The sequence below is a fragment of the Nocardioides sp. NPDC059952 genome, from assembly GCF_042730435.1.
In the GTDB taxonomy this organism is placed as follows: domain Bacteria; phylum Actinomycetota; class Actinomycetes; order Propionibacteriales; family Nocardioidaceae; genus Nocardioides.
Genome location: NZ_JBHWLY010000027.1, coordinates 1 through 55376, shown reverse-complemented (window position 1 = coordinate 55376; position 55376 = coordinate 1). Strand labels below are relative to the sequence as shown.

The following is a 55376-nucleotide window of genomic DNA, read 5'->3' as shown; positions in this document are numbered from 1 at the left end:
ATCTTGGCAGGGAACATCCGCGGGTCGTGGTCGGAGCCGGCGTCGAAGGTGCCGGCCAGGTCCCAGTAGGAGGCGGTCCGGAAGGCGATCCGCTCTCGCTCGCGGTCGACGACGAGCCTTGTCGCGACGGACTGCACGCGCCCGGCGCTCAACCGGGGCATGACCTTCTTCCACAGCACCGGGGAGATCTCGTAGCCGTAGAGACGGTCGAGGATGCGGCGCGACTCCTGGGCCTCGACGAGGTCCATGTCGAGCTCACGCGGGTTCTCGGCGGCGGCCAGGATCGCGGCCTTGGTGATCTCGTGGAAGACCATCCGCTTGACCGGGATGCCCTTCTTCGGCTTCAGCTCGTCGAGAAGGTGCCAGGCGATCGCCTCACCCTCGCGGTCCTCATCGGTGGCGAGGTAGAGCTCGTCGGCGTCCTTGAGGAGCGACTTGAGCTTGGTGATCTGCTTCTTCTTGTCGCTGGGCACGACGTAGTAAGGGGTGAAGCCGTTGTCGACATCGACGCCGAAGCGTCCCCACGGCTTGTCCTTGATCTTGGCGGGGGTGTCTGCCGCGCTCTGCGGAAGGTCGCGGATGTGCCCGACGGATGCCTCGACGACATACCCCTGTCCGAGGTATCCGCCGATCTTCTGAGCCTTCGCCGGGGACTCGACGATCACCAACTTGTGTGCCACTGACGTCCTTATCTCACTGCAGCAGAGCCTGGCACCACTGACAAGCTCTGGCGATACACGTTAACGCGTGTCTACAGCCGGCATGGGTCCAGTCACCGCGGTTCATGCGGCACTGAGCTCTCGGACAACATGGCGTGTTGCCTTGGGCGCCGCGGAGACAATACCTAGCACGCTCTGCGTCGAGAGCGTGAAATCGGTGTCTCATCCGGACCTGTCCGAAAACTGTCGGTGCTCGTCCCTAAGGTGGCTTTCGAGGACGGCGAGACCCATCACAACCCGAGAGGTCTCTGCTGATGATCGACGCCGAATACATCGACTACATGGAAGGCCTGGCCACGCCCCCGGAGCATCTCGTCTGCTCCGAGTGCGCCCAGCTGCTCACCCGGACCAACGTGATCCTGGAGCGCCTGGAGGCCGAGCTCACCCGGCCCCGTTGGTCGGAGCCGGATACGCCGCCACGACCCGACCACGAGGTGGCCCTGGACTGGCTGGCCGCGCTGTGCGGCGGCCACGAGGCGGTCACCGCGCTGGAGGCCGCGCCGCTGACCGAGGACGGCCTGGACCTGCCGGTCGTGGAGGATGCGGCGGGACGTACGCAGCTGGAGACGGTCGCCGCGCTGCTCGACGAGGTCGCGGCCGACTTCCCGGTCGGAGAGGTGGGCAACGCATTGCGGCGGGCGCTGCTGCGGCTGTGGGAGATCGACCCGCTGGTCGTCGACCGGCCCACCCAGCCGGCTCAGGTCGCCGCCGGGATCGTCTGGACGGTCCTGGGCGCCAACGGGCTCGCCGGGCCGGGCGGCCTCGTCACCGCGACCGAGCTCAAGGAGCGGCTGGGCATCAAGAAGATGCCCTCGGCCTACGGCAAGCAGCTGGCGGCCGCGCTCCGTGGCTTCTGGCCGTGGCAGACACAGCGGCCATGGGGCATGCGCGACCTTCCCGACCTCGAACCGCTGGGCTACCCGGACCTGCTGGTCTCGAGCGTGCGCAGACGCCTGATCAGGCTGCGGGACCAGGCGTGCCTGGCGCGGGACGGAGGAAGCCCTCGCTGACCAGCTCCTGGGCGATCGGCAGGTAGCTGCTGCGCACGACCGCGGGGTCGCGGTCGAGGATCTGCGCGAGCGCGTCGAGGATCTGACCGACGGTCAGGTCACCGTCGCACGCACCCGCGAAAGCTGCCTCGATCGTGTCCGCCTGGCGCGCGCGGCGCAGGCCACGCTGCTGGCGCAGGATGACCGTGCTGGGGTCCTCGGCGCCGGGCTGGCCAAGGGTCTCCTGCTGGACGTCCTCGACGAGCACCAGCGTGGAGTCTTCGGTGACCTCGACGCGGGCTGCCTTGCCCCACGCCGCGAGCGCCGGGGCGATCGGCTGCTCGACGTCGTAGGGCCACTCGAGGAGCTCGCGCTTCGGGTTACCTGCGCCCGTGCGGTGAAGATTGATCCAGCCGAACCCGACCCCCTCGATCTTGTGCTCCTCGAACCAGGACAGCCAGGTGTCGTAGCGGGTCAGGTAGTCCTGGGCGCCGTGGTGGCCGGAGTCCTTGAGCCACAGCTCGACGTACGCCGCGGGGTCGAGCACCTCACGCTGGACCACGAACGCGTCGACCTCGTCCGCGAGCCATCCCTCGAGGCGGTCGTCCCAGGGCTGGTCCTCGGAGATGATCCAGTTGCCCAGGATCTGACACCAGCCGCCCTCGGTGAGCATGCCGGGGGCAGCCTTGACGATGTCCTCGACCACTTGGTCGCCGGGGAGCCCGGAGTCGCGGTAGACGAGGCGCTCGCCGGTTGCCGGGCTGATCACGAACGGCGGGTTGGTGGCGATCAGGTCGAAGCGCTCACCGGCGACGGGCTCGAAGAACGACCCGTTGCGTACGTCGATCCGGTCCGCCACGTCGTTGAGGGCGGCGTTGAACGTGGTGATCCACAGGGCTCGCTGATTGACGTCGGTCGCGACCACCCGGTCGCTGTGGGTGGCGAGGTGGAGGGCCTGGACGCCGCAGCCGGTGCCGAGATCGAGGGCGGTGCCGACCTGGTCGCGGATGGTCAGCTGCGCCAGGGAGGTCGAGGCGGGGCTGATCCCGAGCACGTGCTCGGGGCCGACGCGCTGCGGGCCACCGTCGAGCCCCGGGGTGAGGTCGGAGACGACCCAGAGGGCGGTGTCATCGGTGGCGTACGGACGTACGTCGAGGCGGGCCGCGACCTCTCCGACCGACTGCTCCAGGATCCCTTCGACGGCGAGCCGGTCGACGAGCCCGGGGAGGGCTGCCTCGGCGTGGTCCAAGGGCACGGTCGTCTGCAGCAGGAAAAGCCGGATGAGCGTCTCCAGCGGCGAGCCTCCATGAGTGCGCCGCCGGCCCGGCAGCGTCTCGTTGCGACTCAGCGCGCCGTGGGCGATCGGGCCGAGCAGCTCGGCGACGGAGTCGTAGGAGAAGTCGGCCTGCTGGAGGGCGTCACGGAGCCGGTGCGGGAGGTCACTCACACCTGGAGCCTATGGCCTGGGCGAGTCAGCCTGCTGCCGCGCCCTCGGCGCTGGCGTGGATGTCGAAGACCTTGGCGAGACCGGTGATCCGGAAGATCTTGAGCAGCCGCTCCTGCGTGCAGACCAGGCGGAGCATGCCGTTGTGCTGGCGCACCTTCTTCAGGCCACCCACCAGGACGCCGAGGCCGGTCGAGTCGAGGAACTCCACGGCTTCGAGGTCGACCACGATGTCGTAGTGACCCCGGGCGACGAGCTCGGTGATCTTGTCCCTCAGCTTCGGCGCGGTATAGACGTCGATCTCGCCGCCCACGGCCACGATGGTGGCCGAGTCGAGCTCGCGAGTCGCAAGCGTCAGATCCACTTCGAAGTTCTCCTGCCAAGGAACGTGAGACAACCAGCTCCGGTCGGCATGCCTGGTGTCCGATAGCCGGAGTCGATCGTAATGTAACCACGGCTCACCAGGATGCGCGTAAGAAACTCGCAACGTCATGGCCACGATGCGGGGCCTCGAGCGTGGCGGCCACCAGGATTCTGGGAGAATCATCAGGGTGTTGACGACGGCGACCGGTGATCTCGTACGCCGGCTGGCTGCCGTCCCGGGCCGCGAGGACCGGCTCGCCCACCTCGAGCAGGTCCCGCCGCGAGAGGCCGTCTTCGCCGACTGGCCGACATGGGCCTCGGCCGATGTGGTCGCTGCGTTCGCCGCTCGCGGGATCGAGCGTCCTTGGCAGCATCAGGCGGTAGCGGCCGAGGCTGCCCATGACGGCACTCATGTGATCGTCTCGACCGGCACCGCCTCCGGCAAGTCGCTGGCCTATCAACTTCCCGCACTGACCGCGATCCGAGATGGACGTGGCCCACGTGGTGAGCGCGGCGCGGGCGTTCTCTACCTCGCACCCACCAAGGCGCTCGCCCAGGATCAGCTGACCGGGCTGCGCGAGCTCGACGTCGATGTGCGCGCGGTGACCCACGACGGTGACAGCACCCGGGAGCAGCGGGACTGGGCACGCGACTTCGGCGAGTACATCCTGACCAACCCCGACATGCTGCATCGATCGCTGCTTCCCGGTCATCAGCGCTGGACGGCGTACTTCCGCTCGCTGCGCTACGTCGTCATCGACGAGTGCCACCACTACCGAGGGGTCTTCGGGGCGCACGTATCGCACGTGCTGCGGCGGCTACGGCGTATCTGTGCGCTCTACGGCTCCTCGCCGACGTTCATCCTCGCCTCGGCAACCGTCGCCGAGCCGTCGATCGCGGGCGAGCGGCTCATCGGCCTTCCGGTGCTTCCGGTGACCGCCGACGCGTCACCGCGCGGGGAGCTCTCGATCGCCCTGTGGCAGCCACCGCTGACGACGCACGCCGGTGAGAACGGCGCTCCCGTGCGCCGCGCGGCCTCCGCCGAGACCGCCGACCTCCTCGCCGACCTGGTCTCCTCGGACGTACGCACCCTGGCCTTCGTACGCTCCCGGGTCGGCGCCGAGCAGGTCGCGCTGACCGCGGCCGGCGAGCTGGCCGAGGTCGATCCCTCGCTGCCGGGGCGGGTGGCGTCCTACCGGGGTGGCTACCTGCCCGAGGAGCGCCGGGCGATCGAGGCGTCACTGCGGTCGGGCGAGCTGCTGGGGCTTGCGGCGACGAACGCGCTCGAGCTCGGCATCGACATCAGCGGCCTGGACGCGGTCGTGCTGGCCGGCTACCCCGGTCGGCGCTCGGCCTTCTGGCAGCAGATCGGCCGGGCCGGGCGGGGCGCGGGCGACGCGCTCGGCATCCTGGTCGCGCGCGACGACCCGCTGGACACCTACCTCGTCACCCATCCCGATGCGCTGCTCGGCCAGCCGGTCGAAGCCACCGTCTTCGACCCCGCGAACCCGTACATCGTCGGCCCCCACCTGTGCGCCGCGGCGCAGGAGCTGCCGCTGACCGAGCCGGACCTGCCGCTCTTCGGGCCGGGCGCCCGGGAGATCCTGGACAACCTGGTGGCCTCGGGGTTGCTCCGCAAGCGGCCACGAGGCTGGTTCTGGACCGACCGCCGCCGCGCGGCCGACCTCGCTGACATCCGCTCCTCGGGCGGGTCCCAGGTGCAGCTGATCGAGGCCGAGACCGGCCGGGTCGTCGGCACGGTCGACGCGGCCAGCTCGCACGCGAGCGCGCATGCCGGAGCCGTCTACGTCCACCGCGGCGAGACCTATCTCGTGCACGAGCTCGACCTGGAGGAGAACGTCGCGGTCATCTCCCGCGACGACCCCGGCTACTCCACCTTCGCCCGGGAGATCACCGAGATCTCGATCGTCGCCGAGCGGGAGCAGGTCGCCTGGGGCGAGTGCCGCCTGGCGTACGGCGACGTCGACGTCACCCACCAGGTCGTCTCCTTCCTGCGGCGGCGCCAGCCGAGCGGCGAGGTGCTGGGTGAGGAGCTCCTCGATCTTCCCGAACGTACGCTGCGCACCTCCGCCGTCTGGTGGACCGTGCCCGCCTCGGCCCTCGAGGCGGCCGGGCTGGCGCAGGCGGACATCCCGGGATCCGCCCACGCTGCCGAGCACTGCTCGATCGGGCTGCTACCGCTGATCGCGACCTGTGATCGCTGGGACATCGGTGGCGTCAGCACCGCGTCGCACCCGGACACCGGCATGCTCACCGTCTTCGTCTATGACGGACATCCCGGCGGGGCCGGATTCTCCGAGCGAGGGTTCCGTGCCGCCCGGGAGTGGCTCGGCGCCACGCTGGAGACCATCGAGGCGTGCGAGTGCGACGACGGCTGCCCGTCCTGTGTGCAGTCGCCCAAGTGCGGCAACCAGAACAATCCTCTCGACAAGCAAGGCGCGATCGTGTTGTTGCGGCTGCTGCTGCACGAATAGCCCTACCCTGGGGAGATGCTGATCCTGGGCCTTGTGCTGATCGTCGTTGCCGCAGTCCTCATCGTGCTGGGTATCTTCACCACCGGTAACGGTGATCTCGACGACCCGACCGCCACGCTGCTCGGCCTCCCGGTCGGCTCGACCACGGTCTTCGTGATCGGTCTCGTCGCCGGCGTCCTTCTCCTCTTCGGCCTCTCGCTCACCAAGTGGGGCGGCAAGCACCAGATGAAGTACATGAAGGACAAGCGCCAGATGCGGAGCATGGCCAAGACGCTGCAGGAAGCCGAGGCCAAGTCCGAGACCAAGCCTGAGCCCGAGCCGGAGACCACGCCGGAGACAAAGCCGTTGCCCAAGTCCGAGGACGCCTAGTCCGACCGTGATCCCGTCGGGCCGGCCCTCGCCTCGGCGACTGGGTCCCCCGGTTGACCGAGCCAGCGCGGTCCCTCGACCCGCACGGTGACGGTGACGTCCTCCCCGGCGATCTCGCACGACTCCACCGTGGCGCCGTTGCGGTCGCTGATCGTCCTCGCCGCCGCACACGCGTCCTCGGAGACCTGGAGCGCGTCGGCCCCCGCCAACGCCGCCAGATCGGCCGCCGACTGCGCGGTGCGGTGGGCGACGAAGACCGCGCCCACCACACCCAGCGCCGCACCGAGGAGGAGCAGCAGCCCGATGGCGCCGACCGCGAACGGTGCTGCCGATCCGCGTTCGTCCTTGCCGGACCGGCGCGTGCTCACTGCTCCCCCTGGGTGGCCTCGGTCGCGGCGACCGCCTCGCCGCGCACGGTCACACCCGGCATCCAACTGAAGATTCCACCGGGCCCGGTCACCCGGGCTCGAGCCGAGGCCACGACCTCCTCGGCACTGACCCTCACCTGCGTGCCCGCAGGCCCGACCCGACGTCCGCGGGCAGCAGCAGAGCCGCTGTCGTCCCCTCGGGCGACGGCCCTGGCTGTCTCCCGGGCCGCGTCGACCACCTGGATCTGCGCCGCTCCTACCGACAGCAACCACACCAGCCCGATGGTCACGGCCACCAGGAGCGGGATCACCATCACCAGCTCCGCGGTGGCCGCGCCCCGCTCGTCCCGCTGCCCGCGAGCCCAGATCTGCCGATGGCCGACGTCGCGAGCGTCACCAGACGGGTGTGATGGCAAGGCGCCGTCCGCGATGGCATACCGGGCGTCTGTTGAGCGGCGGCAACGCCGCCAGCGCGCCCGTGTGGTGGCGCGCAGCAGGCGGCGATCGGCAGATCTGGGCTCGACCATCGGTCAGATCCCCAGCAGGCTGAGGACGTGCTGGAACAGCCTGTTGAGCAGGTCGTTGCCGAAGCCACCGGTGAGCAGCTTGTAGAGCAGCCCGGCGAGCCCCGCACCGGCTGCCGTGCCGACGGCGTATTCGGCCGTCGTGATCCCCTTCTCGTCCTTCTGAAGATGTGCCTTGGCCATGGTTGGTCCTCTCTGGTCGATGGCCGTCGGTACGGCCGTTCAAGGACGACGATGGACTGCTCCACCGACATTCGCGACCGCCATATCGCCGGCTGTGGACAACCCGATCCCGAACCCGCCCTGTGGATGGCAAACGGCCCGTTGACCAGGGCGAACACCCCCGCCGAGACGTCACGTACGTCGGTCGAGTGGGCACCGATCTGCCAACTCGGCCGACGGTGCTGACGTCTCGGCCGACGGTGCTGACGCCTCGACCGACCGGGCTGACGCCTCGACGGGCGGGGTCAGATGCCGAGGTTGGTGAGAAGGCCGCCGACGACCGGGACGACACCCAACAGCAGGAACGCGGGGAGGAGGCAGATGCCGAGTGGGACGGCGGCCTTGACGCCCACCGCGCGGGCGCGGTCCTCGACCTCGGCACGCGCATTTCTGGTCAGGTCGTCGGCAAGGCGCTCGACCGTTGTGGCGACCGGGGCACCGGTCGCCTGAGCGCGCGCCAACGCCCGACCCAACGGTGCCAGCGCTGGATCGTCGACCAGGGTGCGCCACGTCTTCTCCGGATCGGCTCCCAGGCGAAGCCGAGAGGCTGCCGGCATGAGTCGGGCGGCCGCCGGCCCGGGCAGCGCTGCCGCGACCGCCACCAGCGCCTCGGCAGGCGCCGCGCCGGAGGAGAGAGCGGCGGAGAGCAGGCGAACCAAGGCCGGCAGCTCGGCCTTCGCAGCCTCCCGCTCACGTCGGACCTCGGCGGGCTCGACCCGGCCGATGACCAGCCAGCAGACGACGCCCGCGGGCGCGGCGAGCACGGCACCCGCCGTGCCCCCGACGAAGGAGTAGACCGCACCGGCCGCGAGCAGAGCCAGCAGCGCGCGCCAGCGCATCATCCAGCCACCAGGATCACCCCGATCCGCAATGACCGAGACCGGGCCGGGAAGGGTCGCGGCCGGGGGCGGCAGCAACGCTGCTGCCGCCCCGAGCGCGATCGCCGCGAGCCAGATGCCCCAGATGCTCATCTCGCCTCCACCCCACGCGCGATGCCCTCGATCCACCACAGCCCCAACCAGCCGAGGAGCAGTCCGAGACCGAGGCAGGCCAGCCCCACCGGCGACCCGAAGAGGAACGCCAGTGGGTCGCCGCCGACCCCGCTGCCCATCGCCAGGGCAGCCACCGGCAGGCCTGCGATCAGGCGGGCGGTGGATCGGGCCGACCCGAGCTCGCCGTCGACCACGCGTTGAGTGGCGGCCGCCGCCCGCAGATCGAGAGCCACCCGGTCCAGAGCGTCCGCGAGACCGCTCCCGGTCTGGTGGGCGATCTGCCAGGCCGCGGCGACCACACGGAGCGCTCCCGCCCCGGGAACCTCGGCGACCTGCCGCCAGGCGGCTGGGACGTCGGAGCCCATCCGCTGTGCCTCCGCGACCGGCTCGATCACCGGCCACTCCGTGGCGAGCTGCGTCAGCGCCGGACCAGGCGGGTGCCCGGCGGCGAGCTCGGCGGCCATCTGCTCGCAGGCCTCGACCACACGGTCAGCCGTACGCCCTGCCTCGATCCGTTCGCAGCGGCGCCGCCACAGCGCGACCCCGCCGAAGGTGGCGATCCCGAGCAGGACAGCCGCGACGACCGCCCTGCCCGGGAAGACGATGGGGATCAGAGCGACCAGGAGGAACGACCACCGCGGCACCCGCCACACCGGCACCGGACCTGATCCGAGCACAGCCCGCGGACGGACCAGCAGCGCCGCGGTGACGCCGAACAGGCAGGCGACCAGCCCGAGGCCGAGCCCGCTCACCGTTCCACTCCCAACAGCCCCTCGAGCCGGTCCGAGGCCGGCCCGGCGAGAACGTCACCGCCGGCGTCGACCGAGCAGGCCGTCTCCATCCGGACCAGCCCATCGGCTCCGCGACAGGGGACCGCGATCTCGGTCAGCACCCGGCGGCCGTCACGTCGGCGCAGGTGCACGACGACGTCCACCCCGGAGGCGAACTGGCTGTGCGCCGCCTCCCTGCCGAGGCCGGCGGCGAGCGCCAGCGCCTCCACGCGCGCCGGCACGTCGGCGGCGGAGTTGGCGTGCAGCGTGCCGCAGCCTCCCTCGTGGCCGGTGTTCAACGCGGCGAGGAGGTCGACGACCTCGGCGCCGCGCACCTCCCCCACGACCAGCCGGTCCGGCCGCATCCTCAGGGCCTGGCGGACCAGCGTATGGAGCTCGACGGCTCCGGCGGCCTCGATGTTGGCCGGGCGCGCCTCGAGGCCGACCACGTGCGGATGGTCCGGACGCAGCTCGGAGGCGTCCTCCACCAGCACCAGCCGCTCCTCCGACGGCACCAAGGACAACAGCGACGCCAGCAAGGTGGTCTTCCCGGTGCCAGTGCCTCCGGAGACGAGAAAGGCGGACCGAGCCAGCACCAGGCGCCGCAACAGATCGGCCACGTAGGGAACGACCATCCCCGAAGACTCCAGCTCAGCGAGGGTGAACGCGCGCGCCGAAGGCACCCGCAGCGAGATCACCGTGCCCGGTCGCGCCAGCGGCGCGAGCACCGCATGGAACCGGCTGCCGTCGCCCAGCCTCAGATCGACATAGGGCGAGGCGTCGTCCAGGCGACGGCCCGCCCCGGCAGCCAACCGCTGCGCCAGCCGTCGAACCGCGTCGTCGTCGGGAAACGCGACCGGCGCGGGCTCCAGGCCGGATCCGCGGTCGATGAAGACCTGATCGGGTCCGTTGACGAGGACGTCGGTCACCCCCGGCAACCGCAGCAGCGGCTCCAACGGCCCCGCACCGACCACGTCGCGGCGCAGCATCTCGAAGACGGCCAGCACGGTCGCGTCACCGACGATCCGCCCCTCCGCACGGAGTGCCTCCTGGACCCGGTGCGGGGTGAGCTCTCCCGGCGTACGCGCCAGGTGGTCGCGGACGAGGTCCACGACCTGGGGCGCGATGTCGACAGCGCCGATCATGCGGCCATCACCCCCACGCGGACCCGACAACGCATCAGCACCTCGGCGGCGGCACGGGCCAGCGGCGCCCGCTTCGAACGGATCGGCCCCAGACCCAGGTCGATGGCCTCCGAGAGCCCGCGCTGGTCGGACATCGACGCGATCACCGGGAGCCCGAGCGCACGCCCGACCGCCTCCGGTTCGGCCGCGCGACCACGGACGACGACCCGCACCCGATCCCGCTCGGGAAGACGGGCGACCAGGCGGGCGGCGGACGCGGTGCCGGTGACGTTCGCCCGCACCACGACGAGCACGATGTCGCATCCGGTCAGCAGCGCCTCGGTCCCGGCGTCGGACTCACGTGGCAGGTCGACCACGACCAGGTCGTGGCCGCGACGAGCGGCAGCGAGCACCTCGCGCACCACCTCCGGCTTCGGTGGCACCACCTCGCCGCCCGGCCATCCCAGCAGTCCCAGCGACCCGACATGCGGCACCGCCTCCCGCAGCGCCCGCGCCCCCAGCCGCCCGGCGGTCTGCCCGAGATCGCCCCAGGTCACACCGGGGATCTCGTCGAGGCCGAGCACCCGACCGGCTCCGGGACCGAGCCGGTCGGCGTCGATCAGCAGCGTCGACCCACGGTCGGCTCCGAGGCTGGCCAGGGCCGCGGCGTACGTCGTCGCACCGGCTCCGCCCGATCCGGCCAGCACGCCGACGACCATGCCGTCGCCGCTCTCACCGTCGCTGACGTCGGCGAGGAGGCCGGCGACCACGGTCTCGGCCGACGGGAGCTCGAGGATCGTCTCGGCGCCGACCTCCAGCGCGGCTCGGAGCAGGGGCTCGCCGGTCGAGCCCCACCCCACGACGTACACCCCGTCTCTTCGAGGTGGACGCATCGATGCCACCTCCGCCACGAGGTCGGCGCCGACGAGGATCAGGGGTGGTCGCTGCCAGCGGCGCAGGGCGCCGACGGCGTCGGTGCACTCCTCGACGGTGACGCCGGAGGCGGCGGCCAGACGAGCCGCCTCGGCGGCCAGCAACGAGTCCGAGGTGATGACGAGAGGTTCCATGGCAGCAGGATCCGCCGGGACACCGACCTTTCCACCCGAAAATCCACCGCCTGTGGAGAACCCCGGACCGAACCCGCCCTGTGGATGGTGATCGGCCCGCCCAGCGGCCGTCTACGATGTGCCCATGACACGCATCGCTGCGTTCTTCGACCTCGACAAGACGATCATCGCGAGGTCGAGCACGCTTGCGTTCTCCAAGCACTTCCAGGCCGGCGGCCTGATCACCCGTGCGGCCATGATCCGCTCGGCCTACACGCAGTTCGTCTACGTCGTCGGCGGTGCCGACCACGATCAGATGGAGAAGATGCGCAAGGCTCTCTCCGAGATGGTCACCGGATGGGACGTCGCGACCGTCAAGGAGATCGTCGCCGACACCCTCCACAACGTGGTCGACCCGCTCGTCTACGAAGAGGCCGTGCAGCTCATCGAGCAGCACCACGCCCAGGGCCACGATGTCATCATCGTCTCCGCCTCCGGCACCGAGCTGGTCGAGCCGATCGGCGCGATGCTCGGCGCCGACCACGTGGTCGCCACCCAGATGGAGATCGAGGGCGGCCGCTACACCGGCGAGATCGCGCTCTACGCCTACCGCGAGGAGAAGGCCCGCGCGGTGCAGCAGCTGGCCGAGCGCTTCGGCTACGACCTCGAGCAGTCGTACGCCTATTCCGACTCCGTCACCGACCTCCCCATGCTGGAGGAGGTCGGTCACGCGTTCGCGGTCAATCCCGACAAGGACCTCCGCAAGGCCGCCAAGGAGCGCGGCTGGGACATCCTGGTCTTCAACAAGCCGGTCGCGCTGCGCAGCCGGGTGCTGACCCCGTCCACGCCGACCCTGGCCGCGCTGGCCGTCGGGGGCGCCGTCGCGATCGCCGGCGGGGTCATCTGGGCGGGCACGAAGCGCCGCCGCCTCGGCGCCTGACGCGCCCCGAATTCCGAGTTCTGCAGAAGCGGCATCATCCTCCTCATCCTGCAGAATTTCCAGCCTTGAATCTGACCGCTGATCAGCGTAGAAACAGAGGTGTAACAAGACGAACACGAGTGACAGGCACCCACGCGGCGATCCACCCATCTGATGGGGTGCTGTAGCCGGGGAGAAATCCCGACGCAGTGACCAGACCTTGCACGCTTGGTAACCAGAAACACTCGTGTCAGCGGTGGCACCCGGTGCTCACAACCCACCGGGTGCCACCTGCTTTGTGTCTCCTACTCGGCCGCGTCCAGGCGCAGCGGTGAGGCTTCGGCTCCGGCGGCGAACGCCTCGGCTGCGTAGAGCAGCCACGAGTGCGCCCCCGCCTGACCACCCTCGCGGAAGCCGCGCAGGTTCGACTCGTAGGCGGCCCGCAGGGCCAGATGGCCGGCCTCCGGCACGACCAGCGACTTCTCGTCCACGCCGCGCGCGACCAGGATGAGCCGCTCTGCGGCACGCGCGACCAAGCCGTTGTGCGACGCAAACGGCGCAGAGGAAGCCAGATCGGCGTGCACGAACGCCGCGACGACCAGCGCCGGCGCGGACGTCGGGGCGAGCAGCAGATCGGAGAGACGACGCAACCGCTCGGCCGAGTCGGCCGAGCGCGGACGGCCCAGCTCCTCAGCCTCCAGCGCGGCCCCGGCCGCCAGCGCGTGCAGACGCGCGAACGCCTGCAACGGCGCGTGCTTCACCACCGGCACCAGCGAGAGCAGCTCGGTCGAGAGCCGCACCGCATCCTGCGCAATCGCGTCCCCACCCGAGGCCCGCACGTCACCCAGCGTCGACCCGGAACCCTCCAGCACGGCAGAGGCGTGCGCACCGCGCAGCAGCGACTCGGCGGTGGTCTCCGGAGACGTACGCCGCAGTCCCCGGTCACGCAGCATCACGTCGATACCGTCACGAGCTGCGGCGAAGCCCGAGGCCACACCTTCGAGCGACACCAACCGGGCAAGCGGATCGTCCTTCACGCGTCAACCTTAAGCGCGCGTTACCCTGACCGAGATGACGGACCCAGCCAACCCCGATCCGGCACGCTCCTTCGGCGGCGTGGCGGACAGCTATGACCGCGGGCGCCCGTCCTACCCGGTGGATGCGGTGAAGTGGCTGGTCGGCGAGGAGCCGTGCTCGGTCCTCGAGCTCGGGGCCGGCACCGGCAAGCTCACCGAGGTGCTGGTCGGCCTCGGCCACGACGTCTTCGCGACCGACCCGGACGACGCGATGCTCGACATCCTCTCCGAGAAGCTCCCGGACGTACGCGCCACCAGCGGCACCGCCGAGCAGATCCCGATCGGCGACAGCCTCTACGACGTGGTCGTGGTCGGCCAGGCGTTCCACTGGTTCGACCACGCGAAGGCGCTGGCGGAGATCGGCCGCGTCCTGCGGACCGACGGACGCCTCGCCGTGGTCCAGAACGAGCGTGACGAGCGGATCCCCTGGGTGCGCAAGCTGGGCAAGCTGATCGGCAAGCAGACCGGGCGTACGGAGGAGGGCGGCTTCGACCCGACCTCGATCCTCGACGACTCCGGGCTCTTCTCCGCGGTCGAGGCCCAGGCCTTCCGGCACTGGCAGGTCGTCGACCGCCACTCGATCCAGGACCTGGTCCAGTCGCGCTCCAACGTCGCCACCCTCGAGCCGGAGGCCCAGGAGCAGAAGCGGCGCGAGGTGCTGGCCTTCTACGACGGCTACGGCCGCGGCATGGATGGCATGCAGCTGCCCTACAACTGCCACGCCTGGCGCGCGCAGGTGCTCCCGCACGCGCATCTGGTCTCGACAGGCTCGACCACCGGGCGGCACGAGGTCGTCGAGACCGACGAGGAGCCGGAGCCGAAGGTGCCGCTGGCCAAGCGCACCGACACCGCCGTACGCCTCCCTCGCGTCATCACCGACCCCGAGAACGGCGACGACGACCTGCTCATCGACTTCCGGTGAGCCCCGTCATTCCAGCGCAGCGTCCGGCCGCGTCGTGAGCGCGTCGCGCCTCGGGTCCATCAGGTCGAAGCTCTGGATGACCCAGAAGATCGTGAAGCAGACCAGCAGCGAGATCTCGGTCGCCAGCAGCCAGTACGTCCAGCCGGTCAGGCCGAGCACGATGCCGGCCACCAGCAGCACCACCATCGCCACGACCAGCGCCCAGTAGGTCTTGTCCAGCCGCGTACGCGCCTTGTCGGCCTCCTGGGCGATCTTCCGCACGCCCCAGTCGGTGTTGAGCACGACCGCCAGCGCGAACGGCGTGAAGGTGAAGATCGCGGCCAGCCCGTGCGCCTTCGTCGCGAAGCTCTCCTGGTCGATCAGCAGCCAGCCCACCCCGACGGCCCATGCCCCCGCGACGGAGACCAGCCCGACGGCACCCCAGCGCGAGGGCCAGGTCCCGGCGGCGGCGCGCTTGCGCAGCCCGAAGATCAGCACGACCACCCAGCCGATCGCCATCACCGCCAGATAGCTCCAGGCGTTGTTGACGATGGCGGCCTTGTCGATCTGCTGCCCGATCTCGGGCGTCGGCACGAAGCCGACCATCGGCGCCGAGAGCCCGGCGAGGTTGAGGGCGGTGTCCTCCGCGTCGGTATAGCCCCGCAGCACCACCAGACACACGCCCAGCGCGCACAGCACCGCGGTGAAGACCGGGCCCGCCGGGGTGTAGTAGTAGGACGAGATGGAGGTCTGCCACTCCCCGCTCGCGATCGTCTCGGCACCCACGGAGATCGCGAGTCCCGCGAGCAGACAGCACAGAGCGAAACGGACATAGCGGTACGTCGTCACCTCGGTCGTCATACGCCCGAAGGTAGCGGGATCCGGCCAGCCTCGCGGCCCTATTCGGCAGCACGTCCGAGACCCGCTCCAATCGTTCACCGAGCAATGTCGGTCAACGCGTAGCGTGACGTACGCCACATCGGATAACGTAAATCGAGTCCGGATCTCCGCCGGTTTCGAGAAATCCTCCGTCGCTCCCTACGATGCGCGCGTGAAGATGACGATCAAGTGAAATCCTTCGCCCCGAGCCGATGACGCCTTGGGATGCGCCCACGGACGCGTTAGCGTCCGGACGAAGCCGCATATCTCTGCCGTAGCCCCACCACCATCACCGCTCGGGCGATGCCTCCTGCGGAAAAAGTGAGGTCGACATGTCCACCGTGACGTATCTCGAGGACGGCCCTTCCGTCCTCTCCCTGTACGAAGGTTTCTTCGCCGGTGGAGCCCGGATCCTGCACACCGCAGTCGTCCGCGCGCTCGACGCCACCACGCCTCAGCGACACAGCGTGCTGAGCCTCAGCGACCGGGTACAGCGCGAGTTCACCGCCCAGCGGATCTCCTCCGACAACTCCTACCGCCGCCTGACCTCGGCCGGCGTGCCGGTGCGGGCACTGAGACGTACGCCGACAGGCCCGATCACCACCAGCCAGCTCAGGCGCGTGGCCCAGTCGGTGGCGAAGGCCGACGTCGTGCTCTCCCTCAAGGAGCAGCCGCTCACGGTGCTGGGCAGGGTCGGCACCTCGGGCACCCCGCTGATCACCGCGCTGCACCGCTCCGACCCCGAGCACCAGGGGGCCGGCGTGCAGGAGCTCATCGACCTCGACCGCGCCGGGCTGCTGACCGCGGCCGTGTGCTGCGCGGAGTCGACCCAGCGGGCCTACCACGACGCGACCGGGATCCCCCTCGAACGACTTCCGGTCTTCCCCAACGGTGTGGACCTCCACAAGTTCCGCACCGATGCCGAGCTGCGGGCGAGCAAGCGCGCCGAGCTCGGTGTGAGCGGCGAGGAACCGGTCGTGATGATCGCCGCCCGCTTCGACGAGATGAAGAACATCCCGCTCTTCGTCCGGGCCGCGCGCCGGTTCGTCCAGGAGCACCCAGACGCCCACCTCGTCATGTGCGGCGCCGGGATGACCGCGGACAACCCGGCCTTCGCCCAGCTCATCGCCGAGGAGCTCGGCGCGTGGTCGGCACTGGAGACCAACCTCCACGCCCTCGGGATCCAGAGCCAGATGGCGCCGCTCTACAACGCCGCCGACCTGATCACGCTCACCTCGGCGTTCGGCGAGGCCGCCCCGCTGTGCCTGCTCGAGGGGATGGCCTGCGGCGCGGTCCCGGTGACCACGCCGGTCGGCGACGCTCCGGCGATGGTCGGTGACATCCGCCTGGTCGCGAGCTTCGACCCGGCCGAGATGGCCGAGTCCTGGAAGGCCGCCTTCGCCCAGCGCGAGGAGCACTTCGAGCGCATCTTCCGCAACCGGCAGCGCCTCTCCGAGCAGCGGCTCTTCGATGCGTACGCCCGGCTCATCAAGGTCTCCGCCGACGCAGCACTGATCCCGGTCGCGGTCTGAGTTCACCACCGCTGGTCGGGCCCGGCGACCCGGGCTCGACCAGCGTGGCGACAGTCAGTAGAGACGTACGTCGTAGGCGTTGACGGCCTCGCGGACGGGCTGGAAGAAGGTGGTGCCGCCCGAGTCGCAGTCGCCGGAGCCGCCCGAGGTGATCCCGAGTGCGGTCGAGCCGGCGTAGAGGGGGCCTCCGGAGTCGCCCGACTCGGCACAGATGTCGGTCTGGATCATGCCGCGGACGGTGCCGGAGTCGCGGTAGCGGACCGAGACGTCGAGCGCCTCGACCCGGCCGGAGTGCACGCCGGTGGACGAACCGTCGCGAGTGACCCGCTGGCCGACGCGGGCATCACCGACGGAGTAGCCGCCCCGATGGGTGAGCGAGGTGTTGTCGTAACGCACCAGCGCGTAGTCGTTGCCCGGGAAGCTCGACTTCACCGTCGGCCCGATCCGGGTGGTCCGGCCGGAGTTGGTGTACCACGTGCCCACCTCTTCGGCGCAGTGGCCGGCGGTGAGGAAGTAGTAGGTGCCGCCGCTGCGTACGTTGAACCCGACCGAGCACCGGAAGCCCGACCCGTAGATCGCGTCGCCGGCGCCGAGGAACGGCTTGAACTCGCCCTTGGCGCGCTTGATGGTGATCGCGTCGGCAGCGGCGCCGACGGTCTCGGTCAGCCTGCTCAGTGCGGACCCGGGGACGGTGGAGTCCGCGGTCACGACCACCTTGCCGGTGGTCTCGTCGGTGTACCAGGCGATGCCGGACAGCGCGGACCTGTTGACCGCGTCGTCGACGGCGGCGTAGGCGGCCGCCAGCCTCTTGGCGCCCACCCCGGTCTCCGCGGGCTCGGCGACCGCGGGCGTGGCCATGGCCGTAGCCGCCAGCCCTAGACCGACCGCTGCCGCGAGCAGACGACTGCGTGACCTGGTGAACCTCATGCGTTCCTCCTGGGACGACCAAGCGCCCGCCCCGGTAGCGCGCGCCACGTGCACGACCACCGCGATGTGCCCGAACACGTCACTGTGAGTATGTCGTTGTCGACACCCCAACGGCCAGTCGTCGGCAAAAAACTTTCGCAGTTCGATCAAAATTCGTACGCCGCGGAGCAAAGTGGCGCAAACCACCTCGCCCCGCGGCGTACCTGTGATTGATCAGTAGATGGTGGCGCCGTACACGCTGAGCGCCTCGGTCACCGGCTGGAAGAAGGTCGTTCCACCGCTGCTGCAGTTACCGCTGCCGCCGGAGGTCAGACCCAGCGCGGTCGAACCGGAGTAGAGCGCGCCGCCGGAGTCACCGGGCTCGGCGCACACGTTGGTCTGGATCAGGCCGCTGACGGTTCCCTCGGCGTAGCGGACGCTGGCGTTGACCGCCGTCACCGTGCCGGTGTGCACGCCGGTGGTCGAGCCGTCGCGGGTGACGCTCTGGCCGACCCGAGCAGTGCCCGCGGTGAAGCCGCCCGACTTCGAGATGGTCGAGTTGTAGCGGACGATGCCGTAGTCGTTGCCCGGGAAGCTCGAGCCCGCGGTCGAGCCGAGCAGCGTGCTCTGGGACGAGTTGGCGTACCAGGTCGAGACGTCGTTGGTGCAGTGGCCGGCGGTCAGGAAGTAGTCGGCTCCGCCGACCTTGACGTTGAAGCCGAGCGAGCAGCGGTAGCCGCCCCCGTAGATGGCGTCACCGGCACCGATGAGCGGGGTGAACTCGCCCTTGGTGTGCTTGACCGTGACCGCCTGGTCGCCCTGGCTGGTCTTCTCGGCCGCGGCCTCCTTGACCTCGGCGATCTCCGCCTTGGAGACGGTCGAGTCGACGGTGACGACGACCTTGTTGGTGGCCGGGTCGGTGTACCACGACGAGCCGACCGGGGCGGACTCGGCGACGGCCGACTTGACCGACGCGACCTCGGCCTTGCTGAACTCGGCGTCCGCGGCAGCTGCCGGGACGGCGACGGCGGCGGAGGCCGCGAGACCCACACCCGCGGCGAGCGCGGCGATCGTGCGGGGACGGAAGGTGGTGCGTTCGAACCTCATACGTCTCCTCCTGGGGGAAAGGCCCACGTGTTGCGGGCTTCCGCCCCCGAAACCACGGGTTTCGCTGTTTACCGGGGGCAGGTAACTGAGTTTCGTGTTCTTTCCTTTGGGGCGCACCACATTCGATTCCCCAAGAATCTGCATTGCAAAGACTCGTTCATCGAATCCTTGCAATGCAGCAACACGCGATTCCGCAGGGTTTTCGGCGCCGCGCCGGCAGCAGAGGATTGGGTAAGCATTGCCAACTTGTAGGTGCTCGGGTCCCGGGCCGCGTACGGTGGGTATCCGTGTTCATCTCGCTGCCCGAGCGGGGAATCGGCGGGATTTCGTCCGTCTTCCAAGCCTTCGGCGTGGCGACCGTTGATAGATGGTAGACAAACCCCATGCCGTATCCGCCGCCCCCAGGCTCCCCCGGTTCGGGCGCGCCTGACGAGGAGCCGCAGAAGCAGCCTGCCCCTTTCGACTACAACGAGCGCCTGATCGGGCTCTCCGAGGAGATGGGCGGCAACCGACCGGCGTTCAACGCCCGCAAGGAGCGCGCCGGCCAGGGCGGGCCGCTGCGCCAGGTCCTGACGATCGCCGTCTCCCTTGCGCTCGTGGTCGTGTGCGGGGTGGTCGTCTACGCCCTGTTCACCCGCGGCGACGACGCGGCCACGACCGCCGGAGCACCGACCGCGAGCGACACGGCCTCGGCAGACAGGACACCGAGCGGGTCGGCCAGCGAGGGTGGCGGAAGCTCCGACGTCAGCGGTGAGTCCAGCGGCAAGCCCGACTGGCCCGGGACCAGCTCCCCGGCCGACCCCGGCGACGGCGCCACCACCTCGCGTTCGACCATCGGCCCCGAACACCTCGCCAAGGCCGACGTCCCTCGTCCCTGGGAGTTCACCTACGGTGATGTCACCCTGAAGGCCCGCTACCTGAGCGGCAAGGACTACTCCGGCTGCAAGGCGACGCTCAAGCCGGCGATCCGCACCCTCGGCTGCGACTACGCCGTGCGGGTCTCCTACAAGGCTCAGCGGGGCAACCTGCGGATGACGCACTTCATCTACGACTTCAGCACCGTCGAGGCCGCCGGCGAGGCCGCCAAGAAGATCGAGCCGCGGCACGTGATCCCGCCCGCGGAAGCCTCCCTGCCCGACTACACCCAGGGCTGGTTCAAGGTGAAGGACTACGGGAAGTACGTCGTGTACACCATGGTCACGGCCACCGACGGCATCACCGAGGCCCAGGGCAAGGAATACACGTCCTACGGCAACACCGATCTCGGCGCGGAGATCCTCTTCCGGATGTGAGCCCGGCTCACGGAGTCGCCTGATCTCCTGCTCAGGGCGAGGCTTCGGCCGTGGGCGAAGGCTCCGCCGAGACGCCGCCCTCGTTCGGCTGTGCCGACGGCTCGGTGCTCGCCGAGGCCGACGGCTCGGCGCTCGGCGTCTCCGTCGTGGCCGTCTCGGACGGCTCGGACGTCTCGGACGGCTCGGCCGACTCCGAGGGCTCGGTGCTCGCGGACTCCTCGGGAGTCGCGGTGGCGCCCGGCGACGGATCCTCACCCTGCTTCTCGTCGCGCTTGTCGGAACCGCCACCGGTCACCCGGGAGATCGTCGTGCTGCTGTCCCCATCGCCCACGATCGCGCTGACGCTGCGCCCGGCCAGCAGCTCGAAGATCGTGATCGCGGCGATCACGACCACGAACATCGCCAGCGAGAGCAGGGCGATCCGCTTCCAGGGCAGAGCCTTCAAGCGCTCCCGCCACGACGGCATCGGCTCAGCGTCGTCGCCCTCAGCAACCTCTGACGCGGCGTCCGCCGTGGAGTCCGAAGCCTGCTCGGACACGGGCTCCGAGCCGGCCCGCGCGCCGGCGAGCCCGGCAGACCGCCACCGGGCCAGCGCGTGGACGCTGACCACCTTCTCGTGGCCCTTCGCGAGCCACTGGGAGTAGAGGTTGGCGCCAACCGTCGCCGCGACACTGCCGAGCGCCGCCCCGACGAGGGTGCCGACGGCACCGAGCGTGGAGAGCAGCACGGCGGAGGTGACGGCAGCGAGGGCACCCGCGGCGGTCGCGAGCCAGTCGATGCGGGCCGGTTTCGTTCCTCGGGTGTCGCTGGAGGGCGGGGTGTCGCTCATTGGGCCCAGATTAACTCGCGAACCGACGCAACCGGCACCAACTTGACCGAGATCACCCCTGGCTCAGGTCACGCTCCAGAGCCGCTGCGCCGGACATCAGGGTGGCGACGACGCTCGGCAGGGACTCCTTGTCGTAGCGGACGCTGGGCATGGAGATCGACATCCCGGCGACGACGTCGCCCCCGGAACCACGGACGGGGACTCCGACCGCGACCACGCCACGCTCGGAGCGGCCGTCGTTGAAGGCGAAGCCGTTGCGGCGTACGCGCTCGAGCTCGGTACGCAGCGCCTCGATGTCCGGGCGGTCGGCCAGGTGGTCGGCGTACCTCTCCCGGGAGTAGATCGAGGCGAGCTCGTCCCCGGAGATCTGGGCCAGGAGCAGGAGACCCGCGGTGGTGCGGTGGGCGGGGAAGACCATGCCCTCGCGGGAGCCGACCTTGAGCGACTGGGGCGACTCGACCGAGGCGATGAAGCGGCAGGTGTCGCCGGTGCGCACGGCGACGTTGGCGGACTCGCCCAGCAGGTCGACCAGGCGCTGCAGATGTGGCAGGGCGACCTGGCGGAGCCGGGATGCTGTCGAGCGGGAGTGGGCGGCCAGCTCCAGCACCGGTCCGGCCCGGTAGACCTTGTCCTCGTCCTGGACCGCGAAGTCGCGGTAGACCAGCATCGCCAGCAGCCGGTGGGCGGTGGAGCGGGCCACGTCGAGCCGAGCCGCTGCCTCCGAGACGGTCAAGCGGCCTTCGAGCTGAAGGATCGCCGCCAGCTTGAGTGCGTGGTCGACGCTGGTGATCGCGTACGGGGGCCGTGTCTTCAGCGGCTTGTCCATCCCACCTCTTCCTGATCACACCAAACCTGGCACCTATCGCTCGGCTCCGCAGGAGATTGACCGAGCCCAGTGTTCTTTAGAGCAGAATTATTTGTTCTGTTACGCCTGGAACCAGCACGCTGTGACCATGAACACCACGCCCGCGCCCACCACCTCCGCCTCGCCGGTGAGGCTGAAGGCCGTCGAGGCCGAGGACCAGCCCACCGTCTCGCCCGCGCTCGAAGCCCTCTATCGCGGCTTCGAGCAGGAGCTCCTGGTCCCGCTGTGGACCGAGATCGGCGACCTGATGCCTGCCCACCCGCGCAGCCGCGCCGTCCCCCACCTGTGGAAGTGGGAGAACCTCCTACGCCTGGCCGGGCGGGCCGGCGAGATCGTGCCCGTCGGCCGCGGCGGCGAGCGCCGCGCGATCGCGCTCGCCAACCCTTCCCTGGGCGGCCGCCCGTTCGCGACGCCGACGCTATGGGCGGCGATCCAGTACCTCATGCCCGGCGAGGACGCTCCCGAGCACCGCCACACCCAGCACGCCTTCCGCTTCGTCGTCGAGGGCTCGGGCGTGTGGACGGTCGTCGGCGGAGATGCGGTCCCGATGAACCGTGGCGACTTCCTGCCCCAGGCTGGCTGGAACATGCACGCCCACCACAACGCGACCTCCGAGCCGATGGCCTGGATCGACGGTCTGGACATCCCGTTCCAGTACGCCACCGAGGCCCAGTTCTTCGAGTTCGGCCGCGACGAGATCTCCTCGGCAGAGCGGGTCACGCCCGACCTGTCCCGCTCCGAGCGGCTGTGGGGCCACCCGGGCCTCTCCCCCGTCGCGGTCACGCACACCGCCCCCGGCAGCCCGCTGCTCTCGTACAAGTGGGAGTTCACCGACCGGGCGCTCGCCGACCAGCTCGCGCTCGAGAAGGAGGGCTACGGCGGCACCGTCGAGCCCGGCCACGCGGCGGTCCGCTACACCAACCCGGCCACCGGCGGGGACGTACTGCCGACGATGCGCGCCGAGTTCCACCGCATCGCCACCGGCGCCGAGACCGCGCCGCTGCGCGAGACCGGGTCCAGCGTCTACCAGGTCTTCGACGGCTCCGGCGTCGTCACCGTGGGTACGAAGTCCTGGACCGTGGCTCGCGGCGACCTGTTCGTGGTTCCCTCGTGGGAGCCGTTCTCGGCCAGATCCGAGGCGGGCACGACAGACTCGGACTCCGGCGCACTCGACCTCTTCCGCTTCTCCGACGCGCCCGTCTTCGAGGCGCTCCGCCTCCACCGAACCCAGAAGGACTCCTGATGCCCAAGCTCGCCACCATCCGCACCGCAGACGGCACCCGCGGGGTTCGACTCGACGGCGACCGGCTTGTCGACCTCGGCCACCCCGACGTGGGCGCGTACCTGGCCGCCGGCTCGCCCGACCTGCCTCTGGGATCGGTGAACTACCCGGTCGAGGGCGCGGACTTCGCGCCCGTGGTGCCGAACCCCAGCAAGGTCGTCTGCGTCGGACTCAACTACCGCAGCCACATCGAGGAGATGGGCCGTGACCTGCCCGAATACCCGGTGCTGTTCGCGAAGTTCGCCGACACGCTGACCGGCGCGAACGACCCGGTGACCAAGCCGGCCGAGACCGAGCAGCTCGACTGGGAGTGCGAGCTGACCATCGTCATCGGCTCCACCGTGCGCCATGCGGACGAGGAGCAGGCCGTCGCCGCGATCGCCGGCTTCACCGCCGCCAACGACTATTCGGTCCGCGACTGGCAGTTCCGCACCCGCGAGTGGCTGCAGGGCAAGATGTGGGAGGCCACCACACCCGTCGGCCCCTACGTCGTCACCCCGGACGAGCTGCCCGGCGGCGTACGCCCGGAGCTGGCCACGCGGCTGACCGTCGACGGCGTCGAGAAGCAGAGCGCGAACACGTCCGACCTGCTCTTCGACCCGGTCGCGCTGGTGCGCTACGTCTCCACGATCACCACTCTGCGCCCCGGCGACCTGATCCTCACCGGCACCAACGGCGGGGTCGGGCACGCCCGCTCGCCGCAGGAGTTCCTGTGGGGCGGCGAGACCGTCGAGATCACTGTCGAGGGCATCGGCACCCTCACCAACACGATCGTGAAGGGCTGATCGCGATGTCCGTCCTGATCGGCACCACCCCGACGCGTACGTTCGACGACGCCCGCCGCTGGGTCACCGAAGGCACCGCGCTGCTGACCGGCGGCATCGACGGCCTCTCCGTCGCCGACTTCGACGCCGACTCGCAGCTGCCGGGATGGACCCGCAAGCACCTGGTCGGCCACGTCGCCGCCAACGCCGACGCCCTCGGCAACCTCCTCTCCTGGGCCGAGACCGGCGTCGAGAAGCGGATGTACGCCTCCCCTGAGCAGCGCAACGCCGACATCGAGGCGGCCGCGACCCGTCCGGCCGACGAGCTGCGCGCCTGGTATCTCCGCGGCGTCGCCGAGCTCGAGGCGACCATCGACCGGCTCACCCCCGAGCAGTGGGAGCACGAGGTGATCACCGCGCAGCTGGTCACCCGCCAGGCGAGCGACGTCCCGTGGATGCGCGCCCGCGAGGTCTTCGTCCACGCCGTCGACCTCGGGGTCGGGATCACCTTCGCGGACCTGCCCGACGACTTCCTGCTCGCCCTCGCCGGCGAGATCCGTACGAAGCGGGGCCTCTCCGACGACGACCTGCGCGGCGTCACGGGCTCGCTGCCTGAGGTCGCCGCCTGGCTCGCCGGGCGGCCGCACGGCCTCGTCGACGCACCGGAGCTGGGACCATGGCTGTGACGCGCTCATCGGCCGAGGCGACCGACGTGATCGTGGTCGGGGGTGGCATCGGCGGGCTCTCCGCGGCGTACTCCCTGGCCCGTCAGGGCCTGCGGGTCCGGGTGCTGGAGCAGGCATCCGCCTTCGGCGAGGTGGGGGCGGGCATCCAGCTCGCGCCCAACTGCACGCGCATCCTCGACGACTACGGGCTGCTGGAGGAGGCCAGGTCGCTCGGTGTCGTCCCCGACGCGATGGTGATGCGCGACGCGGTCTCCGGCGAGGAGCTGACCCGGCTCGACCTGCGCGACATGGAGGAGCGTTACGGCTACCCCTACCTGGTGATCCACCGCTCCGACCTGCATGCGATGTTCCTGCGGGCGGCCTCGCACGCGGGCGTCGAGCTCGTCACGAACGCCAAGATCGTCGACTACACGGCCGGCTCGGACGAGGCGACCGTCCACCTCGAGGACGGCTCGACCCAGACCGCGCCGTTCGTGATCGCGGCCGACGGCCTGCACTCCCCGGCCCGCTACAAGTTCGCCGGCGACCAGCCGGTCTCCTCGGCGTACGTCGCCTATCGCGGCACCATGCCGACTGACTCCGGGCGCGGGGCCGAGGTCGACCTCGCCGAGGTCGTCGTGCACATCGGCCCGGACTGCCACTTCGTCCACTACGGCCTGCGCGGCGGTGAGCTGCTCAACCAGGTCGCCGTCTTCGAGTCGCCCAAGGCGCTCGCGGGCGAGGAGGACTGGGGCACGCCCGACGAGCTCGACGCCGCCTTCGCCGCCACCACCCCGTTCATCCAGGACGGCCTGGCGCACATGTGGCGCGACAAGTGGTGGCGGATGTACGACCGCGACCCGATCGACCAGTGGGTCCACGGCCGCGTCGCTCTGCTGGGCGACTCGGCGCACCCCCCGCTGCAGTACATCGCCCAGGGCGCCATCATGGCCATCGAGGACGGCTGGGTGCTCGGCGAGCACGTCCGGCGCCTCCGTGCCGAGGACGGCTCGCTCGACTGGGACCGTGCCCTCGCCGCCTACCAGGCCGTACGCCCCGAGCACTGCCGCCGCGTCGTGGAGACCTCGCGCGCGTGGGGTGTGCTCTGGCACCTCGACGGGCGTCCCCGCGAGCAGCGCAACGCGCTCCTGCGGGCACGGGAGACCGGCGACTACTCGATGATCGACTGGCTCTACTCCACGACCGCGCTGTGGCCGGAGGACGAGCCCGAGATGTTCCGGCCGATCCCGCTCGAGTCCGCGGACGCGTCTCTGGTCTGAGCCCGGTCCGAGGTCAGCGCCAGGCGCCGAGCTTCTCCGGGTTGAGCACGATCCAGACATCGGTGACCCGGCCGTCGACGACCCGCAGGTTGGCGACCCCGCGGTGAGCACCGTCCTCGACGAGCGTGAACCCGAGGCCGTCGGCGGTGGGCTCGGTGCTGATCGTCCAGGTCGGGTGCTTCCCGAGTACGCCGAGCAGGAACCGGCCGACCCGCTCCGGTCCGCTGACCGGGTTGCGGGCCGCGCTGACCCGGCCGCCACCGTCGGACCGGAGGACGACCGACGGGTCCAGCAGCGTCACCAGCCGGCCGAGATCGCCACCCGCGGTTGCCGAGACGAAGGCGCGGACGACGTCGTCGTGCTCGGGCAGCGGGGCGACGTCGGCGCGCTGCTCGGCGACCCGGCGTCGCGCCGACGCGGCGAGCTGCCGCACCGCGGCCGGCGAGCGACCGACCACCGCGGCGATGTCACCGAACGGGACGGCGAAGATGTCGTGGAGCACGAACGCGACCCGCTCGGCCGGGGTCATCGCGTCGAGCACCACCAGCAGGGCGGTGCTCACCGTGTCGTCGAGGGTCGCCCGATCGGCGGGATCCTCGGGCGACCCCAGGAAACCCGGGCGGACCGGCTCGGGCAGCCACGGGCCGACGTACCTCTCCCGGCGGGCGCGGGCCGACTTGAGCACGTCGAGGCAGACCCGGCTGGTGACGCGGCTCAGCCAGCCGGCGGGGTTGTCGATCGCGGCCCGTTCGTCGTCGGAGAGGCGGTACCACCGCAGGTAGGTCTCCTGGACGGCGTCCTCGGCCTCCTCGACCGTGCCGAGGAGCCGGTAGGCGAGCGCGATCAGGCGACGGCGCTCGACCTTCACCTCGCCCAGGTCGTCCATGTCAGGCATCGTGGCACCTTTCTCTCGCGCTCGCTCACTGTGACGAGGCAGACAGCGCGAATGTGAGGTGGCGACCTCACATTCATCTCGGCCACCTCGTCAATCCGGTGAGTGCCCGCGCGGTAGCGGGCCAGACCCGAAGGACCCCGATGCTCGCGAACGTCAACGTCACCAAGCTCTTCCCCGCCGCGTACAAGGCCCAGCTGGCCGTCGAGGAGGCGGTCGAGGAGGCCATCACCGTCGCCGGCGTCGACCGGCTCGCCGTCGACCTCGTCAAGCTCCGCGCCTCCCAGATCAACGGCTGCGCCTTCTGCCTGCGGATGCACACCCAGGACGCCCTCAAGAACGGCGAGACGAGCGACCGCCTCGCCGTCGTCGCCGCCTGGTGGGAGTCGCAGTACTTCACCCCCGAGGAGCAGGCCGCCCTCACCATCGCCGAGCAGATCACCCGCATCGGCGACCTGCACACCGCCGCCGCCCCCAAGGTCGACGTCGGGAGCATCCTCGACGACAAGCAGATCGCCGCGCTCACCTGGGTCGCGATCGCGATCAACGCCTGGAACCGGATCGCGATCTCCAGCCACTACCCGGTCGCGCCGTGACCGCGTGAACGAGTTAGTCCGGGACGTTTCGGCCCATTACCCGTGGGTAGATGGGCCGGACCGTCCCGAACTACTTTCGGACCTACCGGTTGCTGTCCCGGCCGAGCAGGTAGCCGACCGCCAGCGCGACGATGGCCAGGGCCACCGGATAGCTCTGCAGGAAACGCCCGAAGATCACGTCGGCCATCAACCCGAGCAGCTCGAGGATCACCCAGATCGCCGCGACGGTGCCGAGGACGATGAGAACCTTCCACTTGGTCTCCATCTACTGACTCATTTCGTCGACGGCGGGCATGACGGGGCGAAAGTGCATGGGGGATCCTTGATGCAGGGAGTCGAGATGGCGCCCAGCCGTCGGCGCCTCGCGGCAAAGTAGCAGCGGTGGTGGGGACGTACGCGAGAATTGTGGAACCCCGCGGGAACGCTTCTCCAACGGGATCTTCACTTCGGCAAGGGGACCGATGACGACACCGACACCACCACCGCCGCCTCCGTCGCAACCGGACGGATACGGCGCGATGCCTCCTGCCCCGGACCTCGGGGCCCAGGCCGGCTGGCAGGCGAACGAAAATTCGTTCGCCCCGGGAGCGCCACCACCGCCGGAGAAGCCGCACAACCCGTGGCCGATCGTGATCGGGCTCGCGGCGATCGCGGGGGTGCTGGTGATCGGCGTGATCATCACTGCGGCGATCGTCGTCCTCCAGGGCGACGAGGACCCGACCACCAGGCCGGGCCCGGTGACGGTGACCGCGACACCGACCACCTCGCCGGACCCGTCGTCCGCGGCGCCCGCGCCCGGCGGGCTGGCCGCGGAGCTCTTCGAGGGCGACTGGAACTTCAAGCTCGGTGACGTGAGCATGAACGCGACGTACGTGGCCGCCCAGGACTATCCGGACTGCGGGCCGATCGCGTCGGCGGCCCTGGAGAAGAAGGGCTGCCGCTACGCCGCGATGGGGATCCACGCCGCCGAGGGCGGCAAGCTGCGGATGCTCCGGGTGATCTACGTCTTCGACAGCGAGGCGGAGGCGACGGCGGCCGCGGAGTCGGTCGAGGAGACCGACATCGACCTGCCCACCGGCAGCCTCGTCGCGGACGACGTGATCGGGAAGTGGGTCGCCAAGGACTCCGCCAAGGCGGTCGTCGTCGGCTTCGTGACCGCACAGAAGGGCGTCCCGGAGGACACCGTCGACGACTACCTCCACTACGGCACCGCCGACATCGCGGGCGCCCTGATCTTCATGGACCTGTAAGCCGGCGATGACTCTCCAGCGCCGAGTCCAGTACGTCCTGGACGAGCTCGTCTCCACCGGAGCCGAGACCGGCCTGCAGGTCGCCGTCGACCACCGGGGCCGCCGGGTCGTGGAGGCCGTGGCCGGCGTCGCCGACAGCGGGACCGGGCGGCCGGTCGCCGCGGAGACGCTGTTCTTCAGCTTCTCCACCGGCAAGGGGATGGCGGCGTTGGTCGCCCATCTCCTGGTCGGCAACGGCCTGGTCGGCTACGACACGCCGGTCGCGGAGGTGTGGCCGGAGTTCGGGGTGCACGGCAAGGAGTCCGCGACGCTGCGCCATGTCCTGACCCACACGGTCGGCGTACCCGCGATGCCCCGCGGGCTCGGCCCCGGCGACCTGGCCGACTGGAAGCGGGTCTGCGCGGCGCTTGCCGAAGCGGTGCCGCTGTGGGCCCCAGGCACCCGGACGGGCTACCACTCGTTCACGTTCGGCTTCCTGATAGGCGAGATCGCCCGCCGGATCACCGGGAAGCCGATGGGTCGGCTGTTGGAGGACTGGGTCGCCGCTCCTCTGGAGGTCACCGGCGAACTGCGCTTCGGCGTCCCGCCGAGCGACCTCGCCCGGCTCGCCCGGCTCGAGGACGCCGAGCCACCTCCAGCAGAAGCAGCGGAACCGGATGGCGTGTTGGCGCCCTGGGAGCGACGACCCAGGGCGTCGATGGGCAACGATCCGCGGTTCCTCCGGGCCGAGGTCCCGTCGGTGGGCACCTTCACGGCACGAGGGATCACGACCGCGTACGCCGCGATGCTGGACGGCAGGCTCATCTCCCCGGAGCAGCTCGAGGAGCTGTCGGCGGTGGCCTTCGAGGGCACCGACCAGGTCTTCGGCACCCCCGCCCAGCTGGCTCTGGGCTACCCGGCGGGTCGCATCGGCTGGCCGGGCGGCGGAGGCAGCTATGCCTACGCCGACCCGGCCACCGGGATCTCGTTCGCGATCACCAAGAACCGCCTCACCCCCGACTTCAGCACCGCGCAGCGCCTCGCCGACCTGGTGACCACCGAGATCGCGCCACCGGCCTGACCCGTCGCCGGAGTTCACCCGAGGTTTCCGAGTATTCGAAAGCGTTTGGTTCGGCGCACACGGCGGACTCATACCGTCGGTAGGCGTGTCCCCCACACCGATCACCTCGGGCCCGGATCGCGCCAAGCTGATGCGCGCGATCGTGCCCGCGGTCGCGCTCTGCGGCGTCCTCGGCGTCGCCCTGAGCTTCCTCGTCCCGACGACCGCCTCCGCCGGCCCGACCGTCAAGGTCGCCCAGGCGGCGCCGGTGCAGCCCGGCTTCCAGCGCTTCGCGTGGCTCAACGCCTGGGCCGACCACCACACCGCGCCCGGGGGTGCTGCCGCCGGACGGCTCGACGGCGTGCCGCGGATGCGGATCGTGGTGGGCCACCTGCGGCGTACGGTCATCGACTTCGGCGTGCTCGCCGAGGTGGAGGCGCCGCAGCGGGAGGCCTTCGAGTCGTACGGCCGGGAGTACGCGCTCGTCTCCACGCCCGACGCCACCGACGACGCGGTCTTCTACCGCCGCTCGGTGTTCCGGCTGGTCAGCAAGGACACGGTCACCATGTACTACCGCCACGGAGCCCGCGTCACCGCACCTGTGGTGGTGCTGGAGGAGCGTTCCTCGGGCCAGCGGGTGGGAGTCCTCCCCGTGCACTTCCCGGCAAGCATCCCGTCGGCTCCTCGACAGAAGCAGTGGCGCGACGTGAACGCGCGGATCGTCAAGGACGTGGTCGCGCGCGCCGAGGTGCCGATGGTCGTGGCCGGTGACTTCAACCAGCGCAACGACATCCTGTGCGACCTGACCTCGCCCGGGACCGGTCTGGCGAGCCCGCTCGCGACGCACGAGAAGTGCGCCACCGCCCGCCGGGCGCCGATCGACCAGGCCTTCCTCAGCCCGTCGCTGCGGCCCGACCGCTATCGGGTCTACTCCGGCCCGTCGGCCCGCCGGGCCACCGACCACGGCGCGTTCTATCAGGTCCGGGTGCGACTCTCCGGCATCGTCTGAACCCTCAGAAGTAGGTCCGGACCAGGTCGGTCACGGTGTAGTCGAGATCGACGACCGGGATCAGCCGCCACTTGTCGAACGCCGTGCACGGGTGCGAGATCCCGAAGCTGACCAGGTCGCCGGGCCGCAGTCCGGCGTCGGTGCGCAGGAAGGCGTGCTGGTCGGCCAGCTTCTCGACGGTGCCCTCGAGCGGCTCCGCGCCACCGAAGCCGTTGCGCCGCACCGCGAGCGCGACCGGAAGGCCATGGTCGTACGGCGCGTCCCGCCTGCCCATGCCGACGATGACCAGCCCCTCCTCGGGTGCTGAGATCACCTGGGCCCACACCTCGATGGCTGGGTCCAGGGTGCCCTCGATGCGGCCGTAGGGCGTCTCGCCGGCGTAGAGCCCGTGGTCGTGGGAGACGTACGCACCGCTGCGCAGCACCTGGCGAGGCGTCATCCCGTCCGGCCAGCCCGCGGACCAGCGCTCGGCGAGGACGTCGAAGAAGGCGCTTCCACCTGCGGAGACGATGGCGTCGCCGGCGACCAGGCCCTTGGTGAAAAGGGTCGAGGCGAGCTCCTTGAGACGGTCGAAGTAGTCACCGACCGCCTCCGCCGTGTGCAGCCCGCCCTCGTAGCCGGCCACCCCCGCCAGGAGCACGCCCGGCGTGGCGTCGACCAGCCGCGCGAGGTCGACGGCCTCCTCAACGGAGCGACAGCCCGTGCGCCCGCCCGGGAAACCCAGATCGATCAGCACGGCCATGGGCCGGTCCTCGACGCCGACCAGTGCCGACGCCTCGGCCGCCGCTTCGACACCCTCGACCGAGTCGACCCAGTGCAGGTGGAGGAACTCGGGGTCGGCCGCACGCTCGGAGGCCACCCAGCTCAGAGCGCTGTGGTCGAGGATCTCGTTGGCGACCATGACCCGGCGTACGCCGGCATGGCGAGCGACCAGGGCCTGGCTGGGCGAGGCGACGGTGATCGCCCACGCGCCGGCGTCCAGCTGCCGCTGGTAGAGCGAGGGCGCCATCGTGGTCTTGCCGTGCGGAGCGAACAGCAGACCGTGCTCCTCCGCGAAGCCCGCGAGGGTCGCGATGTTGTGCTCCAGCGCGCCCTTCTTGAGCACCATCGCCGGCCAGGTGAACGAGCCGTCGAAGAGGTTACGGCCGGAGGCTGCGTACGCGTCGAGACCGACGGCCTCCCCCGGTTCCCAGAAGCCCTTGTCCGCCCAAGTCACATGATCGTCCATCGAGACAGAACCTACCGACGGCCCAGCTGCGAGACATCGAGTTTTCGAGAAACCGTGGAAATCCCCGGGCAGGTATCGGTGTCGCTTATCGTGACGCCATGGCCAACCGCGCAGCTCAGAGGGCGATGACTCGCCAGCTCCTGCTGGACGCGGCGATGGATCGGTTCGTCGCGAGCGGCTACGCGGCCACGACGATCGACGAGATCGCCTCGGCGGCAGGCACAACTCGGGTGACGTTCTATGCCTACTTCCCCTCGAAGTCCGAGGTCATCAAGGCCCTGATCGCCGAGCGCCTCGAGGACGAGCTGGTCCAGCTCCGCTCCCCGCGGGGCAGCTCGCTCGGCGGCCTCGCCGACGCGGTGGCGGCCGGCACCAGCGAACAGCTCGGTGCCTGGATCCGGCAGGCCGTGGCCCGGTGGCCGGAGGTGCGTCCGATCGTCACGATCGCCCGGGCCGCCCAGGCCGTCGATCCCGATCTCACCCGCATCGTCGACGCCTGGACGGACGAGACGATCGAGGACGTCAGCACGGGCCTGGACAAGGCGGACCGGTTCGACGCAGACAGCCGGCGGCTGCGCGGCGCCCTGGCGGTCGGCCAGCTCGACTATCTCTTCCAGCGCTGGGCGGACGGGTTCTGGGGTGTCGAGCACGACCGCATGTGCGAGCTGCTCACCGAGAGCTGGGTCATGCTGCTGGGCGACCCGGCCTGACCGGCCTGACCCAGCAGGTCACAGGAACGTCTGGCCCTCGCCCCGATAGGTCGGCGCGACCGTGATGATCGAGTCGCCCTCGATCAGCTGGAGCGTGTCGAGCCGCTCGCAGACCTCACCCGCCTTCGCGTGCCGGAACCAGACCTTGTCACCGATCGCGAGCTCGTCGGCGGCATGCCCACGCAGCGGCGTCTGGACCTCCCCGGCGCCTTCGGTGCCGACGTACTCCAGTCCGAAGGGGTAGGTCGGGCTCGGGACGCGGTCGAGTCCGGGCGGGCCCGACGCGATCCAGCCACCACCGGCGACGGTGACGATGCCGGGCGCGGGGCGGCGGACGACGCTCAGCCCGAAGTAGGCAGCGGGGTGGGGCGTGAAGCCGTCGTAGCGGTCGAAGAGGGTCGGGCCGTAGAGGCCGGACCCGGCCGCGATCTCGGTCACCGAGGGGTCGGCGTGGGTGGACTCGATCGAGCCGGTGCCACCGCCGTTGACGAACTCGAGGTCGGTCAGGGAACGTACGGCGGCGACGATCTTCCCGCGGCGCTCGGTGATCTCGGCGATCGAGGCCTTCTTCATCCTCCTGATGACGGCCGCGGGCGGGTTGCCGCCGCGCGGCCGGTCGACGGTGCCGGCGACCTGGCCCTCGTAGGCCATCAGTCCGACCAGCTGGAAGTCCGGGTCCTCGGCGACGATCCGGGCGAGGGCGACAGCATCCTCGGGGGTGCGGACCGGGGAGCGGCGGGCGCCGAGCCAGATGCGGCGCGCGATGACCAGCGCGGCGTCGAGGTCGATGGCCACGCGTACGGGGGCGGCCGGCGTGCCGATCGCGGCCTTGACCAGCGACAACCCCTCGGCGCTGTCGATCATCAGGGTGACCCGGGCGAGCTTCTCCTCGTCCTTCGCGAGAGCGGCGAGCGCGGCTCGGTCGACGGTCGGGTAGCCGACCACGACGTCGTAGTGCGTCTCGGCCAGCCACAACGCCTCGAACAGCGTGAAAGCCAGGATCCCCTCGTATCCCTCGCGGGCGAGCACCCGGTCGATCAGCGCCCGGCAGCGTACGGACTTGCTGGCAACCCGGATCGGGGTGCCGGCGGCACGGCGCACGAGATCGTCGGCGTTGGCGTCGAACGCCGCGAGGTCCACCGCCCCGACGGGTCCGTCGAGACGAGCGGTCGCCCGGTCGAGCCGTTCGTGCTGCTGGGCGGAGAGATGGTGGGAAGTCGTGACCACGACCCAAGTGTTTATGCCCCGGGAGGCGCTCACGTCAACGGCAGGTAACCAACTGTGCCGTCGCGCGGCGAAAGTCGGCTCCCGGATATCGGCGCAGGCGTTGACCGTACGCCTTCGACCAGCCAACCTTTCCGCGTGAGCGAGTGGCAGAACTGGGCGGGGAATCAGCAGACGAGGTCGATCGAGGTCGTGGCGCCGCGCGACGAGGCGGAGCTCTCGGCCGTCGTCGTGGCTGCGGCCGAGGCCGGGCGGAAGGTCAGGCCGATCGGCGCGGGGCACTCGTTCACCGCGATCGGGTCGCCCGTCGACGTCCAGGTCAGCCTGGACCGTCTCTCCGGGATCGTCCGGGCCGACTCGACGACCGGCCTCGTGACCGTGCGGGGCGGCACCCGCCTCAAGGTCCTCAACCGCGCGCTGGAGGCGCTCGGGCTCTCGATGACCAACCTCGGCGACATCGAGGAACAGTCGATCTCGGGCGCGATCTCGACCGGCACCCACGGCACCGGGGCGCGCTTCGGTGGCCTGGCGACCCAGGTACGCGGCCTGCGGCTGCTCCTCGCCGACGGCTCGGTGATCACGTGCTCCGAGTCGGAGAACCCTGAGGTCTTCGACCTGGCCCGCGTGGGACTGGGCGCGCTCGGGACCATCGTCGAGGTCACGCTCCAGACCGAGCCGCTCTTCGCGCTGCGCGCACGCGAGGGCAACGGTGAGCTCGCCGACGTCATTGCTGGGTTCGAGGAGCACGCGTCGGACACCGACCACTTCGAGTTCTACTGGTTCCCGCACACGACCCGCGTCCTGACCAAGCACAACACCCGGCTGCCGCTGCCGGAGACCCCGTTGGCGCCGGTGGGCCGGGTCCGCGGTTGGTTCGACGACGAGCTCCTCTCCAACACCGCGTTCGGAGCGACCGTCGGACTCGGTCTCCGGGTCCCCGGCCTGGTGAAGCCGCTGGCCCGCTTCGCCGCCTCCGCCCTCTCGCCACGCGAGTTCACCGACATCTCCTACCGCGTCTTCACCTCGCAGCGGAAGGTGCGGTTCGTGGAGAGCGAGTACGCCGTCCCGCGTGCCGTCGGCATGGAGGTCCTCGCCGAGCTGCAGCGTGCGGTCGAGGCTTCGTCGTGGAACATCTCCTTCCCGGTCGAGGTCCGGGTCGCGGGCGCCGACGACATCCCGCTGTCGACGGGGTTCGAGCGCGAGAACGTCTACATCGCCATCCACACCGCGCCCACCTCGCCGTGGCGTTCGGAGTATTTCGCCGCGTTCGAGCGGATCGCCACCGAGGCCGGCGGCCGCCCCCACTGGGGCAAGATGCACACGCTCTCGGCCGCTGACCTGGCCGAACGCTATCCGCGGTTCGGCGACTTCGTCGCGCTGCGCGACAAGCTAGACCCGTCCCGCACCTTCGGCAACCCCCACCTCGAGCAGGTCCTCGGCTCCTGACCGCCGAGTCGGCGCAACTTCACCGAAAATCGTGCCGAGTCGGCTCGTTCTAACGAGCCGACTCGGCAGGATTATTGGTCAGGATGCGCCGACTCGGCTTCATCTGGGCGTCTCCCGGGCGTCACCGGCCGGACCTAGCCTGACCCGATGCCAGGCGCCAGCAGCACCCAGCGGATCGCCGAGATCCACGGGCTGCGGGGGCTGGCACTGACGCTCGTGGTCGTGTTCCACCTCTTCGGCAACGGCCGGGTCTCCGGCGGCGTCGACGTCTTCCTGGCACTGACCGGGTTCCTGGTGACCCGATCGCTCGTCCGCCGGGTCGCGGCCTCCGAGCTGCGCCTGGCCGACCACTACGGGCGTACGTTCCTGCGGCTCTCGGCTCCTACGCTGGTCGTGCTCGCCGGGACGGCGGTGCTGATGGTGACGGTCATGCCGCGGTCGGTGTGGGGCTCGACGCTGCGGGAGATCGCCGCATCGGCGGCGTACGTCCTGAACTGGGAGATGATCCGGTCCCAGCTCGCCTACGGTGCGGCCGGGCCGAGCGCGAGCCCGCTGCAGCACTTCTGGTCGCTGGCGGTGCAGGGGCAGTTCCTGCTGGTCTGGCCGGCGGTCGTGCTGGGGGTCTGGTGGGTGGCTCGGGCGCGGCTCCGGGTGGCGCTGGCGCTCGTGGTGGCGGTGGCGACGTTGGCCTCGTTCCACTTCGCATGGCGGCTCGGGGCGGCCGACCAGCAGGTGGCGTACTTCCACACCGGGGCGCGCTTCTGGGAGCTCGGGGTGGGGGCGCTGGTCGCGCAGGGGCTGGACCGTCTCCGTCCGCCCGGGCCCGTGCGACCGATGGTCGCCTGGCTCGGGCTGCTGCTCGTCGCGAGCTCGGGGTTCGTGCTCGACGGCGCCGCGCTCTTCCCCGGGCCGTGGGCGCTGTGGCCGGTCGGCGGGGCGCTGCTGGTCGTGATCGGCTCCGGGTCGTCGGCTGCCTGGGGGCCGCAGCGGCTCCTCGCGGTCAGGCCGCTGCGGTTCGTCGCGGACATCTCCTTCCCGCTCTACCTGTGGCACTGGCCGCTGCTCGTGGCGTGGCTGAGCTGGACGTACGCCACCCGGACCACGCTCCTCGCCGCGGTCGTCGTGCTCTCGGTCTCGGTGGTCCTGGCCTGGCTCACCCACCGGTACGTCGAGGTGCCGGTCACCCGCATCCGGCCCCGCTTCGGCGGGCACGGGCGGCTCGTGGCCATCCCGGTCGTGCTCGCGCTCGTCGCCGCCGGGGCGCTAACCGGCGCAGGCGTGGTCGAGCGCCAGGACGCCGCGGCGAGGGCGGCAGCCGTCGACGCCGCAAAGCGGTACGCGGGCTGCATCGGCGCCGCTGCTCTGGACCCCGCGACCGCCGGCTGCGAAGGTCCGGACCGGCTGCTCGACGCCAGTCTCGGCTACCAGGCGCCCGACGGGTCGGGCTGCTGGTCCAACAACGAGCGGCCGGTGCGGTTCAAGGTGTGCACGCTCGGGCCCTCGCGGGGCTACTCGCGTCGTCTCCTGGCGATCGGCGACTCGCACAACCACCAGCTCGTCCCCGCCTACCGCGAGATCGCCGAGCGGCGCGGCTGGCGCATCGACGTCGCCAGCCGCGCCGGCTGCCACTGGAACGCGCGGGACCGCGTCGGGGCTCCTGCGACGACGGTCGAGCTGTGCCGGGAGTGGAAGTCACGGCTCGCGACCTATCTCTCCGAGGAGCAGGGAATCGACGCGTACCTCGTCATCCACTCCAGCCAGGTCTCGGTCGAGGCCACCGGTGACGAGACGTCCGGCGAGGCGCTCAGCAACGGTCTCGCGGAGGCCTGGGCGAGCCGGCCGGACCCGTCGGTGCCGGTCATCGCGATCCGGGACAGCCCGATCTTCGAGGGCAGCACCACCCGGTTCGCACGTGTGGTCCAGCCGTGCATCGACTCGGCCGGGCTCGGGGCCGAGTCGGCCTGTGCGCGCGACCGGGACCGGGTCGTACGCGACGACGGCAGCGCCGGCGCGGTTCGGCTGACCCCGAACGCCCACCGCGTCGACCTCACCGACTACTTCTGCGAGCCCGACACCTGCTCCCCCGTCGTCGGGGACCTGCAGGTCTACCAGGACGGCTTCCACATCTCGCCGCTCTACGCCGCGACCCTCGCGCCCTATCTCGGCGACCGGATCGCGACGATCCTGCACTGATCGTGGAGCTAGGCGACGGCCGGCTCGGGATCGGGCTCGTCCTCGCGCGGGAAGTGGGTCTGCTTGAAACGTACGGCCATCCGGGTCGAGGGCCCCATGGCGGCGGCAGCGACGACGACGATGGCGCCGATCACGATCCAGCCGGCGCCACTGTAGAAGTCGGGGTGCCAGCCCATCGCGAGGAAGGTGAACAGGGCCGGCGCCCACGCGCCGCCGAGCTGGCGGCCGATGCCGGCGACACCCTCGTACTCACCCCGTCGGTCGGGGTCCATGAGCTCGGCCTGGAAAGCCCACGAGGCGGAGCCGATGGCGAGCTCGGCACCGGTCACGGCGACGTGGCCGAGCCAGACCAGGAAGATGGTGAGGAACCCGCGGGTGTCGTGGGTGACCAGCGTGATCGCGCAGGCGGCGACGAAGAACGCGCTGCTCCACCACACCCGGCGCAACGCGTCGCGGACGTCGCGGACACCCTTGGACGTGTAGGCCGGGAGGATGATGCACAGCACCGTGTTGGTCGCGAAGAGCCAGGCCAGCAGCCAGCGCGGGGAGTCGGTGTATTCGACCAGCCAGAGCGGGATCACGGTGTGCAGCAGCACCTGGTTGCTCCACAGCGTGCCGGTGAAGGTGGTCACCAGGAGCCAGCCGACGTTGCGCAGCGCACCGGGGCCGGGCAGCTTCTCGGTGACCTCGCCGGCCGCGCGGCGCTCGTCGTGAGGCGCCCTCGGCAGCCGGGTGATCCAGACGGAGTTGGCGATCCCGATGACCAGCGCGAAGAACGGCACGCCCCACTTGAGGACCGTGTCGGTGTCCAGCGCGAGCGCGATGCCGGCGATCAGGGCACCGATGGTGAAGCCGAGGTTGAGGCTGGAGTACATGAACGCCTGCGTCTCGACCCGCTCCTTGTCGGGCAGCACATCCAGGACGTACGCATTCCGGCCGGCACCGCCCGCGTTGTTGACCACCTCGAAGACGACGATGACGGCCAGGTAGGCCCAGAAGCCGTGGATGAACGGCATCGTCGCGAACATGAGCGCGCTGATCAGCGCGCTGATCGCCCAGATCCGCTTCGGGCCGATGAAGTCGGCCAGCCGGCCCATCGGGTAGGCGGTGAGGAAGCTCGCAATCCCGGCGACCGTCAGACCGACGCCGATCTGCGCCGGGGTCAGACCGACGAAGGCGACCAGGTAGAACGCCGCCGCGGTGTTGAACGTCCCGTCCCCCGCCGCGAAGAGCAGCGACTGCGTCGCCAGCCGCTTCGACAACGGCGTCGGTGGGATGAGGTTGTTGATGAATCCGGGCAGGGCAGGCACTGGCCAATTCCACCATCGAGAACGGGTGATTGCCGACTGGTTTTTGCCGAGGCGTCAGCCCCGTCGGCCGAGGCGTCAGGCGCGTCGGCCGAGGTGGCATCGGGGTGACGCTTCGGCCGAGGTGGCATCGGGGTGACGCTTCGGCCGACGTACGTGACGCTTCGGCCGACGTACGTGACGCCTCGGCTCAGGTTCGGCGCGCGGCGAGGGCCTCGACGGCGTCGCGGGCGGTGGCGGCGATGGCGAGGTCGACGTCGTTCTGGATCCGGGCGGTGCGGTCGGAGTCGGTGAGCACGGCGATCGCGACGCGGCCGGCGGGGTGGGTGACCACGGCGATCTCGTGGCGCAGGGTGAGGAACCCGCCGGTCTTGCCGGCGAGCTGGATGTCGTCGGCGAGCAGGTCGGCGGCGATCCGGTGGGTGAAGACCTGCTTGCCCATCAGCCGGCGCACCAGCTCGGTCGCCTCGGGCTTGGCGACCTCGTCGCGCCAGACGCGCTCGAGCAGGTCGACGCAGGCGCGCGGCGTGCCGACCGTGGCGCGCTCGACGTCGAGCGAGTCGATCACGTGCCGGCCGCCCGGCCGGCGACCCTCGACCGCGAGCTGGGTGGCGAGGGCGAAGTCGGGGCCGGCGACGCGGGTGGCGTAGTCGTACATCGGCTGCATCCGGTGCCGCACCCGCAACCCCTCCACGCCCCACTCGGCGAGCTGCTCGTCGACCTCGCGCGGCGAGACCTTGTCGAAGAGCGCGTCGGCGGCGGCGTTGTCGCTCAGCCCCAGCATCATCAGCATCAGGTCGGCGACCGAGCAGGTCGCGTCGTGGGTGAAGGCCGAGATGCCGTACGGCCCGTAGCTCCGCTCCGCCGCGGTCAGCGTCACCATCGCGCCCCCGTCGATCTCGCCACGGGCGATCCGGTCCGCCACGACCAGCGCCAGCGGGACCTTCGCGACCGACGCCAGCGGCATCGGGCGGTCGACGCCGACCCCGACTTCGTGGCCGGTGTCGATGTCGCGGGCGAGGAAGGCGATCCGGACCCGGAGCTCCTCGAAGCGCTCGGCGGTGGCCTCGGCGAGGTCGATCAGACCCCGGTCGCTGCCGACGAGCGGACTCATTCGTGCCCGCCCTCGGGTGCACCGACGCACGCACCGAGCAGGGCGAGCGCCCGCTCCCGCACCGGGCCGGCCGCCAGCGGTCCGGGCGGCGGCGGCTGCTCGACCAGCCTATGACCGCGCGGCACCGGGTCGACGAAGGGCGACCAGCTCAGTCCGTACGTCACCGCCTCATGCCGCGCACAGACCAGGCTCGCCCGGCCGGCCATCGTCTCGGCCACCGCGAGCTGGTGCGGGGCGCGACGCAGCGTGGCCGGCCCGATACCGGCGCGATCCGCGAGCCGTCGCAGTCGGCCGGCGGGGTCGTCGAGGTCTCGCGGGAGAGCCAGCACCTGCGTACCTTCCCCGCCTCGGCGGGGGCGCAGCGAGCTCAGCGACACCGGCCCCCGAGCGGTCCCGGGAGCGGTGGCCGCGCCCAGCGGGGTGAGCCAGGTGGCCGCATCCGGGTCGCACGCCTCGACCGTCCAGGCGGCCGACTCCGGTGTCTCCTCGCTGTCGTTCGCGAGGCGTACGTCGACGCCTTCCGCCTCCAGCAGCGCGACCAACCGCGCGAGAGGAGCAGGATCGCCGCCGGACGGCACCGCGACCACGAAGCTCTCCCGGTCGTGCCGGCGGATGCTCCGCAGCAGATGGTCAGCCTGGTCGAGCAGGTGCCTGGCCCGCGGCAGCAGCGCGGTGCCGGCCGGGGTGAGGGCGATCTGGCGCCGGCTGCGGTCGAGCAGCTCCACCCCGAGCTCACGCTCGAGAGCACGCAGGCGACGGCTGAGGAGAGGCTGGTCGACGCCCAGCTCGAGGGCGGCCGCGGAGACGCTCATCTCGTCCGCGACGGCGGCGAAGCCGCGCAGATGAAGCAGTAGGTCCACGCGTACAGGATGGCTGATCGGCCCCACCTCGTCCCATGTCGGCGATGCATACGTGCATGCCGGATCGTCCTTGGACGCCGTCGCCGCAGCGGCGGCACGATGCTCGACATGACCACACCGATCCTCAGCCGTCGCGCCGTCCTGGGCGGTGCCGCCACCGCGGCCGCCGTCGCCGCAACCGGAGTCGGCGGCTCCGTGGCGTACGCCGCCGACAGCCCCTCGATCGCCGCGCTCGAGCAGAAGCACCAGCGTCACCTCGGCGTCTGGGCGAAGAACATGCGGACCGGACGCGTCATCGAGCACCGCGCCGGGGAGCGCTTCCCGATGCTGTCTACGTTCAAGACCCTGCTCGCGGCCTCGATCCTGCGCGACCACCCCGCGCGTACGCTCCGGCAGCGCCTGACCTGGGACGCCGCCGACGTCGTCGTCAACTCACCGGTCACCTCGCTGACGACCCGCAACGGCCTGACCGTCGCGCAGCTCGCCGAGGCGACGATGACGCGCTCCGACAACACCGCGGCCAACGAGCTGCTCCACCTCATCGGTGGGCCTGCCGGCATCACCACCTTCGCCCGCTCCCTCGGCGACACCGTCACCCGGCTGGACCGCTGGGAGCCCGACCTCAACAGCGCGATCCCGGGCGACCCGCGCGACACCACCTCACCCCGTGCGATCGCGCAGACCTACACGCGGCTTGTCCTCGGCAACGCTCTCGACCGCGCGGACCGGGACCAGCTGATCACCTGGATGCTGGCCAACCAGTCGACCGTCACCCGGTTCGGCGCCGGGGTTCCCGTCGGCTGGCGGCTCGCCGACAAGACCGGCGGTGGTGACTACGCCTCGCGCAACGACGTCGGCGTCACCTGGCCCCCTGACGGCGCCCCGATCGTCATCGCCGCCCTCACCCGCTCCGACGACCCCGCCGCCGAGCCGCTCGACACCCCGCTCCGGGACATCGCGGCCACTGTCTGCGCGGAGCTCGGCTGACCGGGCACGCGAGCTGTAACACGTCGTTCGTAGGACTTCTCGCCCTATCGGAACGACCGGATAGTCCTACGAACGACGTGTTACACGTGCAGCGGCGGCCCGCCCTCGGACGGCTCAGACTCCGTAGACCGGCTCAGCCTCCGGCGCCTCACCGAGCAGCTTGCGGAGCGCAGGGCCGACCTCCGCAGCCTCCCAGCGGGCGCCGGCGTCGGCGGAGGGGCCGTGGGCCCAGCCGTTCTCGACGGTGATCCGGGGGCCGTCGATCTCGATGACCCGGCCGGTGACGTCGCGGGCCTCCTCGGAGGCCAGCCAGGCGACGACCGGTGAGTTGTCCTCGGGGAGCGCCATCGCCGAGGTGTCGAAGGCACCCTCGGTCATCCGGGTCTTGGCGACCGGTGCGATCGCGTTGACGGTGACGCCGTAACGCACCATCTCGGCGGCGGCGACCAGGGTCAGCCCGGCGATCCCGGCCTTGGCCGCCGAGTAGGTGCCCTGCCCGATCGAGCCCTGCAGGCCCGCGCCGGACGAGGTGTTGATGACCCTGGCCTCCCGCTGACGCCCGGCCTTCGACTCGGCCCGCCAGTACGCACCCGCGTGCCGCAGCGTCGCGAAGTGTCCCTTCAGGTGCACCCGGATGACCGCGTCCCACTCCTCCTCGGAGGTGTTGACGAGCATCCGGTCGCGTACGAATCCGGCGTTGTTGACGAGGATGTCCAGGCCCCCGTACGTCTCGACGGCCTGTCGCACCATCGCCTCGGCCTGCGCGAAGTCGGCCACATCAGCGGCGTTGGCCACCGCCTGCCCACCTGCGGAGACGATCTCGTCGACCACCTGGGATGCGGGCGACTCACCGGTGCCCTCGCCCGCGAGCGAGACGCCGAAGTCGTTGACGACCACCTTCGCCCCGTGACGGGCGAGCTCGAGAGCGTGCGCCCGGCCGATGCCTCGCCCCGCTCCGGTGACGATCGCGATCCGGCCTTCGAGCAGTCGAGCCATGGTGGCGTCCCTTTCAGTCTTGCGTACAGAAACCAAGCAACTGCTAGGCTACCAAGCAATCGCTAGGTTAGGAACGGACCATGGGCATCTCCACCGAGATCACCGACGAGCAGATCGCCGTCGTCACGATGAACCACCCACCGGTGAACGCGCTGCCGGTGAAGGGCTGGTTCGAGGTCGCCGACGCCGTCACGGCCGCCGCCGGCAACGGCGCCAGGGTCGTGATCCTGCGCGCCGAGGGCAAGGGCTTCAACGCGGGCGTCGACATCAAGGAGATGCAGCAGATCGAGGGGTTCGAGGGCATCCTCGGCGCCAACCGCGGCTGCTACGCGGCGTTCAAGGCGATCTACGAGTGCCCGGTCCCGGTCGTCGCCGCGGTCAACGGCTTCTGCCTCGGCGGAGGCGTCGGCCTGGTCGGCAACGCGGACACGATCGTGGCCAGCGACGACGCCTTCTTCGGCGTACCCGAGGTCGACCGCGGAGCCCTGGGAGCCGCCACCCACCTGAGCCGCCTGGTGCCTCAGCACATGCTGCGTACCCTCTACTTCACCGCCCAGACCATCACCGCCCAGCGCCTCCACGAGCTGGGCTCGGTGCACGCGGTCGTGCCGAGGCAGGACCTCGACGAGACCGCCCTGGAGGTCGCCCGGCAGATCGCGAAGAAGGACCCGCAGGTCATCCGCGCGGCCAAGGCGGCCCTCAACGGCATCGACCCGATCGACGTGAACGCCTCCTACCGCTTCGAGCAGGGCTTCACCTACGAGCTCAACCTCGCCGGCGTGGCCGACGAGCGCCGCGACGCCTTCGTGAAGGACGGCCGATGAGCACCGCCCAGACCTTCCGCACCCGGCTCACCGAGCTGACCGGGGTCACCCACCCGATCGTCCAGACCGGCATGGGCTGGGTCGCCGGCCCGCGCCTCGTCTCCGCGACCGCCAACGCGGGTGCGCTCGGCATCCTGGCCTCCGCCACGATGACCCTCGACGAGCTCGAGAAGGCGATCGTCGAGGTCAAGAGCCGCACCGACAAGCCCTTCGGCGTCAACCTGCGAGCCGACGCCTCGGACGCTCCCGACCGCTGCCGCCTGCTGATCGACCTCGACGTCAAGGTCGCGAGCTTCGCGCTTGCCCCCAAGCCCGAGCTCATCAGCACGCTCAAGGAGCACGACATCGTCGTGATGCCCTCGATCGGCGCGGCCAAGCACGCCAAGAAGGTGGCCGGCTGGGGCGCCGACATGGTGATGATCCAGGGCGGCGAGGGCGGCGGCCACACCGGCGCGGTCCCGACCACCCTGCTCCTCCCGAGCGTCCTCGACGCCGTCGACATCCCCGTCGTAGCCGCGGGCGGTTTCTTCGACGGCCGCGGACTCGCCGCGGCCATGGCCTACGGCGCCGCCGGGATCGGCATGGGCACGCGCTTCCTGCTCACCGCCGACTCGGCCGTCCCCGAGGACGTCCGCCGGCGCTACCTGAGCTTCGGCCTCGACGGCACCGTCGTGACCACCAAGGCCGACGGCATGCCGCACCGCCTGCTCCGCACGGAGTTCATCGATACGCTCGAGAAGGAGGGGCTCACCGCGAAGCTGCTGCGCACGCTCAAGCGCACCCGGCAGTTCAAGGAGATGTCCGGCCTGCCCTGGCGGACGCTCATCAAGGACGGCCGGAACATGGTCCACGGCGGTGACCGCACCTGGGCCGAGGTCGTGCTCGCCGCCAACACCCCGATGCTGCTCCGTGCCGGCCTCGTCGAGGGCGACACCAACGCCGGGATGCTCTCCAGCGGCCAGGTCGTCGGCCTCCTCGACGACCTCCCCACCTGCGAGGAGCTGGTCGACCGCATCGTCGCCCAGGCCGCCGACCGCCTCAAACACCTGGACGCGACCCGCGCCTGAGCCTCAGGGTGGACCCATGGCCATCGAGGTTCGCCCGGCGACGGTGTTCGAGGACGTACGCGCTCTTGTCGGCCCCAAGCGCCCCGACGCCAGCGTGTGCTGGTGCCTGAGCTACCGGATCCCGTCGAAGCTCAACAACGAGCTGCACGGGCCGGCTCGCGGGGAGCACGTACGGTCCCTGCTCGAGCAGGGTCCGCTGGGCGTGCTCGCCTACGACGGCGACGAGCCCGTCGGCTGGGCCGCCGTCGCGCCGCGCGCCGACACGTCCTTCGCCCGCAACCGGAAGATCCCCCACGTCGACGACCTCCCGGTCTGGTCGCTGTGGTGCATCCGGGTCCGGCCGGGCCACCGCGGCACGGGCATCTCGCACACGCTCATCGAGGGTGCCGTCGACTTCGCGCGCGACCGCGGCGCCCCGGCCATCGAGGCCTACCCGCTCGACAACCAGGGCGCGAAGGTCGACCTGACCATGGCGTACGCCGGGATCCGCAAGAACTTCGAGGCCGCGGGCTTCGTCTGGGCCGCCGACACCACCTCGGTCCTCGCCGGCCACCCGCGCGTCCTGATGCGGCGTGCCTTGGGATGATGGCTCGGTTGCCCGGGATCGGTACACTGACCTGCGTGAAGACCGAGACGAGCCGCGTACGCATCGCGCTCGTCGCACTTTTCACGCTGATGCTCCCGGCGCTGATGAGCGTCGATCCCGAGCAGGCGCTGCTCACCATCGCCGTCTCGACCGCGCTCGCGGCCGTCGCCGTCGGAGCGCTTCACAACGTCAGCGCGTTCGCCCTGGTCAGGGCACGCTCGACGGTCCCGCCGGACGCATCCGACGGACCTCACCATCTTGCCGCCCGGGTCACCGACCCGGTGTGCTCCCCGCGCCGTCCGCGCGCTCCTGAGCAGGTCTGACCGCTCGCCCACCAGCGAGCCCGTCAGACCTACCCACTCACCTCAGGAGCACACCCATGTCCGTTCTCGCCCCCTTGTCGCACGCCCTCGCGGCCGTCCTCGCCGGCGCCCACCACGTCCTGTCCTTCGCGGGCGACAACGCCAGCTGGCTGTTGGCCATCGCCGCCGTCGTCGTCCTGGTCAGGCTCGCCCTCCTGCCGTTGACGATCCGCGGCGTACGCACCGCCCACGCTTCCGCCCGCGCCCGTCCACAGATGCAGGCACTGACCAAGAAGTACGCCAAGAAGAACTCGTCCGGCAGCGCGAGCCAGGCCGACATGATGGCGATGATGGAGGAGCGTCGCAAGATCAACGAGGAGCACGGCGTACCCCGCTTCGCGATGCTCGCCGCCTTCGCCCAGCTGCCGATCTTCCTGGCGCTCTACCACCTGCTCTCCGACGTCAGCCGGAGCAACTCGGTCGGCGCGATGAGCGACTCGCTCGTCGCCTCGCTCGGGCAGGCCACCTTCCTGGGCGCGCCGCTGACCGGGCACGGCTACCTCTCCGGTGACACGACTCATCTGGTGATCACCCTCGGCCTCGCCGCCACCGCCGCCCTGGTCAGCTACCTCAGCCAGCGGCTGTGGGTCCTGCCCAACATGGTGCGTGCCGACATGCCCGAGTCGATGATCCGGATGCAGGAGCTGATGCCGGTCATCTCCGCCGGCGGCATGCTCCTGGCCGGCAGCAGCGTCCCGCTCGCCCTGCTGGTCTACTGGGTCATCAGCGGCCTGTGGACCGCCGGGCAGGCCGCCGTCATCCACCGCTGGTTCCCCACCCCCGGCTCCCCCGCGGCCGAGCGCCGCACGCTCAGGCTGCAGCCGGCCTGACCGTCCCCGCGGCGAGGTTGTGAAGCTGAGAGTGACCTATAGACCACTCTCAGCTTCACAACTCCGACCTCAGAGCCGCTCGATGATGGTGACGTTGGCCTGACCGCCGCCCTCGCACATGGTCTGCAGGCCGTAGCGGCCGCCGGTGCGCTCGAGCTCGTTGAGGAGGGTGGTCATCAGCCGGGTGCCGGTGGCGCCGATGGGGTGGCCGAGGGCGATGCCGCCGCCGTTCGCGTTCACCTTCGAATGCGGGATGTCGAGCTCCTTCATCCACGCCAGGACGACGGAGGCGAAGGCCTCGTTGCACTCGAAGAGGTCGATGTCGTCGACCGACAGGCCGGTCTTGGCCAGGGCGTGCCGGGTGGCCTCGATCGGTCCGGTCAGCATCCAGACAGGGTCGTCGCCGCGGACCGAGAGGTGATGGATCCGGGCTCGTGGGGTCAGGCCGAAGGTGCGTACGGCCGCCGCGGAGGCGACCAGCAGCGCCGAGGAGGCATCGCAGATCTGCGAGGCGACGGCCGCGGTGATCCGCCCACCGGGAGCGAGCGGCTCCAGCGAGGCCATCTTCTCCAGCGAGGTCTCGCGGGGACACTGGTCGACGGCGAAATCACCCACCGGCACGATCTCCCGGTCGAAACGTCCCTCGGCGATCGCGGTCTTGGCGCGCTGGTGCGAGGCGAGCGCGTAGGCCTCCATGTCCTCGCGCGAGACGTCCCACTTCTCGGCGATCATCTCGGCCGAGCGGAACTGGGAGACCTCCTGGTCGCCGTAGCGCTTCACCCAGCCGGGCGACTCGGCGAACGGGGTGGTGAACCCGTATTCGGCACCCACCAGCATCGCCGCCGAGATCGGGATCGCCGACATGTTCTGCAGACCGCCCGCGACCACCAGGTCCTGGGTCCCGGACATGACCCCCTGCGCCGCGAAGTGCACCGCCTGCTGCGAGGAGCCGCACTGCCGGTCGATGGTCACGCCGGGTACGTGGTCGGGCAGTCCGGCGACCAGCCACGCGGTCCGCGCGACATCGCCGGCCTGGCCGCCGATGGTGTCGCAGCAGCCCATGATCACGTCGTCGACGGCACCCGGGTCGATCCCGGTGCGGTCGACGAGCGCGGCCAGCGAGTGGGCGCCGAGGTCGGCCGGATGGATGCCGGCGAGCGCGCCTCCGCGCTTCCCGACCGGCGTACGAACCGCATCGACGATGAATGCCTCAGACAATGTTCTGACTCCTTGACCCACGTCGGTCGAGCCGACGTCGTGAGGTACGAGCGACGTCGTGTCGAGACCAACACGGTCCCTTCGGCGCTCGATGGGACTGTGTTGGTCTCGACACGCTCGGCCGCAGGCGGCCTCCCGGCTCGACCAGCGGGGTGCTACTACGCATGCTGACTCGAGACGGAGACGACCTCGCCGGTCATGTAGGACGAGTAGTCGCTGGCCAGGAAGACCATGACGTTGGCGACCTCCCACGGCTCGGCGGCGCGGCCGAAGGCCTCGCGGCCCTTGAGCTCGACCAGGAGCTCCGGCGAGGTGACCTTCTCCAGGAACGGGTGCATGGCGAGCGACGGCGAGACCGCGTTGACGCGGATCCCGTGCGGAGCGAGGTCGGCGGCGGCGGAGCGGGTCAGCGCCATCACCCCGGCCTTGGCCGCGGCGTAGTGCGCCTGCCCCTCCTGCGCCCGCCAGCCGATCACGGAGGCGTTGTTGACGATCACGCCGCGCTTCCCAGCGGCCACGAACCGCTGCCCGACGGCCCGGATGCACCGGAACGTCCCGGTGAGGGTGATGTCGAGGACCTTCCCCCACTGGTCGTCGGTCATCTCCAGCACCGACGCGGTCCCGCCGAGCCCGGCGTTGTTGATCATCACGTCGACACCACCGAAAGGCTCGGCCGCGTCGAGCAGCGCCTGGACCTGGTCGTCCTGCGTGACGTCGCAGGTCACGGCGGTGATCCGGTCCGCCCCGAACTCCTCGGCCAGGGCATCGCACGACTCCTTGAGCCGCCGCTCATGGGTGTCTGACATGACGACCGCCTTGGCGCCCTCCTCGAGCACCTTGCGCACCACCGCCGCCCCGATCCCGGCGCCGGCGGCAGCGGTCACGACGACGACCCGCCCCTCCAGGAGCGAGTGGCCGGGGACGTACGCGGGGGTTGGCTGTTCCGGCTTCATGCACGGGCCTCTCTGGGCAGGCCGAGCACACGCTCGGCGATGATGTTGCGTTGGATCTCGTCCGAGCCGCCGTAGATCGTGTCGGCGCGGGAGAAGAGGTAGAGGGACTGCAGCCGGTCGAGGGTGTAGTCCTCGCCGGTGGTCAGTCCGGCGAGCCCGACGACGTCCATCGCCAGCTCGCCGAGGTCGCGGTGCCACCGCGCCCACAGCAGCTTGGAGACGCTCGCCTCGGGGCCGGAGGAGCCGGAGTCGTACGCAGAGAGGGTCCGCAGCGCGTGCAGCCGGAGCACCTCCAGCCCGACCTCGGCCTGAGCGAGCCGGGCAGCGATGCCGGGGTCGTCGATGGCGCCGTTGGCCCGGGCTGCCTCCTCGACCGTCTCCAGCTCGCGCGCGAATCCGACCTGCTGGCCGATCGTGGAGACGCCGCGCTCGAACCCGAGGGTCGCCATCGCGACCTTCCAGCCGTCTCCCGGCTTGCCGACCACCAGGTCCGCGTCGGTGACGGCGCCGTCGAAGAAGACCTCGTTGAACTCGGAGGTGCCGGTGAGCTGCTCGATCGGGCGTACGTCGACACCGGGCTGCGCCATCGGGACCAGCAGGTAGGACAGCCCGTGATGCCGGGTCGAGCCCGGCTCGGTGCGACAGACGACGAAGCACCAGTCGGACAGGTGCGCGTTCGACGTCCAGACCTTCTGCCCGTCGACCACCCACTGGTCGCCGTCCAGCGTTGCCCGGGTCCGGACGCCGGCCAGGTCGGAGCCGGCACCGGGCTCGGAGTAGCCCTGACACCACAGCTCCTCGGCGGCCACGATCTTGGGCAGGAACCGATCCCGCTGAGCGGGAGTGCCGTGCGCGATCAGTGTGGGCCCGAGCAGCTCCTCACCGAGGTGGTTCACGCGGACCGGGGCATCGGCCCGGGCGTACTCCTCGTGGAAGATCACCTGCTGGAACAGCGGCAGACCGCGGCCGCCGTGCTCCTCTGGCCAGCCCAGGCAGGTCCAGCCGTGCTCGGCAAGGTAGCGATTCCACGCCAGCCGGCCCTCGTACGACTCGTGGTCGCGGCCGTTCCCGCCGGTGCCACGAAGCGCGGCCCACTCGCCGACCAGATGGTCGGCCAGCCACTCGCGCACCTCGGCACGGAACGTCTCGTCCTCGGCGGAGTAGGTCAGGTCCATGCCGGACAACCTACCAAACCAAGCACTTGTTTGGTAGCGTCTGCGGCATGACCGCCACTCCAACCGAGACCAGTGTCGTGACGTACGAGACCCACGGGCCCGTCGCGGTGGTGCGGCTGAACCGCCCCGAATACCGCAACGCCCAGAACTCGAAGGTGACCTACGCGCTCGACGAGGCGTTCACTCGGGCGACCAACGACGACGAGATCAAGGTGATCGTCCTCGGCGGCAACGGCAAGCACTTCTGCGCCGGCCACGACATCGGCACCCCGGGCCGCGACATCGACGAGAGCTTCGAGCGCAAGGCTGTGATGTGGTGGGACCACGTCGGCAAGGAGGGCGTCGACTCTCGCTTCGCGCGCGAGTCCGAGGTCTACCTCGGCATGTGCCGCCGCTGGCGTGAGCTGCCGAAGCCGACGATCGCGATGGTGCAGGGCGCCTGCATCGCCGGCGGCCTGATGCTGGCCTGGTCCTGCGACTTCATCGTCGCCTCCGACGACGCCTTCTTCTCCGACCCGGTGGTCAAGATGGGCATCCCCGGGGTCGAGTACTTCGCCCACCCGTGGGTCACCAACCCCCGCGCCGCCAAGGAGATGCTCTTCACCGGCGGCCGCTTCTCGGCCTCGCAGGCGGAGCGTTGGGGCATGGTCAACCACGTCGTCCCCCGCGACGACCTCGAGACCGAGACCCTCGAGCTCGCGGGGCGGATCGCCGAGATGCCTCGCCTCGGGCTCGCGTTGGCCAAGAAGGCGGTCAACCAGGCCGAGGACCTGATGGGCATGCGCGCCGGGATGGACTCGGTCTTCGGCCTCCACCACGCCGCGCACGCGCACAACGCCGAGGTCGGCAAGGACTCGCTCGCGGGGATGGACGCGAAGGCGATGAAGCAGTGACTTTCGAACAGGGGACTCTGGAGTTCACCGAGGCCGAGGAGGCCTTCCGGCTCGAGGCCCGCGAGTGGCTCGCCGCCCACAACCCCGGCCGGCTGCCGTCGATGGACACCGCCGAGGGCGCCGCGGCGCACCGGGAGTGGGAGCGGACGCTGGCGTCGGGGCGCTGGTCGGTGGTGACCTGGCCCGAGACCTACGGCGGCCGGGACGCATCGCTGACCGAATGGGTCATCTTCGAGGAGGAGTACTACCTCGCCGGCGCCCCCACCAGGATCAGCCAGAACGGCATCTCGCTGCTCGCCCCGATCCTCTTCGGCCACGGCACCGAGGCCCAGAAGGAGCGCTACCTGCGCGACATGACCGACGGTTCCCTGGTCTGGGCGCAGGCGTGGTCCGAGCCCGAGGCGGGGTCCGATCTGGCGTCCTTGCGGGCCTCCGCGACCCGGGTCGAGGGCGGCTGGAAGCTCAACGGCCAGAAGACCTGGAGCAGCCGGGCGCCGTTCGCCGACCGTGGCTTCGGGCTCTTCCGCTCGGATCCCTCCGCGGAGCGGCATCGCGGCCTGACGTACTTCCTCTTCCCGCTCGACGCCGACGGCGTCACGGTCCGCCCGATCGACCAGCTCGACGGTACGCCGGGGTTCGCCGAGATCTTCTTCGACGATGTCTTCGTGGCCGACGAGGACGTGCTCGGCGGGGTCGGCGACGGTTGGAAGGTCGCAATGTCGACCGCGGGCAACGAGCGAGGCCTCTCGCTGCGCTCGCCGGGTCGGTTCTGCGCCGCGGCCGACCGGCTGCTGGACCTGTGGGCGTCGGACCCGCAGCCCCACCTCCGCGACCAGGTCGTCGACGCCTGGATCGGCGCCGAGGCCTACCGCCTCTACACCTGGGGCACGGTCACCCACGTCGAGGCCGGTGGCTCCGTCGGCGCCGAGGGCTCGATCAACAAGCTGTGGTGGTCCGACCTCGACCTCTCCCTGCACGAGACGGCGCTCTCGCTGCTCGGCGCGGACGCGGAGCTCTCCGGCGCATGGGTCGACGACTACCTCTTCTCGCTGTCCGGCCCCATCTACGCCGGCACCAACCAGATCCAGCGCAACATCGTCGCCGAGCGCGTGCTCGGACTTCCGAGGGGTGGCCGATGAGATTCGGACGTACGCCGGAGCAGCACGCCTTCTCCGAAGCACTCGATGACCTGCTCGGTGCCGCCGACGTCCCGTCGGCCTCGCGCGCCTGGGCGACCGGTGACCACTCGGCCGGCTTGAAGCTCTGGCAGCGGCTCGCCGATCTCGGCGTCACCGGGCTGCTGGTGCCGGAGGAGGACGGCGGTGTGGGAGCAACCCCTGCCGACCTCGTCGTCGCCTTCGAGCGGCTCGGCTATCACGGCGTCCCGGGACCATGGATCGAGTCCGTCGCGGTCGCGCCCGGGCTCCTCGCGGGTACGCCGGACTCGGAGCTCCTTCAGCGGGTGGCCACTGGCGAGGCGATCATCTCGGTCGGCTCCGCAGGACGAGCCTTGGATGCCGACATCGCCGAGCGGACGTACGCGGTTAGCGACCGTGTTGGTCTCGACACGCCTCCGCCTAGCGGCTCCGGCGGCTCGACCAGCGGGGTTCCCCCGCTGGTTGAGCCCGCGAGCGAAGCGAGCGGTGTCGAAACCAACACAGTCACGTCCGCGACCCTCCACCACGCGGTCCTCGGAGCGGAGCGGACGTCGGTCGACCCGACCCGGCGGCTCTTCGACATCACTCCGGGCGACGAGATCGCACCGGCAGACCCGACGGCCGTCGAGCTGGGCACGCTCGCCTGCTCGGCCCAGCTTCTCGGCACGGGACTGAGGCTGCTCGACGACACGGTCGCCTATGTGAAGCAGCGGACCCAGTTCGGGCGTCCGATCGGCGAGTTCCAGGCGGTCAAGCACCTGCTCACCGACGTACGCGTCGCCCTGGACTTCGCGGCACCGCTGGTGCACAACGCGGCGGTCGAGCTCGAGGCCACGACCCCGACGAGCGGCCGCGCGGTCTCGGCCGCGAAGGTGGCGGCCGGGGATGCGGCGTACCTCGCCTCGCGCACGGCGCTCCAGGTCCACGGCGCGATCGGCTACACCCGCGAGTTCGACCTGAGCCTGTGGATCCTCAAGGTCCGTGCGCTCGTCGGCGCCTGGGGCACCCCGGCCGAGCACCGTGCCCGGATCCTCGAGTCGCTGGTGGAGGGCCGATGAGGTTCGCGCTCACCGAGGAGCAGTCCGACCTGGTCGCGACGGTGCACACGTTGATCGCCAAGCGAGCCGCTTCCGTGGACCTCCGTGCGGCGATCGCGACGCCCGAGGGCTACGACACCACCTTGTGGCAGACGCTCGCCGAGCAGATCGGCGTGACCGCGCTGGCCGTCCCCGAGGAGCACGGCGGTGTCGGCTGCTCCTACATCGAGGCCCATCTCGTCCTCGAGGAGCTCGGCGCCACGCTCACCCCGTCGCCGTTCGTCGGCACCCTCCTGGCGACCCAGGTCCTGACCGCTGCCGGGACGCCCGAGGCCGGCGCGCTCCTCGAGCGCATCGCCGGCGGGGCCACCGCTGCGGTCGTGGCGTCGGGATCAGATCTTGTCATCGACGCGCCCGGCGCGGAGATCCTGCTCGTACTGCGCGGCGACCAGGTCCACGCGGTCGATCCCTCGACGGTCACGATCACCCCGACGCCGGCCCTGGACCCGACCTGGAGGTTCGCGACGGTCACCGACGACAACACCCCAGGGGACGTCGTCGGGACGGTCGACCCGGCGTACGTCACCACCGTCGGCGCGACCATCATGACCGCCCTTCAGGCCGGCGCCGCGCGCGAGGCGCTGGAGCGTACGGTCGCCTATCTCAAGGAGCGCCACCAGTTCGGCCGCCCGCTCGGCTCGTTCCAGGCGCTCAAGCACCGCTGTGCCGACCTGCTGGTGCAGGTCGAGACCGCCAGGACGATGAGCTGGGCGGCGGCCTGGGAGCTGACCCAGCCCACGCCGGACCGACAGCTCATCCACTCCGCAAAGACCTGGTGCACCGATGCGTTCTCGCAGGTCGCGGCCGAGATGATCCAGCTCCATGGCGGCGTGGCGATCACCTGGGAGCACGACGCCCACCTCTACTTCAAGCGCGCTCACGCCACCGCCCAGCTCTTCCGAGGAGACACGTGAACAAGACCCCGCTCGACAAGACATTGCCGCTCACCGAGGTCACCAGCAAGCTCGAGTCCGGGATGACCATCGGTATCGGCGGCTGGGGCTCGCGCCGCAAGCCGATGGCGCTGGTCAAGGAGATCCTGCGCAGCGACATCACCGACCTGACCGTGGTCGCGTTCGGCGGCCCCGACGTCGGCCTGCTGGCTCGCGCCGGGAGGATCCGCAAGCTGGTCTACGGCTTCGTCAGCCTCGACTCGATCCCGCTCGACCCCAACTTCACCCGCGCCCGCGAGCGCGGCGAGATCCCGGAGACGAGCGAGTACGACGAGGGCATGTTCGTCGCCGGCCTCCGCGCGGGCGCGAACCGGCTCTCGTTCCAGCCGATCCGCGCCGGCCTCGGCAGCGACGTGCTGGCGATGAACCCGGACCTCAAGACGGTGAAGTCGCCCTACGACGAGGAGGAGTACGTCGCCGTCCCCGGCCTCCGCCTCGACGTCTCGCTGATCCATCTCAACCGCGCCGACGCGGTCGGCAACGGCCAGTACCTCGGCCCCGACCCCTACTTCGACGACCTCTTCGCGATGGCCGCCGACACCACGATCATGTCGGTCGAGCAGATCGTCTCAACCGACGACCTGACCGCCAAGGCCCCGCCGCAGACCCTCCTGGTCCCCCGGATCTTCGTGAACCACGTCGTCGAGGCCCCCGGCGGCGCCCACTTCACCACCTGCGAGCCCGACTACGGCCGGGACGAAGACTTCCAGAAGGCGTACGTCGCCGCCGCCAAGTCCGAATCAGATAGCGACTGGACCGAGTTCGAGGAGCGTTACCTGTGACCCTGCAGACGATCAGCCGAGCAGACATCTGCGTCGCCGCCGTCTCCGACGCCTTCCAGGGCTCCGGCGAGGTGCTCGCCCACGCCGTCGGGATCGTCCCGGCCATCGGTGTACGCCTGGCGAAGGCCACCCACACCCCCGAGCTCGCGCTCAGCGACGGCGAGGCGTTCATGATGTCCGAGGCTCCGCCGCTGCTGAAGACCGCGGCGGCCGGCGGCACCCCCGAGGCCTGGGTCCCGTTCCGCAGCATCTTCGACATCGTCGCCAGCGGCCGCCGGCACTCGATGATGGGCGCCAGCCAGATCGACCGCCACGGCAACCAGAACATCTCCTCGATCGGCGACTGGCGCAAGCCGAAGCGCCAGCTGATCGGCGTACGCGGGGCGCCGGGCAACACCGTCAACCACCGCGTCGACTACTGGGTCGCCAAGCACTCCGCCCGGATCTTCGTCGACCGCGTCGACGTCGCCAGCGGCGTCGGCAACGACCGCGCCACCGGCACGGCGGGGAAGTATCACGACCTCGGTGTCATCGTCACCAACCTCGCCGTCTTCGGGTACGACGACGCCGGCCTGATCAAGGTCGTCTCGATCCACCCCGGCGTCACCCCCGAGGAGCTCCAGGAGGCCACCGGCTTCGAGATCGACGCCTCGACCGCGCCCCTCACCCGCGAGCCCACCCCGGAGGAGCTGGCCATCATCGAGGCGGAAGACCCCAAGGGACTCCGCTTCAAAGAGGTCCCGTAAAACCGCTGGTCGAGCCGCCGGAGCCGCCCCACCCCGCCGGTCGAGCCGCCGGAGCCGCTAGGCGGAGGCGTGTCGAGACCAACACGGTGCCATCGCGCGCAGAGGGGACCGTGTTGGTCTCGACACGCTCGGCCGCAGGCGGCCTCGCGGCTCGACCAGC

General features: G+C 70.7%; 57 protein-coding genes (1 of these 57 running past the window's edge). 30 read left to right on the top strand and 27 right to left on the bottom strand.

What is annotated here, in order from left to right; translation table 11 throughout:
* A protein-coding gene (gene topA, locus ACFV9G_RS14520) for a type I DNA topoisomerase (RefSeq protein ID WP_378728168.1) crosses the window boundary here: on the bottom strand, positions 1–680 show its 5' end (the start). The gene continues 2014 nt to the left of window position 1, outside the view; the window shows 680 of its 2694 coding nt (coding positions 1–680); it begins with the start codon at positions 678–680; its stop codon lies beyond the left edge, outside the window.
* A gap of 293 nt (positions 681–973) precedes the next feature.
* Between topA and ACFV9G_RS14515 the strand changes: the two genes are divergently transcribed.
* Positions 974–1729: a hypothetical protein gene (locus tag ACFV9G_RS14515; protein WP_378728167.1), complete on the top strand. Its 756-nt coding sequence runs from the start codon at positions 974–976 to the stop codon at positions 1727–1729.
* Here ACFV9G_RS14515 and ACFV9G_RS14510 read toward each other — a convergent pair.
* Together ACFV9G_RS14510 and ACFV9G_RS14505 are read right to left on the bottom strand one after the other, a co-directional pair.
* Positions 1677–3155 (bottom strand): methyltransferase, encoded by a 1479-nt coding sequence (locus ACFV9G_RS14510; RefSeq protein ID WP_378728166.1) that lies wholly within the window; start codon positions 3153–3155, stop codon positions 1677–1679. The genes ACFV9G_RS14515 and ACFV9G_RS14510 overlap by 53 nt on opposite strands.
* A gap of 25 nt (positions 3156–3180) precedes the next feature.
* Positions 3181–3516, bottom strand: coding sequence for an anti-sigma factor antagonist (locus ACFV9G_RS14505; RefSeq protein ID WP_091044749.1), 336 nt, complete (start codon positions 3514–3516; stop codon positions 3181–3183).
* Positions 3517–3697: 181 nt separating this feature from the next.
* Between ACFV9G_RS14505 and ACFV9G_RS14500 the strand changes: the two genes are divergently transcribed.
* Positions 3698–6010 carry a DEAD/DEAH box helicase gene (locus tag ACFV9G_RS14500; RefSeq protein WP_378728185.1) on the top strand — a complete coding sequence of 771 codons (2313 nt, stop codon included), beginning with the start codon at positions 3698–3700 and terminating at the stop codon, positions 6008–6010.
* A 15-nt stretch (positions 6011–6025) separates the two neighbouring features.
* Complete coding sequence (locus tag ACFV9G_RS14495) at positions 6026–6379, top strand: hypothetical protein (RefSeq protein ID WP_378728165.1); 354 nt, start codon at positions 6026–6028, stop codon at positions 6377–6379.
* On the opposite strand, the gene ACFV9G_RS14490 is transcribed toward ACFV9G_RS14495, so the two are convergent.
* The 7 genes from ACFV9G_RS14490 to ssd all read right to left on the bottom strand — a co-directional run bounded on the left by ACFV9G_RS14490 (position 6376) and on the right by ssd (position 11446).
* Positions 6376–6747 carry an Rv3654c family TadE-like protein gene (locus ACFV9G_RS14490; RefSeq protein ID WP_378728164.1) on the bottom strand — a complete coding sequence of 124 codons (372 nt, stop codon included), beginning with the start codon at positions 6745–6747 and terminating at the stop codon, positions 6376–6378. The genes ACFV9G_RS14495 and ACFV9G_RS14490 overlap by 4 nt on opposite strands.
* Positions 6744–7163 (bottom strand): TadE family type IV pilus minor pilin, encoded by a 420-nt coding sequence (locus ACFV9G_RS14485; RefSeq protein WP_378728163.1) that lies wholly within the window; start codon positions 7161–7163, stop codon positions 6744–6746. The genes ACFV9G_RS14490 and ACFV9G_RS14485 overlap by 4 nt, the downstream gene beginning before the upstream one ends.
* Before the next feature lie 114 nt (positions 7164–7277).
* Entirely contained in the window at positions 7278–7454 is a 177-nt protein-coding gene (locus ACFV9G_RS14480; RefSeq protein WP_378728162.1) for a DUF4244 domain-containing protein, read from the bottom strand.
* Between the two features lie 284 nt (positions 7455–7738).
* Positions 7739–8464: a type II secretion system F family protein gene (locus tag ACFV9G_RS14475; RefSeq protein ID WP_378728161.1), complete on the bottom strand. Its 726-nt coding sequence runs from the start codon at positions 8462–8464 to the stop codon at positions 7739–7741.
* Positions 8461–9237, bottom strand: coding sequence for a type II secretion system F family protein (locus tag ACFV9G_RS14470; protein WP_378728160.1), 777 nt, complete (start codon positions 9235–9237; stop codon positions 8461–8463). The genes ACFV9G_RS14475 and ACFV9G_RS14470 overlap by 4 nt, the downstream gene beginning before the upstream one ends.
* On the bottom strand, positions 9234–10400 hold the full coding sequence (locus ACFV9G_RS14465; protein ID WP_378728159.1) for a TadA family conjugal transfer-associated ATPase: 1167 nt from the start codon (positions 10398–10400) through the stop codon (positions 9234–9236). The genes ACFV9G_RS14470 and ACFV9G_RS14465 overlap by 4 nt, the downstream gene beginning before the upstream one ends.
* Positions 10397–11446, bottom strand: coding sequence for a septum site-determining protein Ssd (gene ssd, locus ACFV9G_RS14460; RefSeq protein ID WP_378728158.1), 1050 nt, complete (start codon positions 11444–11446; stop codon positions 10397–10399). The genes ACFV9G_RS14465 and ssd overlap by 4 nt, the downstream gene beginning before the upstream one ends.
* A gap of 124 nt (positions 11447–11570) precedes the next feature.
* On the opposite strand from ssd, the gene ACFV9G_RS14455 reads away from it, so the two are divergent.
* Positions 11571–12365 (top strand): HAD family hydrolase, encoded by a 795-nt coding sequence (locus ACFV9G_RS14455; protein ID WP_378728157.1) that lies wholly within the window; start codon positions 11571–11573, stop codon positions 12363–12365.
* Between the two features lie 284 nt (positions 12366–12649).
* On the opposite strand, the gene ACFV9G_RS14450 is transcribed toward ACFV9G_RS14455, so the two are convergent.
* On the bottom strand, positions 12650–13381 hold the full coding sequence (locus ACFV9G_RS14450; protein ID WP_378728156.1) for an oxidoreductase: 732 nt from the start codon (positions 13379–13381) through the stop codon (positions 12650–12652).
* A gap of 34 nt (positions 13382–13415) precedes the next feature.
* Between ACFV9G_RS14450 and ACFV9G_RS14445 the strand changes: the two genes are divergently transcribed.
* Complete coding sequence (locus tag ACFV9G_RS14445) at positions 13416–14342, top strand: class I SAM-dependent methyltransferase (protein WP_378728155.1); 927 nt, start codon at positions 13416–13418, stop codon at positions 14340–14342.
* Positions 14343–14348: 6 nt separating this feature from the next.
* Here ACFV9G_RS14445 and ACFV9G_RS14440 read toward each other — a convergent pair whose 3' ends face one another.
* Positions 14349–15182, bottom strand: a complete 834-nt coding sequence (locus tag ACFV9G_RS14440) for a hypothetical protein (protein WP_378728154.1) — start codon at positions 15180–15182, stop codon at positions 14349–14351.
* Between the two features lie 350 nt (positions 15183–15532).
* Between ACFV9G_RS14440 and ACFV9G_RS14435 the strand changes: the two genes are divergently transcribed.
* Complete coding sequence (locus ACFV9G_RS14435; RefSeq protein WP_378728153.1) at positions 15533–16732, top strand: glycosyltransferase; 1200 nt, start codon at positions 15533–15535, stop codon at positions 16730–16732.
* A gap of 54 nt (positions 16733–16786) precedes the next feature.
* Here ACFV9G_RS14435 and ACFV9G_RS14430 read toward each other — a convergent pair whose 3' ends face one another.
* Both ACFV9G_RS14430 and ACFV9G_RS14425 read right to left on the bottom strand, forming a co-directional pair.
* Positions 16787–17659 carry a S1 family peptidase gene (locus ACFV9G_RS14430; protein ID WP_378728152.1) on the bottom strand — a complete coding sequence of 291 codons (873 nt, stop codon included), beginning with the start codon at positions 17657–17659 and terminating at the stop codon, positions 16787–16789.
* A 213-nt stretch (positions 17660–17872) separates the two neighbouring features.
* Complete coding sequence (locus ACFV9G_RS14425; protein WP_378728151.1) at positions 17873–18745, bottom strand: S1 family peptidase; 873 nt, start codon at positions 18743–18745, stop codon at positions 17873–17875.
* A 383-nt stretch (positions 18746–19128) separates the two neighbouring features.
* Here ACFV9G_RS14425 and ACFV9G_RS14420 point away from each other — a divergent pair, with 383 nt between their 5' ends.
* Positions 19129–20037: a hypothetical protein gene (locus ACFV9G_RS14420; RefSeq protein ID WP_378728150.1), complete on the top strand. Its 909-nt coding sequence runs from the start codon at positions 19129–19131 to the stop codon at positions 20035–20037.
* Positions 20038–20068: 31 nt separating this feature from the next.
* Here ACFV9G_RS14420 and ACFV9G_RS14415 read toward each other — a convergent pair whose 3' ends face one another.
* Both ACFV9G_RS14415 and ACFV9G_RS14410 read right to left on the bottom strand, forming a co-directional pair.
* On the bottom strand, positions 20069–20866 hold the full coding sequence (locus ACFV9G_RS14415) for a hypothetical protein (RefSeq protein WP_378728149.1): 798 nt from the start codon (positions 20864–20866) through the stop codon (positions 20069–20071).
* 52 nt (positions 20867–20918) lie between these two features.
* Positions 20919–21692 (bottom strand): IclR family transcriptional regulator, encoded by a 774-nt coding sequence (locus ACFV9G_RS14410; protein WP_378728148.1) that lies wholly within the window; start codon positions 21690–21692, stop codon positions 20919–20921.
* Between the two features lie 127 nt (positions 21693–21819).
* On the opposite strand from ACFV9G_RS14410, the gene ACFV9G_RS14405 reads away from it, so the two are divergent.
* Genes ACFV9G_RS14405 through ACFV9G_RS14390 form a run of 4 tightly spaced genes read left to right on the top strand, consistent with a single transcriptional unit; the run spans position 21820 to position 25722 of the window.
* Complete coding sequence (locus ACFV9G_RS14405) at positions 21820–22974, top strand: cupin domain-containing protein (protein ID WP_378728147.1); 1155 nt, start codon at positions 21820–21822, stop codon at positions 22972–22974.
* A complete protein-coding gene (locus ACFV9G_RS14400) occupies positions 22974–23798 on the top strand; it encodes a fumarylacetoacetate hydrolase family protein (protein WP_378728146.1) in 825 nt (274 codons plus the stop codon). Before ACFV9G_RS14405 ends, ACFV9G_RS14400 begins: the two co-directional genes overlap by 1 nt.
* A gap of 5 nt (positions 23799–23803) precedes the next feature.
* A complete protein-coding gene (locus ACFV9G_RS14395) occupies positions 23804–24463 on the top strand; it encodes a maleylpyruvate isomerase family mycothiol-dependent enzyme (RefSeq protein ID WP_378728145.1) in 660 nt (219 codons plus the stop codon).
* Positions 24460–25722, top strand: coding sequence for an FAD-dependent oxidoreductase (locus tag ACFV9G_RS14390; protein ID WP_378728144.1), 1263 nt, complete (start codon positions 24460–24462; stop codon positions 25720–25722). Before ACFV9G_RS14395 ends, ACFV9G_RS14390 begins: the two co-directional genes overlap by 4 nt.
* A gap of 13 nt (positions 25723–25735) precedes the next feature.
* Here ACFV9G_RS14390 and sigJ read toward each other — a convergent pair whose 3' ends face one another.
* Positions 25736–26617, bottom strand: a complete 882-nt coding sequence (gene sigJ / locus ACFV9G_RS14385; protein WP_378728143.1) for an RNA polymerase sigma factor SigJ — start codon at positions 26615–26617, stop codon at positions 25736–25738.
* A gap of 140 nt (positions 26618–26757) precedes the next feature.
* On the opposite strand from sigJ, the gene ACFV9G_RS14380 reads away from it, so the two are divergent.
* On the top strand, positions 26758–27210 hold the full coding sequence (locus ACFV9G_RS14380; RefSeq protein WP_378728142.1) for a carboxymuconolactone decarboxylase family protein: 453 nt from the start codon (positions 26758–26760) through the stop codon (positions 27208–27210).
* 82 nt (positions 27211–27292) lie between these two features.
* On the opposite strand, the gene ACFV9G_RS14375 is transcribed toward ACFV9G_RS14380, so the two are convergent.
* The gene (locus ACFV9G_RS14375; RefSeq protein ID WP_378728141.1) at positions 27293–27475 is read right to left on the bottom strand and encodes a hypothetical protein; all 183 of its coding nucleotides are present in this window, start codon (positions 27473–27475) and stop codon (positions 27293–27295) included.
* A 253-nt stretch (positions 27476–27728) separates the two neighbouring features.
* Between ACFV9G_RS14375 and ACFV9G_RS14370 the strand changes: the two genes are divergently transcribed.
* The 3 genes from ACFV9G_RS14370 (at position 27729) to ACFV9G_RS14360 (ending at position 30508) form a co-directional block, all read left to right on the top strand.
* Positions 27729–28460 carry a hypothetical protein gene (locus ACFV9G_RS14370; protein WP_378728140.1) on the top strand — a complete coding sequence of 244 codons (732 nt, stop codon included), beginning with the start codon at positions 27729–27731 and terminating at the stop codon, positions 28458–28460.
* Positions 28461–28467: 7 nt separating this feature from the next.
* Complete coding sequence (locus tag ACFV9G_RS14365) at positions 28468–29520, top strand: serine hydrolase domain-containing protein (RefSeq protein ID WP_378728139.1); 1053 nt, start codon at positions 28468–28470, stop codon at positions 29518–29520.
* Positions 29521–29605: 85 nt separating this feature from the next.
* On the top strand, positions 29606–30508 hold the full coding sequence (locus ACFV9G_RS14360) for an endonuclease/exonuclease/phosphatase family protein (RefSeq protein WP_378728138.1): 903 nt from the start codon (positions 29606–29608) through the stop codon (positions 30506–30508).
* A gap of 4 nt (positions 30509–30512) precedes the next feature.
* Here the strand turns inward: ACFV9G_RS14360 and ACFV9G_RS14355 are convergent, their stop codons facing one another.
* Complete coding sequence (locus ACFV9G_RS14355) at positions 30513–31736, bottom strand: alanine racemase (RefSeq protein ID WP_378728137.1); 1224 nt, start codon at positions 31734–31736, stop codon at positions 30513–30515.
* Between the two features lie 98 nt (positions 31737–31834).
* On the opposite strand from ACFV9G_RS14355, the gene ACFV9G_RS14350 reads away from it, so the two are divergent.
* On the top strand, positions 31835–32446 hold the full coding sequence (locus tag ACFV9G_RS14350; protein ID WP_378728136.1) for a TetR/AcrR family transcriptional regulator: 612 nt from the start codon (positions 31835–31837) through the stop codon (positions 32444–32446).
* Positions 32447–32464: 18 nt separating this feature from the next.
* Here the strand turns inward: ACFV9G_RS14350 and ACFV9G_RS14345 are convergent, their stop codons facing one another.
* Positions 32465–33673, bottom strand: a complete 1209-nt coding sequence (locus ACFV9G_RS14345; protein ID WP_378728135.1) for an amino acid deaminase/aldolase — start codon at positions 33671–33673, stop codon at positions 32465–32467.
* Positions 33674–33808: 135 nt separating this feature from the next.
* Between ACFV9G_RS14345 and ACFV9G_RS14340 the strand changes: the two genes are divergently transcribed.
* Positions 33809–35116, top strand: coding sequence for a D-arabinono-1,4-lactone oxidase (locus ACFV9G_RS14340; RefSeq protein WP_378728134.1), 1308 nt, complete (start codon positions 33809–33811; stop codon positions 35114–35116).
* A 147-nt stretch (positions 35117–35263) separates the two neighbouring features.
* On the top strand, positions 35264–37309 hold the full coding sequence (locus ACFV9G_RS14335) for an acyltransferase family protein (RefSeq protein ID WP_378728133.1): 2046 nt from the start codon (positions 35264–35266) through the stop codon (positions 37307–37309).
* An 8-nt stretch (positions 37310–37317) separates the two neighbouring features.
* On the opposite strand, the gene ACFV9G_RS14330 is transcribed toward ACFV9G_RS14335, so the two are convergent.
* The 3 genes from ACFV9G_RS14330 to ACFV9G_RS14320 all read right to left on the bottom strand — a co-directional run bounded on the left by ACFV9G_RS14330 (position 37318) and on the right by ACFV9G_RS14320 (position 40590).
* Positions 37318–38619, bottom strand: coding sequence for an MFS transporter (locus ACFV9G_RS14330; RefSeq protein WP_378728132.1), 1302 nt, complete (start codon positions 38617–38619; stop codon positions 37318–37320).
* A gap of 187 nt (positions 38620–38806) precedes the next feature.
* Entirely contained in the window at positions 38807–39730 is a 924-nt protein-coding gene (locus ACFV9G_RS14325) for a serine hydrolase (RefSeq protein ID WP_378728131.1), read from the bottom strand.
* Positions 39727–40590, bottom strand: a complete 864-nt coding sequence (locus ACFV9G_RS14320; RefSeq protein ID WP_378728130.1) for a LysR family transcriptional regulator — start codon at positions 40588–40590, stop codon at positions 39727–39729. Before ACFV9G_RS14320 ends, ACFV9G_RS14325 begins: the two co-directional genes overlap by 4 nt.
* A gap of 108 nt (positions 40591–40698) precedes the next feature.
* On the opposite strand from ACFV9G_RS14320, the gene bla reads away from it, so the two are divergent.
* Positions 40699–41577 carry a class A beta-lactamase gene (bla, locus tag ACFV9G_RS14315; protein WP_378728129.1) on the top strand — a complete coding sequence of 293 codons (879 nt, stop codon included), beginning with the start codon at positions 40699–40701 and terminating at the stop codon, positions 41575–41577.
* Positions 41578–41691: 114 nt separating this feature from the next.
* Here the strand turns inward: bla and ACFV9G_RS14310 are convergent, their stop codons facing one another.
* Complete coding sequence (locus ACFV9G_RS14310) at positions 41692–42573, bottom strand: SDR family oxidoreductase (RefSeq protein ID WP_378728128.1); 882 nt, start codon at positions 42571–42573, stop codon at positions 41692–41694.
* A gap of 80 nt (positions 42574–42653) precedes the next feature.
* On the opposite strand from ACFV9G_RS14310, the gene ACFV9G_RS14305 reads away from it, so the two are divergent.
* From ACFV9G_RS14305 to yidC, 5 genes are read left to right on the top strand one after another with little or no spacing between them, the layout of a single operon-like run.
* Entirely contained in the window at positions 42654–43397 is a 744-nt protein-coding gene (locus ACFV9G_RS14305; protein ID WP_378728127.1) for an enoyl-CoA hydratase family protein, read from the top strand.
* A complete protein-coding gene (locus ACFV9G_RS14300) occupies positions 43394–44464 on the top strand; it encodes an NAD(P)H-dependent flavin oxidoreductase (protein WP_378728126.1) in 1071 nt (356 codons plus the stop codon). Before ACFV9G_RS14305 ends, ACFV9G_RS14300 begins: the two co-directional genes overlap by 4 nt.
* Positions 44465–44480: 16 nt before the next feature.
* On the top strand, positions 44481–45050 hold the full coding sequence (locus tag ACFV9G_RS14295; RefSeq protein ID WP_378728125.1) for a GNAT family N-acetyltransferase: 570 nt from the start codon (positions 44481–44483) through the stop codon (positions 45048–45050).
* A 35-nt stretch (positions 45051–45085) separates the two neighbouring features.
* Positions 45086–45373 (top strand): hypothetical protein, encoded by a 288-nt coding sequence (locus tag ACFV9G_RS14290; RefSeq protein ID WP_378728124.1) that lies wholly within the window; start codon positions 45086–45088, stop codon positions 45371–45373.
* Positions 45374–45429: 56 nt separating this feature from the next.
* Positions 45430–46242 (top strand): membrane protein insertase YidC, encoded by an 813-nt coding sequence (yidC, locus tag ACFV9G_RS14285; protein ID WP_378728123.1) that lies wholly within the window; start codon positions 45430–45432, stop codon positions 46240–46242.
* A 69-nt stretch (positions 46243–46311) separates the two neighbouring features.
* Here yidC and ACFV9G_RS14280 read toward each other — a convergent pair whose 3' ends face one another.
* From ACFV9G_RS14280 to ACFV9G_RS14270, 3 genes are all read right to left on the bottom strand, one after another.
* On the bottom strand, positions 46312–47460 hold the full coding sequence (locus tag ACFV9G_RS14280; protein WP_378728122.1) for an acetyl-CoA C-acetyltransferase: 1149 nt from the start codon (positions 47458–47460) through the stop codon (positions 46312–46314).
* A 158-nt stretch (positions 47461–47618) separates the two neighbouring features.
* Positions 47619–48413 carry an SDR family oxidoreductase gene (locus ACFV9G_RS14275; protein ID WP_378728121.1) on the bottom strand — a complete coding sequence of 265 codons (795 nt, stop codon included), beginning with the start codon at positions 48411–48413 and terminating at the stop codon, positions 47619–47621.
* On the bottom strand, positions 48410–49588 hold the full coding sequence (locus ACFV9G_RS14270) for an acyl-CoA dehydrogenase family protein (protein WP_378728120.1): 1179 nt from the start codon (positions 49586–49588) through the stop codon (positions 48410–48412). Before ACFV9G_RS14270 ends, ACFV9G_RS14275 begins: the two co-directional genes overlap by 4 nt.
* A gap of 47 nt (positions 49589–49635) precedes the next feature.
* Here ACFV9G_RS14270 and ACFV9G_RS14265 point away from each other — a divergent pair, with 47 nt between their 5' ends.
* The 6 genes from ACFV9G_RS14265 to ACFV9G_RS14240 are packed head-to-tail and all read left to right on the top strand — an operon-like array spanning position 49636 to position 55216.
* Positions 49636–50481, top strand: a complete 846-nt coding sequence (locus tag ACFV9G_RS14265) for an enoyl-CoA hydratase (protein WP_378728119.1) — start codon at positions 49636–49638, stop codon at positions 50479–50481.
* Positions 50478–51620 carry an acyl-CoA dehydrogenase family protein gene (locus ACFV9G_RS14260; RefSeq protein WP_378728118.1) on the top strand — a complete coding sequence of 381 codons (1143 nt, stop codon included), beginning with the start codon at positions 50478–50480 and terminating at the stop codon, positions 51618–51620. The genes ACFV9G_RS14265 and ACFV9G_RS14260 overlap by 4 nt, the downstream gene beginning before the upstream one ends.
* A complete protein-coding gene (locus tag ACFV9G_RS14255; RefSeq protein WP_378728117.1) occupies positions 51617–52696 on the top strand; it encodes an acyl-CoA dehydrogenase family protein in 1080 nt (359 codons plus the stop codon). The genes ACFV9G_RS14260 and ACFV9G_RS14255 overlap by 4 nt, the downstream gene beginning before the upstream one ends.
* Positions 52693–53649 (top strand): acyl-CoA dehydrogenase family protein, encoded by a 957-nt coding sequence (locus ACFV9G_RS14250; RefSeq protein WP_378728116.1) that lies wholly within the window; start codon positions 52693–52695, stop codon positions 53647–53649. The genes ACFV9G_RS14255 and ACFV9G_RS14250 overlap by 4 nt, the downstream gene beginning before the upstream one ends.
* Positions 53646–54470 (top strand): CoA transferase subunit A, encoded by an 825-nt coding sequence (locus ACFV9G_RS14245; RefSeq protein ID WP_378728115.1) that lies wholly within the window; start codon positions 53646–53648, stop codon positions 54468–54470. Before ACFV9G_RS14250 ends, ACFV9G_RS14245 begins: the two co-directional genes overlap by 4 nt.
* The gene (locus ACFV9G_RS14240) at positions 54467–55216 is read left to right on the top strand and encodes a CoA-transferase subunit beta (RefSeq protein ID WP_378728114.1); all 750 of its coding nucleotides are present in this window, start codon (positions 54467–54469) and stop codon (positions 55214–55216) included. Before ACFV9G_RS14245 ends, ACFV9G_RS14240 begins: the two co-directional genes overlap by 4 nt.
* Positions 55217–55376 lie beyond the last annotated feature (160 nt).

Coding starts and splice junctions, on each gene's coding strand:
- ACFV9G_RS14515 (WP_378728167.1), top strand. CDS start 974: ATGATCGACGCCGAATACATCGACTACATGGAAGGCCTGGCCACGCCC.
- ACFV9G_RS14495 (WP_378728165.1), top strand. CDS start 6,026: ATGCTGATCCTGGGCCTTGTGCTGATCGTCGTTGCCGCAGTCCTCATC.
- ACFV9G_RS14480 (WP_378728162.1), bottom strand. CDS start 7,454: ATGGCCAAGGCACATCTTCAGAAGGACGAGAAGGGGATCACGACGGCC.
- ACFV9G_RS14475 (WP_378728161.1), bottom strand. CDS start 8,464: ATGAGCATCTGGGGCATCTGGCTCGCGGCGATCGCGCTCGGGGCGGCA.
- ACFV9G_RS14465 (WP_378728159.1), bottom strand. CDS start 10,400: ATGATCGGCGCTGTCGACATCGCGCCCCAGGTCGTGGACCTCGTCCGC.
- ssd (WP_378728158.1), bottom strand. CDS start 11,446: ATGGAACCTCTCGTCATCACCTCGGACTCGTTGCTGGCCGCCGAGGCG.
- ACFV9G_RS14455 (WP_378728157.1), top strand. CDS start 11,571: ATGACACGCATCGCTGCGTTCTTCGACCTCGACAAGACGATCATCGCG.
- ACFV9G_RS14445 (WP_378728155.1), top strand. CDS start 13,416: ATGACGGACCCAGCCAACCCCGATCCGGCACGCTCCTTCGGCGGCGTG.
- ACFV9G_RS14440 (WP_378728154.1), bottom strand. CDS start 15,182: ATGACGACCGAGGTGACGACGTACCGCTATGTCCGTTTCGCTCTGTGC.
- ACFV9G_RS14435 (WP_378728153.1), top strand. CDS start 15,533: ATGTCCACCGTGACGTATCTCGAGGACGGCCCTTCCGTCCTCTCCCTG.
- ACFV9G_RS14430 (WP_378728152.1), bottom strand. CDS start 17,659: ATGAGGTTCACCAGGTCACGCAGTCGTCTGCTCGCGGCAGCGGTCGGT.
- ACFV9G_RS14425 (WP_378728151.1), bottom strand. CDS start 18,745: ATGAGGTTCGAACGCACCACCTTCCGTCCCCGCACGATCGCCGCGCTC.
- ACFV9G_RS14420 (WP_378728150.1), top strand. CDS start 19,129: ATGCCGTATCCGCCGCCCCCAGGCTCCCCCGGTTCGGGCGCGCCTGAC.
- ACFV9G_RS14415 (WP_378728149.1), bottom strand. CDS start 20,866: ATGAGCGACACCCCGCCCTCCAGCGACACCCGAGGAACGAAACCGGCC.
- ACFV9G_RS14410 (WP_378728148.1), bottom strand. CDS start 21,692: ATGGACAAGCCGCTGAAGACACGGCCCCCGTACGCGATCACCAGCGTC.
- ACFV9G_RS14405 (WP_378728147.1), top strand. CDS start 21,820: ATGAACACCACGCCCGCGCCCACCACCTCCGCCTCGCCGGTGAGGCTG.
- ACFV9G_RS14400 (WP_378728146.1), top strand. CDS start 22,974: ATGCCCAAGCTCGCCACCATCCGCACCGCAGACGGCACCCGCGGGGTT.
- ACFV9G_RS14395 (WP_378728145.1), top strand. CDS start 23,804: ATGTCCGTCCTGATCGGCACCACCCCGACGCGTACGTTCGACGACGCC.
- sigJ (WP_378728143.1), bottom strand. CDS start 26,617: ATGCCTGACATGGACGACCTGGGCGAGGTGAAGGTCGAGCGCCGTCGC.
- ACFV9G_RS14380 (WP_378728142.1), top strand. CDS start 26,758: ATGCTCGCGAACGTCAACGTCACCAAGCTCTTCCCCGCCGCGTACAAG.
- ACFV9G_RS14375 (WP_378728141.1), bottom strand. CDS start 27,475: ATGGAGACCAAGTGGAAGGTTCTCATCGTCCTCGGCACCGTCGCGGCG.
- ACFV9G_RS14370 (WP_378728140.1), top strand. CDS start 27,729: ATGCCTCCTGCCCCGGACCTCGGGGCCCAGGCCGGCTGGCAGGCGAAC.
- ACFV9G_RS14365 (WP_378728139.1), top strand. CDS start 28,468: ATGACTCTCCAGCGCCGAGTCCAGTACGTCCTGGACGAGCTCGTCTCC.
- ACFV9G_RS14355 (WP_378728137.1), bottom strand. CDS start 31,736: ATGGACGATCATGTGACTTGGGCGGACAAGGGCTTCTGGGAACCGGGG.
- ACFV9G_RS14350 (WP_378728136.1), top strand. CDS start 31,835: ATGGCCAACCGCGCAGCTCAGAGGGCGATGACTCGCCAGCTCCTGCTG.
- ACFV9G_RS14335 (WP_378728133.1), top strand. CDS start 35,264: ATGCCAGGCGCCAGCAGCACCCAGCGGATCGCCGAGATCCACGGGCTG.
- ACFV9G_RS14325 (WP_378728131.1), bottom strand. CDS start 39,730: ATGAGTCCGCTCGTCGGCAGCGACCGGGGTCTGATCGACCTCGCCGAG.
- bla (WP_378728129.1), top strand. CDS start 40,699: ATGACCACACCGATCCTCAGCCGTCGCGCCGTCCTGGGCGGTGCCGCC.
- ACFV9G_RS14310 (WP_378728128.1), bottom strand. CDS start 42,573: ATGGCTCGACTGCTCGAAGGCCGGATCGCGATCGTCACCGGAGCGGGG.
- ACFV9G_RS14305 (WP_378728127.1), top strand. CDS start 42,654: ATGGGCATCTCCACCGAGATCACCGACGAGCAGATCGCCGTCGTCACG.
- ACFV9G_RS14300 (WP_378728126.1), top strand. CDS start 43,394: ATGAGCACCGCCCAGACCTTCCGCACCCGGCTCACCGAGCTGACCGGG.
- ACFV9G_RS14295 (WP_378728125.1), top strand. CDS start 44,481: ATGGCCATCGAGGTTCGCCCGGCGACGGTGTTCGAGGACGTACGCGCT.
- yidC (WP_378728123.1), top strand. CDS start 45,430: ATGTCCGTTCTCGCCCCCTTGTCGCACGCCCTCGCGGCCGTCCTCGCC.
- ACFV9G_RS14275 (WP_378728121.1), bottom strand. CDS start 48,413: ATGAAGCCGGAACAGCCAACCCCCGCGTACGTCCCCGGCCACTCGCTC.
- ACFV9G_RS14270 (WP_378728120.1), bottom strand. CDS start 49,588: ATGGACCTGACCTACTCCGCCGAGGACGAGACGTTCCGTGCCGAGGTG.
- ACFV9G_RS14265 (WP_378728119.1), top strand. CDS start 49,636: ATGACCGCCACTCCAACCGAGACCAGTGTCGTGACGTACGAGACCCAC.
- ACFV9G_RS14255 (WP_378728117.1), top strand. CDS start 51,617: ATGAGATTCGGACGTACGCCGGAGCAGCACGCCTTCTCCGAAGCACTC.
- ACFV9G_RS14250 (WP_378728116.1), top strand. CDS start 52,693: ATGAGGTTCGCGCTCACCGAGGAGCAGTCCGACCTGGTCGCGACGGTG.